Origin of the sequence: Streptomyces sp. CB00455 (assembly GCF_001905445.1) — a bacterium.
GTDB lineage: Bacteria > Actinomycetota > Actinomycetes > Streptomycetales > Streptomycetaceae > Streptomyces.
Genome location: NZ_LIVQ01000001.1, coordinates 227,562 through 282,602 on the forward strand (window position 1 = coordinate 227,562; position 55,041 = coordinate 282,602).

General features: G+C 71.2%; 56 protein-coding genes (2 of these 56 running past the window's edge). 27 read left to right on the forward strand and 29 right to left on the reverse strand.

Annotated features, from left to right (window positions below; all coding sequences use genetic code 11):
• Together AMK16_RS01030 and AMK16_RS01035 are read right to left on the reverse strand one after the other, a co-directional pair.
• Nucleotides 1–642, reverse strand: the start of a protein-coding gene (locus AMK16_RS01030) for an amino acid transporter (protein ID WP_073910140.1). The gene continues 1,341 nt to the left of window position 1, outside the view; only the first 642 of its 1,983 coding nucleotides appear in the window; its start codon is at nt 640–642; the stop codon falls past the left edge of the window.
• A 494-nt stretch (nt 643–1,136) separates the two neighbouring features.
• Nucleotides 1,137–2,156, reverse strand: coding sequence for a helix-turn-helix transcriptional regulator (locus tag AMK16_RS01035; protein ID WP_073907257.1), 1,020 nt, complete (start codon nt 2,154–2,156; stop codon nt 1,137–1,139).
• A gap of 91 nt (nt 2,157–2,247) precedes the next feature.
• Here AMK16_RS01035 and AMK16_RS01040 point away from each other — a divergent pair, with 91 nt between their 5' ends.
• Nucleotides 2,248–2,646 carry a VOC family protein gene (locus tag AMK16_RS01040; protein ID WP_073907259.1) on the forward strand — a complete coding sequence of 133 codons (399 nt, stop codon included), beginning with the start codon at nt 2,248–2,250 and terminating at the stop codon, nt 2,644–2,646.
• Between the two features lie 145 nt (nt 2,647–2,791).
• On the opposite strand, the gene AMK16_RS01045 is transcribed toward AMK16_RS01040, so the two are convergent.
• Entirely contained in the window at nt 2,792–3,418 is a 627-nt protein-coding gene (locus AMK16_RS01045) for an HdeD family acid-resistance protein (RefSeq protein ID WP_073907261.1), read from the reverse strand.
• Nucleotides 3,419–3,752: 334 nt separating this feature from the next.
• Here AMK16_RS01045 and AMK16_RS01050 point away from each other — a divergent pair, with 334 nt between their 5' ends.
• From AMK16_RS01050 to AMK16_RS01095, 9 genes are all read left to right on the forward strand, one after another.
• Nucleotides 3,753–4,262 carry a potassium channel family protein gene (locus AMK16_RS01050; protein WP_073907263.1) on the forward strand — a complete coding sequence of 170 codons (510 nt, stop codon included), beginning with the start codon at nt 3,753–3,755 and terminating at the stop codon, nt 4,260–4,262.
• Between the two features lie 304 nt (nt 4,263–4,566).
• Nucleotides 4,567–5,964, forward strand: a complete 1,398-nt coding sequence (locus tag AMK16_RS01055) for a chloride channel protein (protein ID WP_073907265.1) — start codon at nt 4,567–4,569, stop codon at nt 5,962–5,964.
• 311 nt (nt 5,965–6,275) lie between these two features.
• Nucleotides 6,276–7,778, forward strand: a complete 1,503-nt coding sequence (locus tag AMK16_RS34035; RefSeq protein WP_158071194.1) for a gluconokinase, GntK/IdnK-type — start codon at nt 6,276–6,278, stop codon at nt 7,776–7,778.
• A gap of 32 nt (nt 7,779–7,810) precedes the next feature.
• Nucleotides 7,811–8,725, forward strand: a complete 915-nt coding sequence (locus tag AMK16_RS01070; protein ID WP_073910144.1) for a cyclase family protein — start codon at nt 7,811–7,813, stop codon at nt 8,723–8,725.
• A 147-nt stretch (nt 8,726–8,872) separates the two neighbouring features.
• Nucleotides 8,873–10,453 (forward strand): GMC family oxidoreductase, encoded by a 1,581-nt coding sequence (locus AMK16_RS01075; RefSeq protein WP_073907267.1) that lies wholly within the window; start codon nt 8,873–8,875, stop codon nt 10,451–10,453.
• Nucleotides 10,454–10,659: 206 nt separating this feature from the next.
• Entirely contained in the window at nt 10,660–11,454 is a 795-nt protein-coding gene (locus AMK16_RS01080) for an SDR family oxidoreductase (protein WP_073910146.1), read from the forward strand.
• A gap of 39 nt (nt 11,455–11,493) precedes the next feature.
• On the forward strand, nt 11,494–13,011 hold the full coding sequence (locus AMK16_RS01085) for a cytochrome ubiquinol oxidase subunit I (RefSeq protein ID WP_073907269.1): 1,518 nt from the start codon (nt 11,494–11,496) through the stop codon (nt 13,009–13,011).
• Nucleotides 13,011–14,060, forward strand: a complete 1,050-nt coding sequence (locus tag AMK16_RS01090; protein WP_073910148.1) for a cytochrome d ubiquinol oxidase subunit II — start codon at nt 13,011–13,013, stop codon at nt 14,058–14,060. The genes AMK16_RS01085 and AMK16_RS01090 overlap by 1 nt, the downstream gene beginning before the upstream one ends.
• A gap of 119 nt (nt 14,061–14,179) precedes the next feature.
• Nucleotides 14,180–15,982: a cation:proton antiporter gene (locus AMK16_RS01095; protein WP_073907271.1), complete on the forward strand. Its 1,803-nt coding sequence runs from the start codon at nt 14,180–14,182 to the stop codon at nt 15,980–15,982.
• A gap of 66 nt (nt 15,983–16,048) precedes the next feature.
• On the opposite strand, the gene AMK16_RS01100 is transcribed toward AMK16_RS01095, so the two are convergent.
• Nucleotides 16,049–17,896, reverse strand: a complete 1,848-nt coding sequence (locus tag AMK16_RS01100) for a glycoside hydrolase family 15 protein (protein ID WP_073907273.1) — start codon at nt 17,894–17,896, stop codon at nt 16,049–16,051.
• Between the two features lie 265 nt (nt 17,897–18,161).
• Here AMK16_RS01100 and AMK16_RS01105 point away from each other — a divergent pair, with 265 nt between their 5' ends.
• The 5 genes from AMK16_RS01105 (at nt 18,162) to AMK16_RS01125 (ending at nt 24,324) form a co-directional block, all read left to right on the forward strand.
• Complete coding sequence (locus AMK16_RS01105) at nt 18,162–19,484, forward strand: DUF2254 domain-containing protein (RefSeq protein WP_242438508.1); 1,323 nt, start codon at nt 18,162–18,164, stop codon at nt 19,482–19,484.
• Between the two features lie 113 nt (nt 19,485–19,597).
• Nucleotides 19,598–20,287: a DUF1345 domain-containing protein gene (locus AMK16_RS01110; RefSeq protein ID WP_073907275.1), complete on the forward strand. Its 690-nt coding sequence runs from the start codon at nt 19,598–19,600 to the stop codon at nt 20,285–20,287.
• Between the two features lie 1,879 nt (nt 20,288–22,166).
• Complete coding sequence (locus tag AMK16_RS01115) at nt 22,167–23,042, forward strand: hypothetical protein (protein WP_107417027.1); 876 nt, start codon at nt 22,167–22,169, stop codon at nt 23,040–23,042.
• A 558-nt stretch (nt 23,043–23,600) separates the two neighbouring features.
• A complete protein-coding gene (locus AMK16_RS01120) occupies nt 23,601–23,858 on the forward strand; it encodes a hypothetical protein (protein ID WP_073907279.1) in 258 nt (85 codons plus the stop codon).
• 109 nt (nt 23,859–23,967) lie between these two features.
• A complete protein-coding gene (locus tag AMK16_RS01125) occupies nt 23,968–24,324 on the forward strand; it encodes a hypothetical protein (protein ID WP_073907281.1) in 357 nt (118 codons plus the stop codon).
• Nucleotides 24,325–24,471: 147 nt separating this feature from the next.
• Here AMK16_RS01125 and AMK16_RS01130 read toward each other — a convergent pair whose 3' ends face one another.
• Nucleotides 24,472–25,320 (reverse strand): aldo/keto reductase, encoded by an 849-nt coding sequence (locus AMK16_RS01130; protein WP_073907284.1) that lies wholly within the window; start codon nt 25,318–25,320, stop codon nt 24,472–24,474.
• 307 nt (nt 25,321–25,627) lie between these two features.
• Here AMK16_RS01130 and AMK16_RS01135 point away from each other — a divergent pair, with 307 nt between their 5' ends.
• Nucleotides 25,628–27,172: an FAD-dependent oxidoreductase gene (locus tag AMK16_RS01135; protein WP_073907286.1), complete on the forward strand. Its 1,545-nt coding sequence runs from the start codon at nt 25,628–25,630 to the stop codon at nt 27,170–27,172.
• A gap of 120 nt (nt 27,173–27,292) precedes the next feature.
• On the opposite strand, the gene AMK16_RS01140 is transcribed toward AMK16_RS01135, so the two are convergent.
• From AMK16_RS01140 to AMK16_RS01155, 4 genes are all read right to left on the reverse strand, one after another.
• On the reverse strand, nt 27,293–27,712 hold the full coding sequence (locus AMK16_RS01140; RefSeq protein WP_073907288.1) for a hypothetical protein: 420 nt from the start codon (nt 27,710–27,712) through the stop codon (nt 27,293–27,295).
• A gap of 144 nt (nt 27,713–27,856) precedes the next feature.
• A complete protein-coding gene (locus AMK16_RS01145; protein WP_073907290.1) occupies nt 27,857–28,207 on the reverse strand; it encodes an STAS domain-containing protein in 351 nt (116 codons plus the stop codon).
• Nucleotides 28,204–29,490: a PP2C family protein-serine/threonine phosphatase gene (locus AMK16_RS01150; protein ID WP_073907292.1), complete on the reverse strand. Its 1,287-nt coding sequence runs from the start codon at nt 29,488–29,490 to the stop codon at nt 28,204–28,206. The genes AMK16_RS01145 and AMK16_RS01150 overlap by 4 nt, the downstream gene beginning before the upstream one ends.
• Nucleotides 29,490–30,293 carry an alpha/beta fold hydrolase gene (locus AMK16_RS01155; RefSeq protein ID WP_073907294.1) on the reverse strand — a complete coding sequence of 268 codons (804 nt, stop codon included), beginning with the start codon at nt 30,291–30,293 and terminating at the stop codon, nt 29,490–29,492. The genes AMK16_RS01150 and AMK16_RS01155 overlap by 1 nt, the downstream gene beginning before the upstream one ends.
• A gap of 316 nt (nt 30,294–30,609) precedes the next feature.
• On the opposite strand from AMK16_RS01155, the gene AMK16_RS01160 reads away from it, so the two are divergent.
• Nucleotides 30,610–31,035, forward strand: coding sequence for a hypothetical protein (locus tag AMK16_RS01160; protein ID WP_242438509.1), 426 nt, complete (start codon nt 30,610–30,612; stop codon nt 31,033–31,035).
• 86 nt (nt 31,036–31,121) lie between these two features.
• On the opposite strand, the gene AMK16_RS01165 is transcribed toward AMK16_RS01160, so the two are convergent.
• Both AMK16_RS01165 and AMK16_RS01170 read right to left on the reverse strand, forming a co-directional pair.
• On the reverse strand, nt 31,122–31,829 hold the full coding sequence (locus AMK16_RS01165) for a ZIP family metal transporter (protein WP_143196773.1): 708 nt from the start codon (nt 31,827–31,829) through the stop codon (nt 31,122–31,124).
• A gap of 43 nt (nt 31,830–31,872) precedes the next feature.
• Nucleotides 31,873–33,279, reverse strand: a complete 1,407-nt coding sequence (locus tag AMK16_RS01170; RefSeq protein ID WP_073907298.1) for a chloride channel protein — start codon at nt 33,277–33,279, stop codon at nt 31,873–31,875.
• Between the two features lie 247 nt (nt 33,280–33,526).
• On the opposite strand from AMK16_RS01170, the gene AMK16_RS01175 reads away from it, so the two are divergent.
• Nucleotides 33,527–33,829 (forward strand): SHOCT domain-containing protein, encoded by a 303-nt coding sequence (locus tag AMK16_RS01175; protein WP_073907300.1) that lies wholly within the window; start codon nt 33,527–33,529, stop codon nt 33,827–33,829.
• Nucleotides 33,830–33,961: 132 nt separating this feature from the next.
• On the opposite strand, the gene AMK16_RS01180 is transcribed toward AMK16_RS01175, so the two are convergent.
• From AMK16_RS01180 to AMK16_RS01195, 4 genes are all read right to left on the reverse strand, one after another.
• Nucleotides 33,962–34,426 (reverse strand): DUF6325 family protein, encoded by a 465-nt coding sequence (locus tag AMK16_RS01180; protein WP_199885322.1) that lies wholly within the window; start codon nt 34,424–34,426, stop codon nt 33,962–33,964.
• Nucleotides 34,427–34,672: 246 nt separating this feature from the next.
• The gene (locus AMK16_RS01185; protein ID WP_073907302.1) at nt 34,673–36,532 is read right to left on the reverse strand and encodes a glycoside hydrolase family 15 protein; all 1,860 of its coding nucleotides are present in this window, start codon (nt 36,530–36,532) and stop codon (nt 34,673–34,675) included.
• 165 nt (nt 36,533–36,697) lie between these two features.
• Complete coding sequence (locus AMK16_RS01190; protein ID WP_079191242.1) at nt 36,698–37,117, reverse strand: SHOCT domain-containing protein; 420 nt, start codon at nt 37,115–37,117, stop codon at nt 36,698–36,700.
• 70 nt (nt 37,118–37,187) lie between these two features.
• On the reverse strand, nt 37,188–38,021 hold the full coding sequence (locus AMK16_RS01195) for a class II glutamine amidotransferase (RefSeq protein ID WP_073907304.1): 834 nt from the start codon (nt 38,019–38,021) through the stop codon (nt 37,188–37,190).
• Between the two features lie 393 nt (nt 38,022–38,414).
• Between AMK16_RS01195 and AMK16_RS01200 the strand changes: the two genes are divergently transcribed.
• Complete coding sequence (locus tag AMK16_RS01200) at nt 38,415–39,845, forward strand: DUF2252 domain-containing protein (protein ID WP_073907307.1); 1,431 nt, start codon at nt 38,415–38,417, stop codon at nt 39,843–39,845.
• A 41-nt stretch (nt 39,846–39,886) separates the two neighbouring features.
• On the opposite strand, the gene AMK16_RS01205 is transcribed toward AMK16_RS01200, so the two are convergent.
• Complete coding sequence (locus AMK16_RS01205; protein ID WP_073907308.1) at nt 39,887–40,852, reverse strand: hypothetical protein; 966 nt, start codon at nt 40,850–40,852, stop codon at nt 39,887–39,889.
• A 173-nt stretch (nt 40,853–41,025) separates the two neighbouring features.
• Between AMK16_RS01205 and AMK16_RS01210 the strand changes: the two genes are divergently transcribed.
• The gene (locus AMK16_RS01210) at nt 41,026–41,310 is read left to right on the forward strand and encodes a hypothetical protein (RefSeq protein ID WP_073907311.1); all 285 of its coding nucleotides are present in this window, start codon (nt 41,026–41,028) and stop codon (nt 41,308–41,310) included.
• Nucleotides 41,311–41,326: 16 nt separating this feature from the next.
• Here the strand turns inward: AMK16_RS01210 and AMK16_RS01215 are convergent, their stop codons facing one another.
• The 8 genes from AMK16_RS01215 to AMK16_RS01250 all read right to left on the reverse strand — a co-directional run bounded on the left by AMK16_RS01215 (nt 41,327) and on the right by AMK16_RS01250 (nt 45,146).
• A complete protein-coding gene (locus AMK16_RS01215) occupies nt 41,327–41,743 on the reverse strand; it encodes a gas vesicle protein K (RefSeq protein ID WP_073907313.1) in 417 nt (138 codons plus the stop codon).
• A complete protein-coding gene (locus AMK16_RS01220) occupies nt 41,736–41,960 on the reverse strand; it encodes a gas vesicle protein (protein ID WP_073907315.1) in 225 nt (74 codons plus the stop codon). Before AMK16_RS01220 ends, AMK16_RS01215 begins: the two co-directional genes overlap by 8 nt.
• Complete coding sequence (locus tag AMK16_RS01225) at nt 41,957–42,820, reverse strand: GvpL/GvpF family gas vesicle protein (protein ID WP_073907318.1); 864 nt, start codon at nt 42,818–42,820, stop codon at nt 41,957–41,959. The genes AMK16_RS01220 and AMK16_RS01225 overlap by 4 nt, the downstream gene beginning before the upstream one ends.
• On the reverse strand, nt 42,817–43,185 hold the full coding sequence (gene gvpJ / locus AMK16_RS01230) for a gas vesicle protein GvpJ (RefSeq protein WP_073907320.1): 369 nt from the start codon (nt 43,183–43,185) through the stop codon (nt 42,817–42,819). The genes AMK16_RS01225 and gvpJ (AMK16_RS01230) overlap by 4 nt, the downstream gene beginning before the upstream one ends.
• 75 nt (nt 43,186–43,260) lie before the next feature.
• The gene (locus AMK16_RS01235) at nt 43,261–43,509 is read right to left on the reverse strand and encodes a gas vesicle protein GvpG (protein WP_073907323.1); all 249 of its coding nucleotides are present in this window, start codon (nt 43,507–43,509) and stop codon (nt 43,261–43,263) included.
• A gap of 46 nt (nt 43,510–43,555) precedes the next feature.
• Nucleotides 43,556–44,275 (reverse strand): GvpL/GvpF family gas vesicle protein, encoded by a 720-nt coding sequence (locus AMK16_RS01240; RefSeq protein WP_073907326.1) that lies wholly within the window; start codon nt 44,273–44,275, stop codon nt 43,556–43,558.
• A 3-nt stretch (nt 44,276–44,278) separates the two neighbouring features.
• Nucleotides 44,279–44,743, reverse strand: a complete 465-nt coding sequence (gvpJ, locus tag AMK16_RS01245; RefSeq protein WP_073907329.1) for a gas vesicle protein GvpJ — start codon at nt 44,741–44,743, stop codon at nt 44,279–44,281.
• Between the two features lie 25 nt (nt 44,744–44,768).
• The gene (locus AMK16_RS01250; RefSeq protein WP_073907332.1) at nt 44,769–45,146 is read right to left on the reverse strand and encodes a gas vesicle protein GvpO; all 378 of its coding nucleotides are present in this window, start codon (nt 45,144–45,146) and stop codon (nt 44,769–44,771) included.
• A 201-nt stretch (nt 45,147–45,347) separates the two neighbouring features.
• On the opposite strand from AMK16_RS01250, the gene AMK16_RS01255 reads away from it, so the two are divergent.
• Together AMK16_RS01255 and AMK16_RS01260 are read left to right on the forward strand one after the other, a co-directional pair.
• On the forward strand, nt 45,348–46,457 hold the full coding sequence (locus AMK16_RS01255) for a histone protein (protein WP_443333522.1): 1,110 nt from the start codon (nt 45,348–45,350) through the stop codon (nt 46,455–46,457).
• Nucleotides 46,458–46,460: 3 nt separating this feature from the next.
• Nucleotides 46,461–47,684 carry an SRPBCC family protein gene (locus tag AMK16_RS01260; RefSeq protein WP_073907338.1) on the forward strand — a complete coding sequence of 408 codons (1,224 nt, stop codon included), beginning with the start codon at nt 46,461–46,463 and terminating at the stop codon, nt 47,682–47,684.
• A 150-nt stretch (nt 47,685–47,834) separates the two neighbouring features.
• On the opposite strand, the gene AMK16_RS01265 is transcribed toward AMK16_RS01260, so the two are convergent.
• Entirely contained in the window at nt 47,835–48,008 is a 174-nt protein-coding gene (locus AMK16_RS01265; RefSeq protein ID WP_073907341.1) for a CsbD family protein, read from the reverse strand.
• 168 nt (nt 48,009–48,176) lie between these two features.
• On the opposite strand from AMK16_RS01265, the gene AMK16_RS01270 reads away from it, so the two are divergent.
• Both AMK16_RS01270 and AMK16_RS01275 read left to right on the forward strand, forming a co-directional pair.
• Nucleotides 48,177–49,076, forward strand: coding sequence for an NAD-dependent protein deacetylase (locus AMK16_RS01270; RefSeq protein WP_073910160.1), 900 nt, complete (start codon nt 48,177–48,179; stop codon nt 49,074–49,076).
• A gap of 77 nt (nt 49,077–49,153) precedes the next feature.
• Nucleotides 49,154–49,780 carry a hypothetical protein gene (locus tag AMK16_RS01275; protein WP_073907344.1) on the forward strand — a complete coding sequence of 209 codons (627 nt, stop codon included), beginning with the start codon at nt 49,154–49,156 and terminating at the stop codon, nt 49,778–49,780.
• Between the two features lie 83 nt (nt 49,781–49,863).
• Here AMK16_RS01275 and AMK16_RS35660 read toward each other — a convergent pair whose 3' ends face one another.
• The 4 genes from AMK16_RS35660 to AMK16_RS01295 all read right to left on the reverse strand — a co-directional run bounded on the left by AMK16_RS35660 (nt 49,864) and on the right by AMK16_RS01295 (nt 52,589).
• Nucleotides 49,864–50,541 (reverse strand): hypothetical protein, encoded by a 678-nt coding sequence (locus AMK16_RS35660; RefSeq protein ID WP_143196774.1) that lies wholly within the window; start codon nt 50,539–50,541, stop codon nt 49,864–49,866.
• 197 nt (nt 50,542–50,738) lie between these two features.
• Entirely contained in the window at nt 50,739–51,005 is a 267-nt protein-coding gene (locus tag AMK16_RS01285) for a hypothetical protein (RefSeq protein ID WP_073907349.1), read from the reverse strand.
• A 294-nt stretch (nt 51,006–51,299) separates the two neighbouring features.
• The gene (locus AMK16_RS01290; protein WP_073907352.1) at nt 51,300–51,578 is read right to left on the reverse strand and encodes a GlsB/YeaQ/YmgE family stress response membrane protein; all 279 of its coding nucleotides are present in this window, start codon (nt 51,576–51,578) and stop codon (nt 51,300–51,302) included.
• 120 nt (nt 51,579–51,698) lie between these two features.
• A complete protein-coding gene (locus AMK16_RS01295) occupies nt 51,699–52,589 on the reverse strand; it encodes a helix-turn-helix transcriptional regulator (RefSeq protein WP_073907356.1) in 891 nt (296 codons plus the stop codon).
• Nucleotides 52,590–53,055: 466 nt separating this feature from the next.
• On the opposite strand from AMK16_RS01295, the gene AMK16_RS36915 reads away from it, so the two are divergent.
• The 3 genes from AMK16_RS36915 to AMK16_RS01305 form a co-directional block, all read left to right on the forward strand.
• On the forward strand, nt 53,056–53,241 hold the full coding sequence (locus AMK16_RS36915) for a hypothetical protein (protein WP_242438511.1): 186 nt from the start codon (nt 53,056–53,058) through the stop codon (nt 53,239–53,241).
• Nucleotides 53,242–53,258: 17 nt separating this feature from the next.
• Nucleotides 53,259–54,311, forward strand: a complete 1,053-nt coding sequence (locus AMK16_RS01300) for an MFS transporter (protein ID WP_242438512.1) — start codon at nt 53,259–53,261, stop codon at nt 54,309–54,311.
• Between the two features lie 254 nt (nt 54,312–54,565).
• Nucleotides 54,566–55,041, forward strand: partial view of a winged helix DNA-binding domain-containing protein gene (locus AMK16_RS01305; protein WP_073907359.1) — the 5' end (the start) only. The gene runs 736 nt beyond the window's last position; 476 of the gene's 1,212 nt are visible here — the first part of the coding sequence; the start codon lies at nt 54,566–54,568; its stop codon lies off the right edge, out of view.

Sequence of the window (55,041 nt, forward strand, 5' to 3'; positions counted from 1 at the left end):
CACGGCGATGACGACCGCGTTCAGTGCGAGGAAGACCGCGACCAAGGGGATGGCCACGCTGACGGCTTCGCTGAAGCCCAGCAGGAACACCCCGCCCAGGACCAGGAGCAGCACCACCGTGAGGACGACTTCGTGACCGTGCAGAGCTGCGGGGAAGAAGGGGTTCTCCACCACGTGGACGGAGGCGTCCGCCGTCGACAGCGTGATCGTGATGATCCACGACGTGGCCACGAAGCCGAGCAGGACCAGCACGAACAACTTGCCCCACCAAAAGGGCAGCAGGTCCTCCAGCATCGCGACCGAACCGGCGCCGTGCGGGCTCTCCTTCGCCACGCGCCGGTACATCGGCAGCATGCCCAGCAGGGTCAGCAGGACGATCAGCAGCGTCGCCAGCGGCGAGACCGCCCCGGCGGCCAGGGCCGCGATCGCCGGCACGTAGGCCAGGCTGGAGAAGTAGTCCACCCCCGTCAGGCACATCACCTTCCACCACGCATGCGGCTCGGTGTGCCCCTCACCCGCCGCGGGGCCCACGGGCTGCACTTGGTGCCGCAGCATCCACCGCGACACCTTCCCCGTGGGCTGTGCCCGCAGCGCCGGACTGTCGACCACTTCCGGCATCACCGGCTCGCTCGCTTCCTTCATGTCCCCCATCGATCCTTCCCGGTCTGCCCGAAGCACCTGCACCTACACCCGCACCCGCAGCACGCGCACGACGGCCTCCGGGCCACGCGCAACAAGCATCGAGTATGGGGCTGCCGCCCGTGCGGACCCGCACCGGCGGCGCATGGCCCAGGACACTCCCCTGCCCCGTGTGCCCCGTCCCTCACCCAGCACTCGTACGTGTCCGCAGGCCGCAACAGCCCCCGTTACGGGCGCGGTGCAAACGGGTGACGTCCCCTGCCCACCGGGCCGATGGGCCCCGGCCCCGGGACCGCGCAGGACTTCCGGGCGTATCGCAGCGGTGGAAACCTTGACGCATCCCTAACGCGGGGGCGGCCCGATGAACACGTCGGACGGTTCCGCCCGCTCCAGCCGACCGGGGCGGGCGCCGCGTCCGCTGCGGCGGCCGGATTCACCGGGCGGCCCCGGGATCGCGCTCCCGGCAGCGGGCGGGCGGGGCCGTGGGTCCTGCCGTGTCAGGGGCGCGTCCCGCGCACCGTGTCGGGTGGCCGCCGCCTGGCGGAATCCGCGAGCCTGCTCGCGAGCGCCGCGACGAGGTCGCGGAGTTCGTCCGGCCGCTCGATGACGAACGGCAGGTCCAGCGATGCGAGCACGGGTGGCAGCCAGTCGAGGCGTTGCGCCCGTAGCTCGACGCGGGACCAGTGCGCGGCGTCCGGAGCCGCGCCGTTCGCGGACGGTGACTCCTCCACGATCGCGATGCCGGCGGGAAGCCGGCTGTGGATCTGCGCAGCCGTCCCCTGGATGCGCAGGGACACCTCGTGGCGGTACGGGGCGGTGGCGAGTGCTGTCAGGACGTGCTCCGCCGGATCGAGTCCGGCGGGCGGTTCGAACGCGCCCGGCAGGGCCGTCGCGCCGGTGATGCGATCCAGCCGGAAGGTGCGGTCCTCGCCGATCGCGGGATCGGCGCCCGTCACGTACCACCTGCCCGAGTGGGCGACGAGCCCGTACGGGTGCAGCGTGCGCCGGCTGTGCCGGCCGTCGGTGGCGGTGTACCGGATCGAGATCGGCCGGTGGCGGCGCACCGCGTCGGCGAGGGCGAGCAGGACCTCGGTCTGCGGGGCGGCCGACCCACCGGGCGGAGCCGTGAAGGCCAGGGAGCCGAGCACGGCGTCGAGCCTGCGGCCGAGCCGCTCGGGCAGCACCCTGCGGACTTTGGCCGCTGCCGTCTCGCTCGCCGTGCCGGTGGCCGTCATCAGGCCGGCCCGCCGGCCGGCGACCAGTCCGAGCAGCACGGCGAGCGCTTCGTCGTCGCTCAGCATGAGCGGGGGCATGCGGTATCCGGGGCCGAGCCGGTAGCCGCCGTGGCGGCCGCGCACGGACTCGACGGGCACGTCGAGGTCGATGAGGTGGTCGGCGTACCGCCGCACCGTGCGCTCGTCGACGCCGAGCCGGTCGGCCAGTTCGGCGACGGTCCGGATGCCGCCCGACTGCAGGAGCTCCAGCAAGGTGAGCACGCGGGCGATGGGTTTGGACATGCTGAGAAGTCTCCCGCAGATACCGGGCGGATTGTGTCCGGTATCGGTCGTAGCGTGCGGTCAGAAGCATCGACCGACCAGGAGAGAAACCATGGACTTCGTCTCGATCCGCATCATCACGGGCGATGTCGCCCGCCTCGTGGACTTCTACGAGCGCGCCACCGGTGTGCGGGCGACCCGGCCCACCGAGGACTTCGCCGAGCTCCGGACCGCCTCGGCCACCCTCGCGATCGCCGGCACCCGTACCGTCCCTCTGTTCGCGCCCGGCTCCGCCCGCCCGGCCGACAACCACAGCGTCATCATCGAGTTCCTCGTCGAGGACGTGGACAGCGTGCACCGGAACCTGACCGGTTTCGTGGAGGACTTCGTCAATGAGCCCACCACGATGCCCTGGGGCAACCGCGCGCTCCTCTTCCGCGATCCCGACGGCAACCTCGTCAACTTCTTCACCCCCGTCAGCGCGGCAGCCATCGAAAGGTTCGCCCGCTGACGACAGGACAGACGACTGGACACGGTCACCGGCGTGGGCCGGCGTGACGGATCCGGAAGCGGTCGTGTCGCCCCGGGTCCCGGTCGGCGACCTGGACGGGGCGCCCACGCCCATCGCCACACGTTGATGCCCGGCGGGCGGGCCGCTATGGGGCCGCCTGGCGAGGCGTCGCGGGTGTGGTGCGGCGGGTGGCGGAGCGCAGGGCGAGGGCCATCACCACTTCGGCCAGACCGAGCAGAACGAGCCAGAGCCCCAGAAGGCGCGTCAGGGCGATGGCGGAGTCCACCGGGAAGCAGAGGACGACGATGCCGGCGACGGCGCCGAGGGCGCCCAGGCCGAAGAGGAGGCCGCGGTGGACCAGTGCGCTGTCGGCGATGGCGACGTAGGCGGTGAGGACCCCGGTCAACAGCCAGAAGATGCCGACGATCAGGGACAACGCGCCGATCGTCTGCATGGGGTGCCGCAGCACCAGGACACCCGCCAGGAACGCCAGCATGGCGACGAGGACGCCCGCCAGCCTGCTGCCGCCGCGGTCGCTGCTGTGCGAAAAGGCGGTGACGAAACGGAAGCCGCCCGCCACCAGGAGCTGCAGACCGATGATCACGGCCAGGATGTGGAGCGTCTCGTCGGGCCAGACCAGTACCAAGATGCCCGGGATCAGGGTCGCAAGGCCGAAGCCGAGGGCCCAGATCCACGAACTCCCGAGCTGCTTGAGCGCGTCCTCGGGGTCGCTGTGCGTGTACTGCGGCGATGCGCCGGGAGATACGTTCATCACGCTCCTTGATCAACTGGAGGCCGTCGGGCGCCTCGAGGCCGCTGGATACGTCTCGTTGATCCTTTCTGCTCACCTTAGGCCGTTCCGATTAGGTTCGCCCGTTCGGTGATGTTGCCGGGTCGGCCGTGGGCCGGGATGCCTCCGGACGGAGCACAGGGAGCCGCCATGCCGGTGACGCCCTGGTGTGCCTGCTGCGCGGCGACCGGCTCACCGGGAAGGGTGACGTCGCGGAAGGCACCGGGCCGCAAACCGGGCCACCGGGGGCCGACGATCGCGGAGGGGACGTGTGAACAGGCCGGGTAGTGCCCGTCGGCATGCGGCGCTCGCCTGTGTGCGCGCGCTGACGACTGCGGGGATCCTTGTCGCCGGCTACTACCTGCTGCCCTTCGATTCTGCCGTGACGGTCGGCCCCGTTCTCGTGTTCACCGGCTGCATCGCGGGGTTGGTGCTGCTCCTCGCGTGGCAGATCCACACGATCAGGCTGTCCCCGTGGCCCGGGCTCCGTGCCGTGGAGGCCCTGGCGGTGAGCGTCCCGTTCGTCGTGCTGCTGTTCGCGGTCGTGTACTGGCTGGTGGACCTCGGCGCGTCGGGCAGCTTCAACGAAGCGATGTCGCGGACGGACGCGCTGTACTTCTCCATGACCGTGTTCAGCACAGTCGGCTTCGGGGACATCGCGCCGCGCAGTAATACGGCCCGGCTGCTCACCACGGGGCAGATGACGGTGAACATCCTGCTCATCGGTGTGGCGGCCCGGCTGATGGTGAGTGCGGTCCAGGAGGCCAGACGGCAGAGGGGCCGCCCGGCCGCGGCCGGCACCGGCAGCGCACCCCCCGCCCCCTGACTCGACGCCAGTCCTTTCGCACAGGGGCCTCATGGCTCGCACAGGGGCCCATGGCGCCCGTGGTCGCCGATACGCCCGCCGTCGGAGGCCGGCCGGCCTGCCTGCCTGCCGGACATGCGAAGCCCCCGGGCCGGTGCTGCAATGGCTCTGTCGGGCTCCGTGTCGCCGTACGCCGGGTCGAGTCCCCCTCCCTGGGGGACGTCGGAGACTTCGAGGGCGAGTCGCTCCTTCCGTCCCCGGGGGGCGTGCCCGGACACTCGTGACCGGCGCCCGGACAGCCCCGAACCGAGACGGGACACCACCTATGAAGGCGTCGGAACCGCGCCCCGCGGGGCCTGCCACAGGGACACAGCCCGAAGAGGCCGACCGGCTTCGTGAACTGTTGCGCAGTCCCGGTTACCTGAAGGCGCTCGTGTTCTGCGCCCTCATGGGTGTTCCCATTTCGCTGATCGCGTTCTGGTTCCTCGTCGCACTCCACGAGCTGGAACACCTGGTGTGGGGCGCTCTGCCGCAGGCCCTGGGATGGGACGTCCCGCCGTGGTGGTGGCCGTTGCCGTTGCTGCTCGTGGCCGGCCCGGCCGTCGCCTTCGTCGTCACCCGCCTGCCCGGGGGCGGCGGCCACGTTCCCGCATCGGGCCTCCACACGGGCGGCGTCACCCCGGTGACCCTGCCCGGCGTGATCCTCGCCGCCATGCTCAGCCTCCCGCTGGGCGCCACGCTCGGGCCGGAGGCTCCGCTGATCGCCCTCGGCGGCGGTCTGGCCCTGCTGTTCAGGGATCTGGCCCGGGTGCCGGTGACGGCCCCGGGCACAGCGCTCCTCGGCGCGGCGGGAGCAGCCGCCGCGGTCGCGGTGATCTTCGGAAATCCGCTGATCGCGGCGGTGATGCTGATCGAGGTGGCGGGCGTGGGCGGACCGCAGCTGTTCGCGGTCATGCTGCCCGCGCTGTTGTCGACGGGGGTGGGCTCGCTCGTGTTCACCGGTTTCGGCCGCTGGACCGGTTTCACTGCGACCAGCCTCTCCGTGCACGTGGGCGTGGCGGCTCCGCGGCTCGATACCGGGGACGTCGTCTGGTCGGTCCTGATCGCGGTGGTCATCGGTTTCGCCATACATGCGATCCTGCGCGGCGGACGGCTGACCGCGCGGTTCGTCGCGAAGCGTCCCGTCGTCCATACCTCCGTGTGCGCGCTGGCGGCCGGAGTCTGCGCCGCCGTGTACGCGCTGACCACCGGCCGCTCCCCCGCGGACGTGGCGTCCTCCGGGCAGGCGACGCTGAGCCGGCTGGCCGCCGATCCCCATGCCTGGGGCGTCGGGGCCCTGATCGCCGTGCTGCTCTGCACGAGCGTCGCGTACGCCCTGTGCCTGGGCTCCCTGCGAGGCGGTCCGGTGTTCCCCTCGCTGTTCCTGGGCGGTGTGGTGGGGGTGCTGCTGGCGCCCCTGCCGGGCCTGGGCGTCGTCCCGGGGCTGGCCGCGGGCATGGCGGCCGCGACGACCAGTGCCTTGCGGCTGCCCGTCAGCAGCATCGTGCTGGTCGTCCTGGTGCTCGGCAGCGTGTCCATGGTCCCCGTGGTGATCCTGGCGGCCGTCGTGGCCTTCGTGACCACGCAGTTGCTGCCGTCCGGGCCCGCCGTCCCACCCGTGGGCAAACCGGCGCAGCCGCCCGCCGCACATCCCCCCGCCCCCGACGCGACCGGGTCCGTCTGACCTGGTGCTGTGACCGGGAGGCCCGGGGAGCCCCTCCTCCCTCGGCCGTCGAGGTGCGCCGCGGGGGGCGCCCGCCGACAGTGGAAGTACCTGCTCGCGGAGCTGCGGTGCCTGCCGGTCGGCAGTGCCCGGGGGCCGCCGCCGCAGGGCGGTCGGGCACCGGGCACCGGACACACGCCGGGGGTGCTGCACGAAGGAGGCCGTATGGCGCGTCATCTGGCCGGGGATGTCCTGCGGGACCGCCCGGCGGAGAGCGGCACGCCGGGGCGCGCCGGGTCCCGTCGTCCGCGGGGCAACCGGGGACTGCGGGCGTGAGCGCGCCCCCGGCGGTGGTGCTCGTGACGGGCGTGGCGGGGTCGGGGAAATCCACCGTGGCGCTGCTCCTGGCCGACCGGCTGGGCTGGGCGTACCAGGACGCGGACGTCTTCCACACCCCGGCCGCCCGGGCCCGGATGGCGGCCGGCGAGGCCCTGTCCGACGAGGACAGAGGCCCGTGGCTGGCTGCCGTCGCGGCGTGGATCGACCGGCGGATCGCCGCGCGGGAACCGTCCGTCGTCGCCTGCTCCGCACTCAAGCGCGCCTACCGGGACGAACTGGCAGGAGGGCGGCCCGGGGTGCGTCTGGTGTACCTGCACGGGTCACGGCGACTCATCCACTCCCGGCTGGCGGCCAGGCACGGCCACTTCTTCCCCGCACGGTTGCTGGACAGTCAGTTCGCCGATCTGCAGGAGCCGGAGCCCGACGAGCACGCGTGGGTGGTCGAGGTCGACCAGCCGCCCGAGGCCGTGGTCGCGGCCGTCCTCGCGCTGCTCGGCGCGGACACCCCACCGAACCCTTCACCCACCGGCGCGGCGGCTTCCCCCTCCGTACCGGCCGAGGAGCCACACATGTCCCCCACGGCGTCCGGAGAACAATGGCGGCTGCGCCACGGCGCGCAGACGGCGGTGGTCGTGGAGCTCGGCGCCGCCCTGTGCCGGTACGAGGTGAACGGACGCCCGCTGCTCGACGGATTCACCGCCGATGAGCCCGTCACCGGGGGACGGGGGCAGCTCCTCGTGCCCTGGCCGAACCGGGTGGGCGGCGGGCGCTACCACTTCGGCGGGGAGGATCTGCAACTGCCGCTGACCGAGCCGGAGAAGCACAATGCGATCCACGGGCTCCTGCGGTGGGTGCCCTGGCGCCTCCTCGCCCGCGGCGAGGACGCGGTCACCCTGGGCACCACCCTCTTCCCGCAGCCGGGGTACCCGTACCTGCTGGAGGTCACCGCCGAGTACCGGCTCGGCCGCGGGGGGCTCGAAACCACCGTGACCACCACCAACGCGGGGGGCACCGCCGCGCCCTACGGTGTGGGCCAGCACCCCTATCTGACCGTGGGCACGGATCTGGTGGACACCGCACTGCTGACCGTTCCGGCCCGCTGCCGGCTCCGTACCGACGCACACGGCCTGCCGACCGGCGAGGAACCGGTCGAGGGCACGGCCTACGACTTCCGCACCGAGCGTCCCATCGGCGAGGAACGGCTGGACACCGCGTACACGGGGCTGGACCGCGGCGCCGACGGCCACTGCGCGGTGCGGCTGGCGCACCCTTCGAGGCGCCACGGCATCGACATACGGCTCATCGAGGGCGTCCGGTACGTGCAGGTCTACACCGGGGACACGCTGGCGGAGCCCGGGCGGCGCCGGCGCGGGGTCGCCATCGAGCCGATGTCCTGCCCGGCCGACGCCTTCCGCACCGGCACGGCCCTCGCCGTCCTGGAACCGGGTGGCCGCCATGTCCTGCGGTGGGCTCTGTCGCCGTGGGGATCCTGGTGACCGCGGGCACCGGGGCGACGCCGGGGCCGCCCATGACCGGTGACGCCTTTCGCGCGCTGTACGAGGAGCTGCGGGACCTGAGCCCGCGCGAGCACGGCGACCGGCGCGGCGCGCTCGGCCATCTGACGCCCGCACGCGTGGTCGCCGCCGCCGCCGAGGTCCGCTCCGGACACACCGTGTCCCTTGCCGCGCCCATCGAGACCGTGGCCGGTGCGGACGACCCCGACCCGGCACGGCATCGTATGATCGCGCCCGCTGCCGGTGAGAGCGACGACGAGGGGCTGCACTTCGCCCGCGACCGCTTCGCGATGAACGTGCACGGGGACGCGGACAGTCACCTCGACGCGCTGTGCCACGTGCTGTTCGACGGACGGCTCTACAACGGGGTGCCGGCGAGCACGGTGACGCCCCAGGGCGCCCGCGCGCTTTCGGTCGAGACCGTCCGGGACGGCATCGTCGGCCGCGGCGTGCTCCTGGATGTTCCGCGCCTGCGGGGCGTGCCCTGGCTGGAGCCCGGGGACCACGTGAGCGCCGGTGACCTGGCCGCGGCGGAAGCGGCCCAAGGGGTCCGGGTCCGGCCGGGGGACCTGCTGTTCGTACGGGTGGGGCACCGCAGGCGACGGCAGGAGCGCGGGGCGTGGGACGCGGGGCGGGCCCGGGCCGGCCTCCATCCCACGGCGGTGCGGTTCCTGGCCGAGCGTCGGGTCTGCGTGCTGGGGTCGGACGGCAACAACGACACCGCCCCGAGCGCCGTGGCCGGGATCGGCTTTCCCGTGCACGTGCTGGCCATCCACGCCATGGGCATCCATCTGATGGACTACCTGCAGTTCGAGGACCTGACCCGGGCGTGCAGCCGCGCGGGCCGCTGGTCCTTCCTGTGCGTGGTCGCACCGTTGCGGCTCACGTCGGCGACCGGCTCGCCCGTGAACCCGATCGCCGTTCTGTGACTCCGCGGGCGGCTCCCGCGTCCGGTCGCCGCCCGCGGACGGCGGGGATACGTTCGAAGAGGTGGGGGTGGCTGCCGCATCCCGGCAGCGCGCACAGCCGGGCCCGGCTCCAGGTCACGGCCCCCGAGCGCAAGGACGGTGGTCGCCGTGGGCGACTCCCCGCACTACGACGTCGTCATCATCGGCAGCGGCGCCGGCGGCGGCACGCTCGCCCACCGGCTCGCGCCGTCCGGGAAACGGGTGCTCGTCCTCGAACGCGGTGACTACCTCCCGCGCGAGCGGGACAACTGGGATTCCACCGCCGTGTTCGTGAAGGGCAAGTACCGCGCCCCCGAGTTCTGGCTGGACAAGCACGGCAACGCGTTCCCGCCCGAAGTCAACTACTACGTCGGGGGGAACACCAAGTTCTACGGGGCGGCCCTCTTCCGGCTGCGTCCCGAGGACTTCGGGGAACTGCGCCACCACGACGGGCTGTCGCCCGCCTGGCCGATCCGGTACGAGGACCTGGAGCCCTACTACACCCAGGCCGAGCACCTGTACCTGGTCCACGGCCGCCACGGGGAGGACCCGTGGGAGGGGGCGTACAGCGCCCAGTACGCGTATCCGCCCGTCGAACACGAGCCGCGCATCCAGCAGCTGAGCGACGACCTGGAGAAGAGGGGCCTGCACCCCTTCCACCTGCCCATCGGCGTCGATCTGGTCCAGGACGAGAACGGTCGGGCGACCCATTCCAGCGTCTGCATCCGCTGCGACCGCGTGGACGGCTTCCCGTGCCTGGTGCGGGCCAAGTCGGATGCCCAGGTGATCTGCGTGGAGCCGGCGCTGCGGCACCCGAACGTCGAGATGATCACCAACGCCCGGGTGGTCCGGCTGGAAACCGACCCGACGGGGCGCAGTGTCAGCGGGGTCCTGACGCGGAGCGAGGACGGAGAGGAGACCTCCTACTCGGCGGACATCGTGGTCGTCGCCTGCGGGGCGGTCAACTCGGCGGCGCTGCTGCTGGCCTCGGCGAACGACCGTCACCCCCGCGGGCTGGCCAACAGTTCCGATGTGGTGGGCCGGCACTACATGCGCCACAACAACGTCGCCCTGATGGCCATTTCGAAGGAACCCAACACCACCCGGTTCCAGAAGACGCTGGCCCTGCACGACTGGTACCTCGGTGCCGACGACTGGGACTACCCACTGGGCGGCATCCAGATGCTCGGCAAGTCGGACGCCGACCAGATCCACGGTGAGGCTCCCCGCTGGGCGGGCGCCGTGGCCCCCGACATGCCCTTCGAGGTCCTGGCCCACCACGCGGTCGACTTCTGGCTGTGCGGCGAGGACCTTCCGCTCCCCGACAGCCGGGTCACCGTCGACGGCGACGGCACCATCCGTCTCGCCCTCGACGAGCAGAACAACGTCGCGGGTCTCAAACGTCTGCGGCACAAGCTCCAGGGCATGCTCGGCCATCTGGGGATGCAGGAGCACAAGCTGCTGTCCCACAGCATCTACCTGCACAAGGGGATGCCGATCGGCGCCACGGCCCACCAGGCCGGCACCGTGCGGTTCGGCGACGACCCCGCCACTTCCGCTCTGGACGTGAACTGCAAGGCGCACGACCTCGACAACCTGTACGTGGTCGACACCAGTTTCTTCCCGAGCATCGGCGCGGTCAATCCGTCCCTCACGGCGATCGCGAACGCCCTGCGGGTCGGGGACCACCTGGTGGAGCGGCTGGGCTGACCCCCGCGGCGTGCTCCGGAAGGGCGGTGCTGCTGCGCCAGGTGGCGCAAGGGGACCTCGTCCGGGCCGCCGATCCGCGGGAAGGGTGGTTCCGTGGCGGGCGGACCCTGTCGGGCCACGGTCCGCCGGACCGCAGCGGGCAGTCGAGGAGGCAGTCGATCGTGAGCTCCACCGAGGGCGTACCACGGGGAGTGATCCCCGCCCACCTGCTCAAGGGCCAGAAAGCACTGGTCACCGGTGCCAACAGTGGAATCGGCAAGGCCACGGCCATCGGCCTGGGCCGGGCCGGCGCGGACGTGGTCGTGAACTACGTGGCCGGCGCGGACGAGGCACAGAAGGTGGTCGAGGAGATCACTTCGTTCGGCGTACGGGCGGCCGCGTACGAGGCGGACGTGTCCCGGGAGGACCAGGTCGTGGCCATGATGGACCGGATGGTCCAGGAGTTCGGCACGATCGACATCCTGGTCGCCAATGCCGGACTGCAGCGCGACGCTGCGTTCGAGGAGATGACGCTCGCCCAGTGGCAGAAGGTGCTGGATGTCAATCTCACGGGCCAGTTCCTCTGCGCGCGGGAAGCGACGAAGGAGTTCCTGCGGCGCGGTGTCGTCCCGGAGGTGTCCCGTGCGGCGGGGAAGATCATCTGCATGAGCTCCGTCCACCAGCTCATTCCCTGGGCGGGCCACGCGAACTACGCCTCCTCCAAGGGGGGCGTGCAGATGCTGATGGCGACGCTGGCGCAGGAACTCGCGCCCAAGAAGATCCGGGTGAACGCGATCGCTCCCGGAGCCGTCAAGACGCCGATCAACCGGAGTGCGTGGGAGACGCCCGAGGCACGGGAGGACCTGCTGCGGCTGATCCCGTACAAGCGGATCGGCGACCCCGATGACATCGCCCACGCGGCCGTGGCCCTCGCCTCCGACCTCATGGACTACATGGTGGGCACCACGCTGTACGTGGACGGCGGGATGACGCTCTTCCCCGGCTTTGCCACAGGCGGCTGACCCCCGCCCGACCTGTCATCCCGAGCGGCGAAGGAACGTATGCACACCACGGTCCACCTGCTGGCGGCGGAGGCGCCGCAACTGCTCCCGGCCAGGGAGCTCATGGCGTTCACCCTCGCCTCCCACATCCTCCTGGTGCCGATGGGAGTGGCACTGCCGCTCATCACCCTCGTCATGCACTACCGCGGCCTGCGCCACGACGACGCCACGGCGTTGCTGCTGGCGCGGCGCTGGTCGGCCGTGATGGCCGTGCAGTTCGCGATCGGCGTCGTCACCGGCACCGTGCTGTCGTTCGAGTTCGGCCTGCTGTGGCCGGGGCTGATGGGCAGGTGGGGTGATGTCTTCGGCATCGGCTTCGGCATCGAGGCCTGGGCGTTCTTCCTCGAAGCGGTGCTCATCGCCATCTACCTGTACGGGTGGCGCAGGCTGAAGCCGCGCACCCACTTCCTGCTCGGCCTGCCGCTGCCGTTCACCGCGCTGCTGGGCGCCTTCGGCATCCTGGCCGCCAACTCGTGGATGAACACCCCCCAGGGGTTCACCCTCGACTCCGGGGGCAACCCGGTCGACGTGAACGTCTGGAAGGCCATCTTCACCCCGATGTTCGGGCCCCAGTACTGGCACTTCGTGGTGGCGATGCTGATGACGGCGGGCTACGTCGTGGCGGGCGTCTACGCGGTCGGGTGGCTGCGGGGCCGCCGGGACCGCTACCACCGGCTGGGCTTCGCGGTTCCCTTCACCATCGCCGCGGTGGCCACTCCGGTGCAGTTCGTGCTGGGTGACTCCATCGCCCGGTCGGTGTTCCACAAGCAGCCCGTGAAGTTCGCCGCGATGGAGATCGTCTGGGACACCGACAGCCACGTTCCGGAGTACCTGTTCGGCCGCCTCCACCCGGACGGATCGGTCTCGGGCGGCATCAAGGTCCCCCAGCTCGACTCCATCCTGGCCGGTTTCAGCCCGGACACGGTGGTGACGGGGCTGACGTCGGTACCCGCGAGCGACCGGCCGAACGCCACGCAGGCCACCATCGCGCACTGGGCCTTCGACACCATGGTCGGGATCGGGTCCGTGCTGGTGCTCCTCGCCCTCTGGTACGGGCTGATCTGGGTGCGCCACCGGCGCCTCCCCCGCTCCAAGTGGTTCTACCGCAGCGCAGCCTTCGCCGGCGTGGGCTGCCTCCTCGCGGTCGAAAGCGGCTGGATCACCACCGAGGTGGGCCGCCAGCCGTGGATCGTGTACCAGAACATGCGCGTCGCGGAAGCGGTGACGTCCACCCGCTCCACCACCCTCTGGATCATGTTCGGCCTGGTGATCGTGGTGTACCTGTGCATCTTCGGGGCGTTCCTCACCGTCCTGTTGAAGATGCGCGACCGCTGGCGCCTGGCCGATGCTCAGGCCGACGGGCAGGCAGGCGGGCAGGCAGACGGACTGGCCTACGGGCAGCAGGCGGAGGCGCCGGAGGCGGTCACGCCGTACGGCCCGCGCTCTCCCGTCCCGGCCGGTGACACCCGCTCCGCGCAGGACGGCGGCGCCACGCGGCCCCGGGACGGCGGGCAGTGATGGCCGGCCTCCTCGCCTTCGTGCTGCTGCTCGCCGTGACCGCCTACGCGTGCGCGGGCGGGACCGACTACGGGGCCGGCTTCTGGGATTTGACGGCCGGCGGAGCCGAGCGCGGCAAACGCCCCAGATGGCTGATCGATCACGCCATGGCTCCCGTGTGGGAGGTCAACAACGTCTGGCTGGTGTTCGTCCTCATCATCATGTGGACGGGCTTTCCCGTGCTGTTCCAGACCGTGTTCACCGCGATGTGGCTCCCCCTGGCGCTGGCCGCCCTCGGCATGGTCCTGCGCGGCGCCGGTTTCGCCCTGCGCAAACCCAGCCGCCGACTGGCCAGGCGGCGCCTGTACGGCGCCGTGTTCGCCGTCGCCTCCCTGCTCACCCCCTTCTTCCTCGGAGCGGCGGTGGGAGCGATCGCCTCCGGCCGGATCGCACCGGGTACCGAGGCGTCGGCGGACGCGTGGGCCAATCCCGCGTCCCTCCTGTTCGGTCTGCTGACCGTCGCCGCGACCGCCTTCCTCGGAGCGGTGTTCCTGACGGCCGACGCCACGCGCTTCGAGGCGCCCGACCTCGTCGGCTACTTCCGGCTCCGGGCCCTCCTCGGCCTCGTCGCGGTCGCCGTGACGGCCGCCGGCGTGCTCCTCGTAACGCGTAGCGACGCCCCCCACGTCTGGCACGGGCTGACCCACGGGGCGGGGCTCGCCCTCGCGATCGTGTCCGCGGTGCTGTTCGCCGTCACGGCGCTGCTCGTGTACCGGGGCCGGGCCCGTTGGGCCCGCTTCGGCGCCGTCGGCGTCGTAGGCACGGCCGTCTTCGCCTGGGGCCTCGCCCAGCGCCCCTACCTCATCCCCACGTCGCTGTCCGTGGCGGACGCCGCCGGTGACCCCCAGACACTGGCCTGGCTGGCCGTGGTCAGCCTCGTCGCCCTGGTGCTCATCTGCCCCGCCGTCTTCTTCCTCTACTGGCTGGACACCCACGGCGAGCTGGAACCCCTCACGGAGTCCGACCTGCGGATCCGCCCGGCGCGGGGTGAGGCGGCCGGCGGGGACTGACCTCGGCGCGCCGGCCCGTCGGCCGGGGCCCCTCCGCCGACCCGGACCCGGCCCCGGCCCCGGCCACCGGCACCTCGTCGAGTCAGCCGTCGTGCCCGTGCGGCAAGGAAGGAACCGCTGTGAGCGAGGACGACATCCTCCTCGGCATCGCTCTCGTCGTGGCCCTGGCCACCGCGTGCCAGATCCTCGCCGGCAAACTGCGCGTCCCCGCGCTGATCCTGCTGCTGCCGGCCGGCTTCACCGCCGGCGCCCTGACCGACGTGATCCATCCGGACAAGCTCGTCGGGGACGACTTCTCCTCCCTGGTGTCGCTGTCCGTGGCGGTGATCCTCTACGACGCCGGTCTCGGCCTCGACCTGCGCAACCTTTCGGGCCACACCCGCGCGATCGTGGGCAGGCTGCTGCTGTTCGGAGTGGCCTTCACCTTCTTCGCCGTCTGCGCCGTCGGCCCGGCCCTGTTCAGCATGTCGCTCAGGGTGGCCGCGATGGTGGGCATGATCCTCGTCGTGTCGGGGCCCACGGTCGTGGGGCCCCTGCTCCAGTACGTGCGTCCCACGGACAAGGTCCGGCGCCTGCTGATCTGGGAAGGGACGCTGACCGACCCGATCGGAGCGATCCTCGGAGCGATCGTCTTCCATGCCATCTCAACGACGCGCCAGATCGACATCGGCCGTGGTTACCAGCTGGGCCAGTTCCTCCTCAGCATGGCAGTCGGCCTCGCCGGCGGATGCGTGGGGATCGCCCTGCTGTGGCTGACCCTGCGCGTGCTCCGGCTCGGGGAGGCGCTCGGGACGCTGGCGCAACTGGCCACGGTGGTGACCGTGTCGGCGGGGTGCGACATCGTACGCGACGACACCGGGCTCATCGCCGCGATCGTCACCGGTATGGCCGCGGCCAACATCCGGGGCTTCGACATGCCCGCTCGCCGGCCCTTCTTCGAGACACTGGTCCAGCTCATCATCGGGCTGTTGTTCATCTCCATCTCGGCCGGCGTCACTCCTGCCTCCCTCACGCCCGTGCTCCTGCCCACCCTCGTCCTCGTCGTGTTCCTCGTCCTCGTGGTGCGGCCGCTGGTGGCCTTCGTCGCCACCATGGGCAAGGGCATGACCACAGGGGAGCGCGCGTTCGCGGGATGGATGGCTCCGCGCGGCATCGTCGCGGCCTCCACCGCGGCGGCCTTCGCCCAGACCCTCGTCGAAGTGGGGCTGCGCGGCGCGTCCAAGATCCTCCCCATCACCTTCCTGGTGATCGTATCGACGGTCGTGCTGTACGCGCTGACCGCCGGCCGCGTGGCCCGGCGGCTCGGCGTCACCGTGCCGAACCGCACGAGGCCCCTGCTGGTGGGCGGGGCCCCGTGGGCGGTGGCACTGGGAAGCGCGCTGCGGTCGACCGGGCTGGACGTGCAGATGTGGGCGGGCCTGGAGGAGGAACGAGAGCGGATCAAGGAGGCCGGGATCCCCCTGGCGAGAGGGGACCTGCTGGCGACGGCCACCAACCCCCGGGCGCGGCTGGAGGGAGTCAACGCGGTCTTCCTGCTCACGGATGACGACGACTTCAACGCGCTCGCCTCGGTGCTGGTCGAGGACAACGTCGAGGGCCCCGTGTACCGGGTGGGACCTCCCCACGACCGTCATGGTGTCGTCGCGCCCTACACGGGTGGCGCCGTCCTGTTCGGCAGTCCCCTGCTCAGGCACGTCCTGGCGGCACGGTACGAGGCGGGCGCGCGGTTCCTGGTGCGGCCCGCGTCCGATCCGCTCCCGCCGGGTCACGAGACGCTGTTCGTGGTCCGCGGCGACGGCCGGCTGGAGCCGGTGGACGAGACGTCCTCCGGCACCCCGCAGGAGGGCGACACCGTCGTGCTGCTCGGCCCCCCGCCGGCGGCGGACCCCTCCCAGCACCCTCCCTCCCCCACCGCCGGCTGAGCGCGGCGCGGGCACACCGGCCGCGGCACGGGCGCCGGCGCGGCCGTCGGTGGCGGGCAATTCGGCCTACCCGCCGCCTGCCTGGGCACGGTTCAAGGTCGCGTCCAGGGTGACGGCCGCGTCGATGAGCGCCAAGTGGGTGAACGCCTGCGGGAAGTTCCCGAGCTGCCGGCCCGTCAGGGCGATCTCCTCGGAGTACAGGCCGAGGTGATTGGCGTACGTCATCATCTTCTCCAGCACGAGCCTGGCCTGATCGGTCCGCCCGGCCCGCGCCAGGGCGTCGACGTACATGAACGTGCAGAGGGAGAACGTGCCTTCGGAGCCGCGCAACCCGTCGGGCGATGCCTCCGGGTTGTAGCGGTAGACCAGGCTGTCGGTGACCAGCTCCCGGTCCATCGCGTCCAGAGTGGACGTCCACATCGGGTCGTCGGGGGTGATGAAGCCGACCGTCGGCATCCGCAGCAGCGACGAGTCGAGCACATCGCTGCCGAAGTGCTGGACGAACGCCCCGCGGTCCGGGTCCCAGCCCTTCGCCAGGACCTGCTCGTAGATGTTGTCGCGCTCGGCGGCCCACCGGCCGCTGTCCGCCGGGCGCCCGTGTTCCACCGCCAGCCGAAGCGCGCGGTCGAACGCCACCCAGGACATCACCCGCCCGTAGGTGAAGTGCCGGCGCCCGCCGCGGGTCTCCCACAGTCCCTCACCGGCCTGGTCCCAGTGGTCGACGAGCCAGTCGAGCAGGGTGCGCAGCGACGCCCAGCCGCGGATGTCCAGGTGGATGCCGTGCTGGTGGGCGAAGGAGATGCTGTCCAGCGCCTCGCCGTAGATGTCGAGCTGCAGCTGGGCGGCCGCGCCGTTGCCGATGCGCACCGGAGCGGATCCCTGGTAGCCCTCCCAGTGGTCCAGGGTCTCTTCGCGGAGACCGGAGGAACCGTCCACCCGGTACATGATGTTCAGGGGCCCCGTCTCGGTGTCGCGGCCGGCCTTCTCCTTCACGCGGTCGCTCAGCCAGCCGATGAACGCCTTGGCTTCCTGCGTGAACCCCAGCCCCAGCAGGGCGTACACGGAGAAGGAGGCGTCACGGATCCAGGTGAACCGGTAGTCCCAGTTGCGCTCCCCGCCCAGTTGCTCCGGCAGGCCGGCCGTGGGGGCCGCCACCAGGGCGCCGCTGGGCGCGTACGTCATGAGCTTCAGCGTCACGGCGGAGCGCTCGACCATCTCGCGCCACCGTCCCGAGTAGCGGGACTGGTGGAGCCACGACCGCCAGTACTGCCTGGTGTCCTGGAAGAGCTCCTGGAACTCGGCCCCGTTGATCTCGCGCGGCGGGCCGTGCGCGGCGGATTCCATGACCAGGCCCCGCTGCTGTCCGGCCTCCAGCGCGACGCAGACGCGCAGGTCGTGACCGCCGGTGACGTGGTGCACCACCCGTTCGTCGTCCGGCTCCCGCACCACGCTGAGGGTGAGTTCCAGGTCGTCGGAGGCGAACACCGCCCCGTTCGCGGTGATGTGCAGGGTGTGGGGCTTGCGGCCGTAGTCGAACCGGGGCGCGATGTCGACCTGGAAGGTCATGCTGCCGCGCACGCACCGCAGCATGCGGACCAGGCGGTGCCGGTCGGTGGCGCTCGCTCCGGTCACCGGCATGAAGTCGACGACCTCGCCGGCGCCGGCCTCGGTCATGAACCTGGTCACGAGGATCGCGGTGTCCGGCAGGTACAGCTGTTTCGTCGTGTAGGTCGCGTCCGCCGGTGTGACCGTGAAGTGCCCGCCCTTCTCCCAGTCCAGAAGGGCCCCGAACACGCTGGGCGAATCGAACCGCGGGCAGCAGAACCAGTCGATGGTTCCGTCCGTGGTCACCAACGCCGCCGTCTGCAGATCACCGATCAGGCCGTGATTTTCGATCAGGGGGTAGTCAGCCATGGGAGGACCCCTTCCGACGCCACCCGATCAGCTTAGGCAGGAAATGCCCGTCGGGCCGCCCGAGGCGGCCGAGCGGCGGCCGGCCGCCTCAGCACGCGGGCGGAAAGGCGCCTAGCATGGCAAGGGACGAACGGGGCGCTCACGTTCGATCGCAGCGTTCACGTCGACTGGCCCCGTCGGATCCGGAGGCGTCCTTGCTGCCGAGCCCTGCGACGACGCCGGACCCTGCAACGCGCCGGGGTTCCCGGCGCGGACCACACGACGCATGCGCACGATGATGTCCTGGGCGGCGCGCTTCCGGCTGCGCCAGTACGTCAAGGCGAGCCTGTGGATCATGCCCCTGATCGGACTCCTGCTGGGGGCGGTGCTCGCCGAGCTGGCCGCGGGCGTGCACGGAACGGGCTGGTTCCCGGACGGCTGGCGGTACTCCGCGACGACGGCGAGCAGTGTGCTCAGCTCCGTCGTCGGGTCCATGATCGCGCTGCTGGGCTTCGTGGTGACCATCGGTGTACTCGTCATCCAGCAGGCCACCGGGACGCTCTCCCCCCGCTACATGCGCCTTTGGTACCGCGACCGGCTGCAGAAGGCCGTGCTGGCCACCTTCACCGGTACGTTCGCCTACGCGTTCTCCCTGTTGCGCAGGATCGAGTCGGACACCGTCCCCGACCTGGGGGTGACCCTGTCCGGCGTGGCCGTTTCGGTCAGTCTCATGCTGCTGCTCATCTACCTCAACCGGTTCACCCACAACCTGCGGCCCGTGGCCATCGCGGACCTGGTGGGCCGCTCGGGCGAGAAGGTGCTCGTTCGCGGGTCGCAGCAGATCTACCGCTTCGCGGCGGCCGGTGGGGATCGCCTGCCGCCGACTTCTCCGGTGCACGCCGTCCGCCCCGTCCGCCCCGTCCGCTCCGAACGGGGCGGCGTCATCCAGGCGTTCGACGCGGCAGGGCTGATCGCCGCCGCCGTCCGCTACGACTGCGTCCTCGTACTGGCCCACCAGCTCGGCGACTTCGTGCCGCCGGGCACCACACTCCTCGAAGCCCACGGCTGCGCTCGCGAGCCCGATCCGCGGCGGGTGAGCGGCCTCGTCGCCCTCGGAACCGAGCGCACCATCGAGCAGGATCCCGCCTTCGCCCTGCGGATCCTCGTCGATATCGCCGTCCGTGCTCTGTCTCCCGCCGTGAACGACCCCACGACCGCCGTGCAGGTGCTCAACCACATCGACACGTTCCTGCACAGGGTCGGCGGAGCCCGGCTCAGCGGCCGGTACGTGCTCGCCGACCCCCAGGGGCGACCGAGGCTGGTGGTGCCCGGCCGCGGGTGGGAGGACTACCTCCAGGTCGGCGTCACCGAGATCCGTGAGTACGGGGCCACCTCCCTCCAGGTCTGCCGGCGGCTCCGCGCACTGCTGGAGGACCTGCTCGCGACGCAGTCGGCCGACCGGCGTCCGGCGGTGCGCGCCGAGCTCGTGCTGCTCGACGAGTCCGTGCGGCGGGCGTTCGCCGACCCCGTCCGCCGCGCCGCCGCGATGACCGCCGACCGGCAGGGCATCGGCGGTGAGCGGCGCGGCGGGAGCGGGGCGCCGCGATGACGGGGTGCTGATCGCGGGCGGGCGTGTCGATCACGCCGCCCGTTCCCCTCCGTCCACTACGGTGGGGTCAAAGATCGCAGCCTCGCGTTCGAGCGAGTGAGGACCCCTCCGATATGAACCGTACGAGCGGTCCGCACGCGCCGGAGCAGCAGCCGCAACCCGCAGTGGGCGCCGAGACCCGCTGGCCGATGGCCGCGGCCGTCATCGTTTCCGCGGTGCTGACCCTGCTCCTGCCGGACGACTTGCGCCTGGGGCCGCGATGGGCGCTTCCCCTGGCGGAAGGACTGCTCCTGGTGGCGCTGATGTCGGCCGACCCCGTTCGGATCAGCCGCCGGTCGGGCGCCCTGCGCGCCGTGTCGGTCGCCCTGGTCGGTGTGCTGGCGTGCGGTGCGATCTGGTCCACCGTCCGGCTCATCGACGATCTCGTCCACGGCGGCGACGAGACCAATTCCGCCACCGCCCTCCTGCTGGCCGGTGGCAGCGTGTGGGCCTCCACCGTCCTCGCGTTCTCCCTGCTGTACTTCGAACTCGACAACGGCGGGCCGGCCGCCCGGGCCCACCACATGCCGCCCACCCCCGCGCTCGCCTTTCCCCAACAGCTCACCCCCGAACTGAACGCCTCGAACTGGCGCCCCCGCTACATCGACTACCTCTACCTCGGCTTCACCAATTCCACCGCGCTGAGCCCCACGGACGTCATGCCGCTCGCCCCGTGGGCCAAGATCGTCATGACTCTGCAGTCCGTCGTCTCCCTGGTCATCCTGGGACTCGTCATCGCCCGGGCCGTCAACGTGCTGGCCTGACGGGGCGCCGGCACCCAGGCCCCGTACGGCCGCTCACGGCGCCGTGGGGGGTGCCGGGCAGGCACAGCACGTCGACGTGATCCGCCCGCTGCGTCCTCCGGGACGGGTACCGGTCCCGGGGCGGACGGACCCTAGTCCTCCACGGGCCCGGTCCGGCCGCGGGTCTGGGGCTTCCCGAGGGATCGGCACCACGGGCATGCACGGTGGTCGCTCGCGGCGCCCTCCCGGGGAGGACGGGGCGTGGGCAGGGGGAAACCCGCCCGGTACTCATCCTGAAGCAGCTCCATCGAACGCGTGCGTGTGCCGTGCAGGGGGGTTTCGCCGCGCGTGCCTGCTCCCGCCAGACGGCGTGCGATCCGCGCCATTGCCGCCCGCACCGTACGCACCACGCGTGTCACGCGTGTCACCGCCGGCCCCGGACCGCGAGCGGCCGGCTCGCCGACGGGGGACACCGTCACGAGACCTTTCCGACGGACCGGGGCCGGCCGTTCGGGAACCGGGCCGACCGGACCTGCCGCCGGGGACGCCCCGCGGACGGGGAGCGCCCCCTCGCCGCTCCCCGGAGCGGCTTCTTACGCCGATAGGCGGATGATAACTCTTTCGGTTGTGACATGTCTCTGCATTCCCTTCAACGCCTGGTACAGAGGTGCATCGGGCAGGAATGGGACAGGCTACCGCCGCTTTGGCGAGCCTCATTCGGAGGCAGGAAAGCAGCAATACGCAGATTGCCGGGGTTTTCACGCGCCGGGCAATGTACGAATTGCCGGGGTTTTTCAGCGCTGCCGACAGCCCTTTCCGGCGGTCCACAGGTATGCGGAAGAAGCACGGAGGCCGTATATCCGTAGGGCGCAACAAGAGGTCAGAGGTGCAGGCGTTCGGCGAGTGGCGCCGGCCTCTGGCGGGGCGCCTTGTCGTACCGGTCCGGTGTGCACGATGGCCGGCACGGCTCAGGGTCGGACGCGAGCGGCTCCGCACCCGAACGGGGGGCGGCGCCGACAGACGGATCCCCCGGTCGCACAGGTGTCGCGGCTGCCGCATGGGACATCCGCGTGGCGTCCACATGGAGGGACAGGACGTGCTTGAAGCGTTGCTGCCGCCTCAGTTCAAGCGTGTCCACGTTCCAGAGACGGCCGGTCCCTGATGACGACACTGCGGTGAGACCTGTACCCAAGGCGGCAGAAATCAGCACGATCCACAGGAGAATGCCTCCCATAGCGGTTCCTTTCGAAGGCTGAGAGGTAAGGGACGCTCAAGGCCCAAGCCCCGGCGAGTGCTCGGCATAACGCAGGGGCATATGCAGAGTTGCGCTCTGTCCTCCGATTGCAGCATGGACAGTCCTATGAGCAGATGATCGATAGCCGGCCCGCCGTGACCCGCAGCGCTGCCCGGGGGCGCAGAGATGAGTGGCCGGCGCCCGCCCGTGGCCCGCAATCCCTGCGCTTTGGGCGTTTTGCAGAATCGTTAAGGCAGCGTCAACGCTCGTTCGTCCACCACCATCACCCGGATGGCACACACCCAGACCAACATCGTCAGCGTTTATGGAATATGACAACAGCAAAGCTCCCCGCCTCCTTCCGCAGGACCGCAGAGGAAGACGGACAGGGAGGCAGTATTCACTCCGGAACCACCCGGATCGGGAAGTGGATTTTCACTCCACGCTCAACCGACCGTGGCGAGACCCGGAACGCAACGCTGGGACACGAGAGCCTGGAAATCGACCTGTGCTACTCCTCGTCGATCTTCGAGGACTTCCTCCATACGATGAGCATGATCCAGGTCGACTTCGGCAGGCGGTCCGGCAGGACGGCATCCCCGGCAATGGCCCTCGACGGACGCTCGGGTGGCAGCTCCCGTGTATGAACCGTACGGATACCCGGACATGCACGGCCTCCACCCCCAGCCGGACACCTCCGCGTTCTGGGGTCGGCCGGAGCACCTACAGCACGCCTCTCCCGTGCAGCCACTCGGCGTGCCGGGCGAGGCGCATCCGCCATGGGACCCGGCGACGGAACTGGCCAGCCTCCTCCAGGAGAGCGCCGCGCTCGGGTCGCCGGAGCCCTTCACGCTGGGCGGCTTCGACCACAGCGGTGACACGGCCAGCACCCTCGGCTTCGTCACGGGGCTGGAGCACGCCCCCAGCGAGCGTCAGCCCGCACCACCGCCCAGCGGGCACCGCCGGAACCCCTCGAAGTCGCCGGTGATGACCCTCCTGCAAACGGGCAGTCTGTTCACCGCCACGCTGGTCGCCGTGATCGCCGCCGTGGTGAGCATCCTCAGCGGGCTGGCCATTTGCGACGCACTGCGCCACAGCGCCGCCCCCCACACGGCCCGCGAAGTGGTCAACTGGTGGCCCCTGCTGATCTACGGCCCCTGGGTGGTCGCTTCGCTGTCCATCCTCAGATCCGCCCTGCACCAGCGACGGGCCCTCCATTCCTGGTCCATCGTGCTGCTGTTCTCCACCCTGGCCACGCTCCTGTGCGTGGCCCAGGCACCCAGGACGATCGCCGCCGCGGCGGCGTCCGCCCTTCCCGCCGTCGCGGCGCTGGCCTGCTTCCAGCAGCTGGTCCGTCAGATCACGCTGACGCGGCCGCCCCGCCAAGCCGCTCCACGACACCGCAACCGGGCACCCTCCGCGCCCGCGCAGCTCAGGCAGACGGCCGCGGCCAGGCAAAGCCCCGACGGTGTCCCTGCCGGCTACGCCGCGGCAGACAACAGGACACTCCGCTCGCCGTCGCACGGTCACAGGTTCGGGTAGGGCGCATGAGGGTCGTAGGAACGAGGCGGCAACGGTGCCTTCGGCATGGACCGGTGGGCAGGCGTCCCGGCGGAAGCGGCGGTGTCGCACGATGACTTCACAGCAGGGTCGCGCCTCGCACCGGGGGCCACCGCGAAGCGCGAACGCGGTAGCAGCCGGTAACTCCCTGGCCGACCCGGTCCTTCCCACGCGTCAACGGGGCGCTCGCCTGCACCTTTGAAACGAAGATCGAAACCGAAGGTCACGGGCCTTGCCCGGAGTCAGTCCGGCGCTCTGCCCCACCGTGTCCCCTTCGCGAGCCGGGCCGGCCCCCGTTTCACGGCGATGCGACCCTGCCCCGGTCCCGCACGCACCCCGACCGTCGACGTCCGGTCACCGGGCACGCCCCAGCGGTGTGCCGCGGGGACGGGTCGTGCCCGCAACCGGGCCTGCGCCCGCGGCGACCGGGGACCCGTGCCCGCCCTGTCGGCACACCGGGCGACGTGGCGTCCCCGCCGAACCGAATGCACGACGCGCTCCGGCGCTTCACCCCCACACCCAATGCGAAAGGTCAGCACGATGGTGTACGAGATGACCCACGCCGAACGCATGCAGTACAAGCGGCGCCAGGACGCCGCCTACCAGGCCGGCGAAGAAGCCGTCACCAATCTCCAGGCGGCTCTCGCGCTCGCAGACATGACCCTCCCCTCCCTCTGCAACGACGGGCCGGTGGCGGGCCACGGCTTCGTCAGGCTCGGTGGGTGCAACGCGGCCTTCGCCAACCGGCTCGCCGAGGTCATCGCCGCGGGGGCCGATGCGCTGCAGTACCAGCGGTGAGATGCCGACAGGGCCCGCGTCCTGCGCGTGGCAGGGAGGCGCGCGGTCCGGCAGCGGGTGTCCGGGGGACGGAGGGATCGTTTTGGAGGGTGTGACCGATGATCAGCGAATGTCCTTGCCCCATGCCCTGGGGCTGGGCCGACTCGTGCCCGGTGCCCTCATTCCCTCGCAGCACCAGCCGTCCACCGCCCGGCACCGCCGGGCGCCCGGCCACCGTGCCCGCTCCGATGAGGTCGCGGACCCGTCGGCGCCCCTGTACGCGCAGCTCGTGGCGGAGTGGACCGCCCGCGGCTCCGCGGTCCCCGGCATGCCCGATCCCGTCTGGATGCGTCTGATCTCCGTGGAGCACTTCCAGGAGGAAACCGAATCCACACTGCGCAGACTGCACCTCGCGGCCGACCCCGAACCCGGCTCCGCCTCCTATGTGCCGACCGGGACGGGACGGCGCCGGAGCTGGCCGGAGTGAACCGGCGGGGCGCATCACGGGGGGATGCGACGCCCGGGCAACGGGCGCCGGGGCCGCCGCCCCCGGCGCGGCGGGGCGGGTATCCGTGCGGGTACCTGCCCGCTCCGGGTCTTCACCCGACCGGACGCGGAGGGCGGGCGGCGCTGGTCAGCCGCCCAAGGTGACGTTTCCGAGCCGGCTGACCATGGCGGGGTCCCGGTGGTCGAAGAAGAGCGATGCGCCGGTGTCCAGGGTGGCGATGGCGGCCATCTGGTCGCCGGTGAGCTCGAAGTCGAAGACGTCGAGGTTCTCGGCCATGCGGTCGGCGCGAACCGACTTGGGGATGACGACGACGTCGCGCTGGACGAGCCAGCGCAGGACGACCTGCGCGACGGACTTGCCGTGCGCGGAGGCGATCTTGCCGAGTTCCGGGTGGGTGAAGAGGTTGTTACGGCCTTCGGCGAAGGGGCCCCACGACTCGATCTGGACACCGCGCTCGCGCATGAGTTCCTGGTCGGCGGTGCGCTGGTGGAAGGGGTGGGTCTCGATCTGGTTGACCGCCGGGGTGATCTCATTGTGGTCGATCAGGTCCACGAGGCGGTCGGGGTGGAAGTTGGAGACGCCGATGGCCCGGGCGAGGCCCTGGTGGTGCAGGGCCTCCATGGCACGCCAGGAACCGTAGACGTCGCCGTAGGGCTGGTGGATCAGGTACAGGTCCAGGTGGTCCAGGCCGAGCTTGCGCAGTGAGGTGTCGAAGGCGCGCCTGGCCTTGTCCTCCCCGGCGTCGGAGACCCACAGCTTGGTGGTGACGAACAGTTCCTGGCGCGGGATGCCGCTCGACCTGATCGCACGGCCGACGGCCTCTTCGTTGCCGTAGGCGGCCGCGGTGTCCAGGGACCGGTAGCCGGCGGCGAGGGCGTCGCTGACGGCCTGCTCGGTCTGCTCGGGCGGGATCTGGTAGACGCCGAAGCCGAGGACGGGCATCTCGATGCCGTTGTTCAGGGTGACGTTCCGCATGCGGGATCCTTACGGGGAGTCGGATTGTGGGTGGGCCCGCCCTGGCCTGCTGGTGGAAGCCGGGGTGCTGTGCAGCGGTACCCGCCGAAGATCAGCGCGTCCCGGGCGGTGCTCCATGTGGGCCCGCCGTTCGCCGCGATGTCGTCCAGCCTGCCCGCTCACGCCGGCGACAGACGGGCCGGCTGCATTCCTCGGGTGGGGCCGGGACACGCCGGCGCCATGGCATCGTGCGCCGCGAGGTAGCGGGCTCCGGGCGGCGTACCGCCGGGCGCGCATCAGTACGGGCCTCGGCGGGCAGTCGCCGAGCATGAATCGACTCCCCGATCCCGGCCCCTCCTACTGGATGCAGACGGTCGGCATGCCGGCCTTCCCCCCTCTCACGACGACCGCTGAGGCGGACGTGGCCGTTGTCGGCGCGGGCATCGCCGGTCTCAGCACCGCCTGGGAGCTCACCCGCGCCGGGCTGCGCGTCATCGTGCTGGAGGCAGACCGCATCGCGGCCGGCGTGACGGGGCACACGACGGGAAAACTCACCGCCCTGCACACCAGCGTCTACGACCGGCTGCGCTCCGAGCACGGGGAGGAAGCCGCCCGTCTCTACGCCACGTCCCAGAGCGCGGCGCTCCACCATGTGATCGAGGTGGCCGAGGAGCTCGGCGTGGAATGCGAGCTGGAACGGCGTCCCGCCTTCACCTACTGCGAGGACCCCGACGGTGTGCAGGCACTGCGTGCCGAGGCCGGGGCGGCCCGGGAGGCGGGCCTGAGCGCGTCCTTCGTCACCGAGACCACCCTGCCCTACCCGGTGGCGGGCGCCGTCCGGGTCGATGGACAGGCGCAGTTCCACCCCCTCAAATACCTGCGCGGCCTCGTGGACGATCTCGTCGCGCGCGGCGGCCTGATCTACGAGAACACGCGCGTCACCGGCCTCGACGGGGGCGAGCCCTGCCGACTCACCGCCGGCTCCGGTGCGGCCGTCACGGCCCGCCACGTGGTCGTGGCCACCCACCACCCCGTCTTCGACCATGCCGTGCTCGCGACCCGGCTCACCCAGCACCGCGACCTGGTGATCGCGGGCCCGCTCCCCCGGGGCCTGGACCCGGACGGCATGTACATCACCAGCGAGGGCGGCAAGCGGTCCGTGCGCACCGCGCCGCTCGGGGACGGCGGTCGGCTGCTGATCGTCACCGGCGAAGCGTTCCAGCCCGGCACGGGCGCGGACACGGCCTCCGGGTACGCCCGGCTCCAGGACTGGGCGGAACGGCGGTTTCCCGGTGTCACCATCACCCACCGGTGGTCGGCTCAGGACAACAGCGCCACCGATACCGTCCCCCTGATCGGCTCCCTGCCCTCGGCCGGCAGGAACGTCTACACGGCCACCGGTTTCGCAGGCTGGGGCATGACCGGCGGCGTCCTGGCCGGACGGCTCCTCGCCTCCCTCGTCACCGGCGCCCCGCAGCCGTGGGCAGAACTCTACGATCCCCGCCGCCTCGGCTCCGCCGTGCGCGCGGCTTCCGAGTTCCTGGGGGCCCAATGGGACACGGGCAAGCACTTCGTCAAGGACCGCCTGGACACCCTGGGCGACGGGACCAACGGTCCGGTCAGCGCCCTGCCGCCCGGCCAGGGCACGGTGGTGCGCGCCAACGGCAAGCCCTGCGCGGTCCACCGCGACGACCGGGGCGAGCTGCACGCCGTCTCCGCCGTCTGCACCCACCTCGGATGCCTCGTCGCTTTCAACAACGCCGAACGGACGTGGGAATGCCCCTGCCACGGCTCCCGGTTCGGCATCGACGGCGAGATCCTCCAGGGCCCCGCCCTTGCCCCGCTGGAACGCCACGACCCGGAAACCCTCTGACCGACGGCGGATTCGCCTTTGCGGCGGGCAGCTCCCCGGCTGCGGCCGACCGCGGCCGAGCGGCTGCCCGCCGCAGGGCTCCGGGGTGAGCCGACGACCGCGAAGCAGCGGGGCTGGGCGTTACGGGCGGGCGTCGAGGCGGTGCAGGAGCGAACCATCCGGGCCGAAGACGTCCATCAGGTAGCCCCGTTCCAGCGACAGCCCCTCGTGCCGCTCCAAGTAGCTGGTGATCGACACTTTGAGGTCCCCGAACGACCGAGCCGCGTCCTCGTCCTTCTTGTGCGTCCACACGGTCACCAGCGGGACGCCGTCCGGACCGGAGCTTCGCCGGATCCCGTACACGTCCTTCGTCCCCCCGGACCGCCGGTAGCGATCGGCCAGCCGGACCGCTGCATCGGGGGCAACGGCGGCAGTGGTCGTGGGGCCGGGTACGGCAGAGGACCGGCGTTCTGGATTCGGGGCGCCGTCCACGGCGCAACCGGTCAGCAGGACGGCACATCCGGCGCAGGCCAGGGCAACCAGGCGGGCGGTCGAGTTCATCGTGCCATTCTCACCAGCTAGCGAGCGAATACAACGGGAACCTCGGGACGCAGCGCTGCGGCACCTGCCCCTGGCTCCGCCGCCGCAGGGGGCGGCCGCGTCGTTGGCGGTGTGCTGTCGCGCGGAGGGTGCCTCGGCCGCGGCTCAGTTCAGCCGGGACGTGGCGGTGGCGGATGCGTCGTCGGCGTGCAGGGAGAAGACCTGGTCGAGGCCGAGGACGCCCAGGACGCGCACGGTGTGGTCCGGCACGGCGACCAGCGCGATCTCGGCTCGGGCGGCGAGGGCGCGGTTGTAGGCGGCGATCAGGGCGCTGATGCCGCTGGAGTCGCAGAATTCCATGCCGCCCAGGTCCACCACCAGGCGCTGGCCCGGCCGGAGGGTGAGCGTGGGGATCAGTTCGCGCAGCTCGGCGGCGGTGGCGTAGTCGAGTTCGCCGATGACCTTCAGGACGGGACCGGTCGGGGCATCTCGGACGGTGATCTGCAGCGGGCTCATGTGGGTTTCTCGGTCGTAGGGTCCGCGGCGGGGACGCCGAGGGCGAGCAGGGCGGTGTCGTCGTCGAGGCCGTCGCCGAAATCGTCCAGCAGTCCGGTCAGGGCCTCGATGACGGCGTGCGGGGGCTTGCCCGCCTGTCCCGAGGCGAAGGTAAGGAGGGACTCGTCCCCGTACAAGGCGGTGCGCTCCTGCCCGGTGCGGGCTTCGGTGAGGCCGTCGGTGTAGAGCAGGAGGGTGTCGCCGGGGGCCAGGACGGTCGTGGCGGAGGCGAAGGGGGCGGCGGGCAGGATGCCGACGAGGAGACCGCCGGGGGTGGGCAGGAAGTCGGTCGCGCCGCCGGCCCGCAGGACGAGCGCCGGGGGGTGGCCGCCGGAGGCGAGGCGGACGGCGACCTGCCCGGTGGCGGCGTCGGGTTCGAGGATGCCGAAGATGGCGGTGCAGTACCGCGGATCGCCGGAGCTGTAGCGCTCGTGGAGCACGCGGTTGAGGGTCGACAGGGCGCGGACGGGGTCGGCGTCGTGCAGGGCGGCGGCGCGCAGGGTGTAGCGGGTCAGCGAGGTGACCGCGGCGGCCTGGGGACCCTTGCCGCACACGTCTCCGAGGAAGAAGGCGTGGCGCGTGCCGTCGATGGGGAAGACGTCGTAGAAGTCGCCGCCGAGACGGTCGGGAGAGGCGGTGCGGTAGTGGGCGGCCGTCTGCATGCCCGGTATGGGCGGCAGGGTGTCCGGGAGCAGCGACTGCTGGAGCGCGGCGAGGGCTTCCTGGAGCCGGACGCGGTCGGCTTCCGCCTGTCTGCGCGCTTCCTCGGCCGTCCGGCGGGCCCGCAGGAGTTCCTTCTCGTAGGCGCGGCGGTCGCGGGCGTTGAAGACGGTGGTGCGGATGAGCAGCGGTTCGCCCGTGGCGCCGTGCTTGACCGCGGAGGAGACGAGGACCGGCATGCGGGCGCCGCCGGCCTGTCTGATCTCCAGGGCGACGCCGCCGATCTCGCCCTGCATGCGCAGCAGCGGCGCGAAGTGCGTCTCGTGGTACAGCCTGCCACCCACGGTCAGCAGGTCGGCGAACCGCATCCGGCCCACCACCGCCTCCCTCTCCAGGCCGAGCCAGTGCAACAGTGTGGTGTTGATCCTCGCGATGGTGCCGTCCATCAGTGTGGACAGATACCCGCACGGCGCGCTCTCATACAGCTCCTCGGCGCTGTCCTCCAGCAGCGCGGCGAACGCCGCGGCCGACGACTCGTCCTCGCCGGCGCCGTGCGGATCGGGCTGCTGCCCGGCGCGGCTCATCACCGCAGGCCCGCCAGGAAACCGGTGATCGCCCCATTGGTGGCTTCGGGTGCGGACAGGTGCGGGCAGTGCCCGGTCGCGTCGAGCGTGACGAGGGTCGAGCCCTCGATCGCCTGATGGACGAAGGCGCCGACCTCTCGGGGCGCGATGACGTCCTGGGTGCATTCCAGCACCAGCGTCGGCACGCGCACGCTCTTGAGGTCGTCCCTCGAATCCGACAGGAACGTGGTCCGGGCGAAAACCCGCGCCATGTGAGGGTCCGTGGCACAGAAGCTGTTGGTCAGCTCCTCGCCGAGCTCGGGCCGCTCCTCGTTGCCCATGATCACCGGCGCCATCGCCGCCGACCAGCCGAGGTAGTTCGACTCCAGGGACTCCAGCAGTTCGGCGATGTCCTGCGGGCTGAAGCCGCCCCGGTAGCCCTCGTCGTCGACGTACCGCGGCGACGGTGCGACCATCACCAGCGCGCCGATGCGCTCGGGCGCCATGCCGGCGGCCAGCACGCCGATCATCGCACTGACGGAATGCCCCACGAAGGCCGCGCCGCGCAGGTCGAGCGCTTCGCACACCTCCACCACGTCCCGGGCGTAACCGTCCAGAGAGGCATAGCGGTCTTCCGAGAACGCGGACAGGTCGGAGCGGCCCGACCCCACGTAGTCGAACAGCACCACCCGGTAGTCCTCGACCAGAGCGGGCACCGTCAGCCGCCACATGTTCTGATCGCAGCCGAATCCGTGCGCCAGAACCACCGTAGGGCCCTGCGGATTGCCGGTGACCGTGACGTTGTTCCTCCGAGCGATATCCATGCCCGTCAGTCTCTCAAGCTCCGCCGGCGCTTTCGAAACCCCCCCGAATCAGCTCTGACTGCGCCCGCTGCCCCCAGGTGCGCACCCGTCGGGGCGTCACGGCGCAGAGCGTGGCGCCGTCACTCGCGTGGCGCTGTGCCGGTGAAATCGTCCGGGCGATCGGGTCGGCCGGATGTCACCGCGCACCGGCTGGACCGCTTCCCGCCCGTGGGCCGGTCGGACGGCGGGCCTGCGGGTGCGGAGGGTGCTTGACCGTGTGTAGGTGGGATGGGTCCCCGTGGATCCGTACCGGCGTCCAATGGCTCGAGGAGTTCTCATGAAGCGTCTTCCCGTGATCGTCGCGTTCTGCGCCACCGCGGTGTTCGGTCTTACCGCCTGCTCCGACAGCAGCTCGCCCTCGGAAGAGGCGACCAAGGCCGCGAGCGCGCTCTGCACCGACCTGTCCGAACTGAAGGGGGACACCGCGAAGCTGCGAGCGCTGAACCCGTCGTCCGCGACCAAGGACCAGGTGAAGGACGCCCACCAGGCCGTCCAGGACGACTGGAACAGCGTCAAGGAGAACGCCGGCCAGCTCAGGGAGGCCGAGCGGTCAGCCGTGCAGAGCGCCGCCGAGGACCTGAAGAAGTCCTACGAAGCCCTGCCGGGCGATACGACGGGCCAGGACGCGCTGGCCAAGCTGCAGCCGCAGATCTCCAAGCTGGACGAGGCCACGACCGCCGCGGCGACCGGCCTCAAGTGCTGACGACGGGCAACTGACCAGGGGTCCCCGACGAGAGGGGCCCTGACGAGAGGGGCCCCTGACCCGGGGTCCCCGACGTCACCCGGACGTCATTCGAACGCGGACAGGGCGCCGGCGACGGCGAAGCCCAGAGCGGTCAGCAGACCGGTCGCCCTGCCGCCGCGCCTGTACGCCTCGGGAACCATCGAGGTGGCGAGCATGGCCAGCACCGATCCGGCGGCGAACCCCTCCACGTAGCGCCCGTCGGCCCCGGGCAGCACGTGGAGGACGCCGTATCCGGCCATGGCGCTCACGGCGGCCACCGCGACGATGGCCCACCACGTGCGGTAGGCCCGGCGAGGGGTCTGTCCCGAGGCGAGCATGCCGGAGGTGGCGCCGAGGCTCTCCGGCATGTTGGAGAGGAAGACGGCCGCCAGGAAGGCGACGCTGACGTGGCCGCCGGCCGCGACTCCCATGCCCAGGACGAGCGATTCGGGAATTCCGTCGAGCAGGGCGCCGATGACGATCGACCGGTCGCCCGACCCGTCCGAGGTGGCTGCGACCGCCCGGTCGACGAAGAAGAAGACCAGGGCTCCCGCGGCCAGCGCGAGGAATGCCCACGCGCTGGGCTCCCCGTCGTGGGGAACCAGTTCGTAGGCCACTGCCGCTATCAGCGCGCCGGATCCGAAGCCCATCACCAGACCGACCCGGCGCTCGGGCGGCCGGCGGTGGACTGCCAGCCAGGCACCGATGACCAGGGACACGGCGCCGGCCGCTCCCCAAAGCGCTGCGATCAGTACGTCCATGAACATCTTCATGAACACCTTCTCCGGTTCCCGCGGCGAGCCTGCGAGGGTGGTGTCAGGGCGTCCCGGTCACGCCGGCGCCACCCGCGTCCCCGACGTCCCCGGCCCGCTGCTCGGCGCGCGGCGGCGTCGGTGGCGCCGCGGCGGCGGGCAGCAGTTCGGTGGTGACGAAGGCGATCACCACCGCCAGGATGACTATGGGGATCATGGCGGAGCTGCCCAGCAGCAGTACCACGAGGACCACGCTGCCGACCGGCAGCCGCATGACGGCGGCGGTGGCGGCGGCCATGGATGCCGCCATGGCCGGCACGACACCAAGTCCCGGCAGGGGGGCCAGGAGGACCCCGGCCGCGGCTCCGAGGAAGAGGGCGGGGAAGATGGCACCGCCGCGCAGGCTGCCCAGGCAGAGGGTGTAGGCGGCGCTCTTGCAGAGCAGGACGGCGATGAGCGCGCCCACCCCCCAGGCGTGCGGGTCGGCGGCCAGCTCGCCGAGGGCGGCCTGGCCCGACAGGGCGACCTCCGCGGGCGTGCGGCCCGTGACGAGGGCGTAGAGGGCGGCGCACGCTCCGGCGCCCACTGCGCACATGATCGTGCGGGGTACCACCCGGGCGGACACGTATGCCGCGACCCGGCGGCCCGCGCCCGTGACCGGGCGCAGGAGCAGGGCGAGGACGAGGGCGATGAGGACCGTCCACAGCACGTCCGCGAGGTCCAGCCGCGGCAGGGGCATGGCCGGTTCGAGGCTGAGGCTGCCCGTTTGCAGGCCGGTCCATCGGCCGAGTCCGGTGAAGACAAGGGCCCCGACCCCGCTGGAGAGCAGGGCGGGCAGCATGACCGCGAACAGCTGCGGCCCGCCCACCCCCGCCACCTCGATCAGGAGGACCGCGGCGATCAACGGGTTGCCGAAGATCGCCGCGATGGCGGCCGCTGCGCCGGCGGCCCCCAGCAGGGCCGTGTTCTGCGGGGTCGCCGGAGCCCGCGTGAGGTCACGGAAGAGCAGGGCCAGGCCGCTGCCCAGAGCGATCAGCGGGACTTCCGGTCCGAGGACCGCGCCCAGGGGCAGACTCGCGGCCGCGGCGAGCACGATGCCCGGCAGCATGGCCGGCGTGGTCCCACCGGTGTGCAGGCCGCCGGATCCGGGGACGGGACCCCCCGCTCCGCGCAGGTGTCCGGCGACCAGAGCGACGGCCGTGCCTGCGACCAGGAGCAGCGGGAGCGGCCACCACCACGGCGGGGTGTCCCAGGTCAACCGGTGCGGGAGGTCCGCCCATAGGAGGCGTTCCAGCTCGTGCAGGGCGACGAGGAACCAGAACGCGATCAGCGAGACCGGGATGCCGACGAGGGCGGAGAAGGCGAGCACGGTGAAGTAGCCGGGGGCGCGCAGGATCTCGCGCAGCCGGTCCGCCTCCCGGGGCTGTTCCTCGCTGCGGGGGTCGGCGCCTTGAGCACTGGGGTCCGTCATGGATGGCCTTCTTCCTTGCCAGGACCAGTACCAGATCGTTCGTGATGACCGCCGAGGGCACGCACGCGGGCACACGTCGCCGGACGCGGGAGGGGCGGCCGGCCCCCGTTCCCGATGATCCGCCCGGCGGAGGTTCCCCGCCGCCGGAGGCCGGGCGCGGCGGGCTCCGGCCGTCGGTGGGATGCTGGAAGCAGTGGAGGGCCGGTCGCAGGAAGCTTGGCCGGCTCCGTCAGCAAGGGAGGACGACGTGGCTGGTCTACTTCGAGGAGTCGCGCGCACGGCGGCGATCGCCGGTACGGCGACGGCGGTCTCCAACCGCGTTTCGCGGCGTCAGGCGGGCCGGTGGGCCGCCCAGGACAACCAGGCCCCCCAGCAGCAGTACGCACCCCAGCAGCCGTACGGCGCACCCGCATCCGCTGATGTTCCGCCGGCGCCGGACGACATGAGCAGCAAGATCGATCAGCTCAAGGAGCTCGGAGCGCTGAAGGAACAGGGGATCTTGACCGAGGCGGAGTTCGCGCAGCAGAAGAGCAGGATCCTGGGTGCCTGAACCCGTTCGGTCCGTTCGGCCGCCGCTGGTTCGCGGCGGCCGTCCGCGTCGTAGTGGTGGCGGCCGTTCCCCGCGCCGGAGTGGCAGCGGCCGTTCCCCGCGTCGGAGTGGTGACGCACCGGCAAACCCCGCTCACTGCGGCATCTGACCGCCTCCCGCGGCTTCCTCGGCGTCGAGGGCGGCCAGGATGGCCGGTACGGGGATGCGGCCGCTCGCCACCATCTGCGCCCCGCTGCGGCGCAGTGCCGCGGCGAAGGGCGCGGCCCAGCGGTTCTCGTACACGAGGACGGCGGCCGCGTTGCCGGGTTGCAGGGCGGCGCCGGCCTCGTCGATGTCGTCCTGGTCCAGGAGTTGCGACGAGGCGCCTTCGAAGACGGACAGGCCCATGGCTCCCCCGTCGTCATCGAGTCCGGTGAGTTCCAGGGCGGTGACGGTCCCGTCGGCGTCCTTCCGCACGAAGCGGAGGTCGAGGATGCGGACGATGCCTCTGTCCACCAGGTCGATCAGCAGGGGGAACGCCTCCCCCGTCATCCGGTTTCCGGGGAACTCGACGACCAGGTAGTCGACGGGGCCCATGTCTTCGATGTCGTCGCTCATGGAGCGCTCCTTGCGTGTGGCTCGGCGCCCCCGGCCCCGTTGCGCGGTACCGACCTTGCGCAGGTCGCGGACGCCGGCCGGACACGGCTCTGATGTCCATTGCAGCATCCGCGGTGTGGCGCCGCACCTCCGCGCGACACCGGACGTGCCCCGCCGATGTACGGGCTCGGACCGTGAGTTGGTACGGGCTCCTGGCGGCGAGCCACAGCCCGGCAAGGTGGTCGAGCACCACGGCGGTGCGCCCCGTCAGGCGCCTGAGCTCTTGTCGAGTTCGGCGTCGAGGGCGAGCGCGGCGGTGATGAGGGCCAGATGGGTGAAGGCCTGCGGGAAATTGCCGAGCTGATCGCCCCTGAGGCCGATCTCCTCGGCGAAGAGACCGACGTGGTTGGCGTGGGTGAGCATCTTGTCGAAGGCGTAGCGGGCTTCCTGGACACGGCCGGCTTTGGCCAGGGCGTAGACGTAGAGGAAGGTGCACAGGGAGAAGGTGCCCTCGGAACCGGCGAGGCCGTCCGGGGAGGCCGCGGGGTCGTAGCGGTAGACGAGGCTGTCGGAGACGAGTTCGCTGCCCATGGCGTCGAGCGTGGAGAGCCAGCGCGGGTCGTTGGGGGTGATGAAGCCGACCAGGGGCATCAGGAGCAGGGATGCGTCCAGCACGGTGTTGGCGTACTCCTGGACGAAGGCGCGGCGTTCCTCGCTCCAGCCGCGCGTCATGACCTGTTCGAGGATGGCGTTGCGTGCCGCGGTCCAGCGGGGCAGGTCGGCCGGGCGGGCGGTGGCCGTGGCCTGGCGGATGCCGCGGTCCAGGGCGACCCAGCACATGACGCGGCTGTAGGTGAAGTCCTTCTGTCCGCCCCGGGTTTCCCAGATGCCCTCGTCGGGACGGTCCCAGTTGTCGCACAGCCAGTCCAGCAGGACCGCGCAGCGCATCCAGTCGTCGAAGCCCACGATGTCGCCGACCTGGCCGCTCTGGGCGAGTGCGTAGACGGCTTCGCCGTAGATGTCCATCTGCAGCTGGCCGGCGGCGCCGTTGCCCACGCGCACGGGTACCGCGCCGCGCCAGCCTGCCAGGTGGTCGAGGGTCTCCTCGGTCAGGTACGGGTCGCCGTCGACGCGGTACATGATCTGCAGGGGTTCGCCGTTGGGAGCGCCGCCGGCCCCCACCCGTTGGAGGAGCCAGCTGCGGAAGGCGTCCGCTTCGTCGGTGAAACCGAGGCCGCGCATGGCGCCCACCGACAGGGATGCGTCGCGGACCCAGGTGTAGCGGTAGTCCCAGTTGCGTTCGCCGCCCTCCTGCTCGGGCAGGCCCGTGGTCGGGGCCGCGATCGGCGCGCCGGTCGGTGCGTAGGTCAACAGCTTCAGGGTGATGGCGGAGCGGTTGACCATCTGCTGCCAGCGGCCGCGATAGGTGCAGCGTCTGGTCCACGCGTGCCAGAAGTCCCGGGCGGTGTTGAACTCCTCCAGGATCTCGTCCGTGCTCAGCGGCAGGGGGGCGGCGCTGTCCGTGTCGCAGACGGTCAGGATCACGGCCGCCCGTTCGCCTTCGGTCAGCGCCACGGTGGCGACGACGTCCGTCTCGTCGCGTTCCAGGGCCACGGGGCCGACGGCCTGCAGGTGCGCGGTGATGCCCGGTCCGGTGAAGCGGGCGGAGCTCGCCTCGCAGTCGAGGTCGTGCGGCGCCCGCCCGTAGTCGAAGCGCGGTCGGCACTCCAGGGCGAAGCGCACCGTCCCGCGCACACCGCGCATGACCCGCACCACCTGGTGCCGGTCGGTGGCCGTGTGCGGATCGCGGACCGGCATGAAGTCGACGACCTCGCCGACCCCTTCGCCGGTGAGGAAGCGGGTGATGAGCACGGCGGTGTCGGCCATGTAGAGCTGGCGGGTGACGACTCCGGCGCTTCCCGGCGGTTCGGCGCCGTCGGCGGGAGGCCCGTCCGCGGTGATGGCGAGGTGGCCGCCGCGCTCGTGGTCGAGGAGGCCGGCGAAGATGCTCGGCGCGTCGAAGCGGGGGGAGCAGAACCAGTTGAGGACGCCCTCGGACGAGACGAGGGCACAGGTCTGCAGGTCCCCGATCAGGCCGTGTTCGGCGATCGGCGGGTAGGGGCGCATCCGGCCCTCCAAGGGGATAGGGCGGCCCGGGGGCACCGGCCGGGGTCCGGCCGACGCGTCCGGTGCCGAATGTGGTGCGGCGGGCCGGGCACCGCGCTCCTGCGGCGTGGCGGGAGCGTCCGCCGCGCCGGGGTCGTGTCCGTCCCGGCCGGCTCCGGGCCGGTTTCAGGAGGCGAGGACCTTGGCCTTGGCCTGCTCGTACTCGGCCGCCGTGATGTCGCCGCGGTCCTTGAGCCCGGCCAGGCGGGTCAGTTCGTCGGCCTGGCCGGTGGTCCCGGCACTCTGGCGCACGTAGGAGCGGAATGCCTGTTCTTGTTGCTGTACCCGCTTCAGCTCGCGTTCGCCCATCCCGCGTCCCCGCACGATGAGGTACACGAAGACGCCCAAGTAGGGCACCACGATGACGAAGAAGGTCCACAGCGCCTTGCCCCAGCCGCTCATCTCGTCGTCCCGGAAGATGTCACCGATGACGCGGAAGAGCAGCATGAACCACAGGACCCACAGGAAGCACAGCATCATGGTCCAGAACATGTTGAGCAGGGGGAAGTCGTAGTCCTCCGCCAAGGTGAGCATCGGGTTGCGCATGGCCGGTCTCCTGTTGGTCGTGGCGGGTCCGACGGGGCCGGAAAGCCGCCCGCGACGGGGTGGTTGCGCGTCAGGCGGGCACCGGGGTGAAGGGCCACAGCCCGTCCTCCCCAGCCTGTACGAGGCCGTAGCTGCTCTCCGGTACCGCGTTCCAGGCGCCGGGCAGGTCGCCGAGCGGCTCGGAGACGATGAGGCGGGTCTCCTCCGAGATGTCCTGTAGGAACGCGACATCGGGGTGCAGCCGGCGCAGGGAGTCCACCCGGCTGCTGTAGAACAGCGAGCGGGAATCGTGCGCGCTGGAGTAGCGGAAGGCCCAGAGGCGTTCGCCGTCGGTGACGGCGAGCGTCATCTGGAGGGGGAACTCGATGCCGTGGTCGTGGCCGGCGCGCTCCACCACACCGGCCATCCGGGCCACGGCGCTCGGCGGGTCCTGGTCCAGGCCGAAGGTGAGCGCCAGGAAGAACATCACCTCGGAGTCGGTCGTCCCTTCGATGTCGGCGTACAGCGCGGGGTCCACGAGCATGGTGAGGTCCCGGCGCATCAGGTGGAAGCCCGTGATGGCGCCGTTGTGCATGAACATCCACCTGCCGTGCCTGAACGGGTGGCAGTTGGACTGCTGCACCGCCGTGCCCGTCGAGGCCCGGATGTGGGCGAAGAAGAGCGGCGACCGGACGTGGTCCGCCACCTCCCGCAGGTTGCGGTTGTTCCAGGCGGGGCCGACGTCCCTCATCAGCGCCGGAGTGTCGTTGTCCTGCGTGTACCAGCCGATGCCGAACCCGTCGCCGTTCGTGGTCTCCACGCCCATCTTCGAGTGCAGGCTCTGGTCGATCAGCGAGTGGGCCGGTTTGTACAGAATCGTGTCCAGCAGCATGGGGGTACCCGAATACGCGAGCCATCGGCACATACGCGATCACCTGGGTCCTGCAGCACAGCGGATGGGGGGTACGGGCTTCCCGCGCGCATCGCAGCGGCGCTGCCCGATGGCCCGCTCGTGGCGTCTTGCCGCGACCCCGGCGGGGTCCGAGCGCGCCCGGCATGTCATCGCCGCCTCCTCCGCCGGTTCAGGGCGACGGGCGACGTCGGGTGGATTTCGTCCAGCTCTCATTCTCGGCTCCCTCCCCGGGGCGCGCCACACGGCGGGAGCGGGCGTCCCCTCGTGCGCCCCGGCAGGCGAGGACCTAGGGTGGGAGCGAAGGCGTACCAGCGATCATGGACGTTCCCCGTCGCTCCTTTCCCGTGCTCGCCCCAGGGTGCCGCCCTCGTCCTGCGAGCCGCACGGCCAGGTAGGAGTGCTCCCATGTGCCCCATCTCGACCACCGCGATGCGTGCGGTGCCCCACAGCACCCCGGAGCAACGCGCGGCGCGCGGCCGGGAAGCACGGCGCCGCTCGCCGCGGTCCGGGCACGCCGCGTACCGGCCGCCTCCCGACAGGCCGGATCCGCTGGCGATCCTGGAGGCGCAGTCCGCGGCTCGGGTGCCCGAGCTGGTCCCGATCCGCTACAGCAGGATGTCGGAGTCCCCCTTCCGCTTCTACCGGGGGGCCGCCGCGATCATGGCGTCCGATCTGGCGGGCACTGCGCACTCGGGTATCACGGCCCAACTGTGCGGAGACGCACACCTGTTGAACTTCCGGCTGCTGGCCTCTCCGGAGCGGCGGCTGATGTTCGACATCAACGATTTCGACGAGACGCTGCCAGGCCCCTGGGAATGGGACGTCAAACGGCTCTCGGCGAGCCTCGTCATCGCCGCCCGGGCGAACGGTTTCGACGACGCCGAGCGGGCCCGCATCACAGCTGCTGCGGTGCGCTCCTACCGCGAGGCGATGCGCGGCTTCGCCGGCATGGGCAACCTCGACGTCTGGTACGCGAAGATCGACGCGGACCGGCTGGAGGCCCTGACCACAGGTCAGCTCGACAAGCGCGGGCGCAGGAAGCTGGCCGGTGCGATGGCCAAGGCCCGCACGCACGACACCTTGCAGGTCTTCGCGAAACTCACGGAACTGGTCGGCGGACGGCCCAGGATCGCCGCGGACCCGCCCTTGCTGGTGCCGGTCACGGACCTCCTGCCGGACGTCGAGCGCAGTGCGCTGGAGAGCCGTTTCGGCCGGTTGCTCGATCGCTACGGCCAGACGATGACACCCGACCGGCGGGTGCTCCTGGAGGACTACCGGCTGGCGGACATGGCCCGCAAGGTGGTCGGTGTCGGCAGCGTCGGTACCCGTTGCTGGATCCTGCTCCTGCTCGGCCGCGACGGGCAGGACCCGCTCTTCCTCCAGGCCAAGGAAGCCGACGCCTCCGTGCTCGCCCACCACGTCGGCGCCAGCCGGTACGGCAACCAGGGCGAACGCGTCGTCGCGGGGCAGCGGTTGATGCAGGCCGCCAGTGACATCTTCCTCGGCTGGGAGCGGCTGGAGGGGATCGACGGCAGGCAGCGCGACTTCTACATCCGCCAGCTGCGCGACTGGAAGGGGATCGCCATGCCGGAGACGATGTCGCCCGGACAGTTGGCGGCGTTCGGCGAGGTGTGCGGCATCACGCTCGCGCGTGCGCACGCCCGGTCGGGCGACCGGATCGCGATCGCCGCTTATCTGGGCCGCGGGGACGTCTTCGACCGGGCGCTGGTCACCTTCGCCGAAGCGTACGCCGACCAGAACGAACGCGATCACCAGACGCTGGTCGACGCGGTGCGCGCGGGGCAGCTGCCGGCTCAGGAGCTGCCGGCGGCATGACCGCGGGCCCGGTGCACGGTGTCAGCGGCGGGTGCACGGTGTCAGCGGCAGCTGGACACGGGATGGTCATGGGTGAGGGCGCACACCATCTGCTGACCGCGCCCGTGCTCCGGGTAGGTCTCGACGAGCTCTGCCGTGAAGTCGTTCCACTGCCGGGTGATCTCCCGGGCGGCGAGGTCGGCCGCCCGCTGGAAGTTTCCGTTCCCGGAACGCCGGGAGGCCTCCGTGTCCTTGTTCAGGGTCCCGTTGTGTTTGATGCGCCCGGTGCAGCCGACCGGCTTGAGGCCCGTCGACTCGAAGTCGGGATAGCACCCCGTGGCCAGGTCTTCGGGAACGAGGCCGGCCGCTTCCCGGGCCCAGGCCGGGTCGTCCATGGAGCTGTAGCGACGGACGTCGAAGAACGGGGCGATTGCCGTGCGGTTCAGGCCCGGCGGATTGTCGGTGTTGACGGGACCGGCGTCGGCCTTGTCGGCCCAGTTGCTGTGCGAGTAGAAGTCCTCGATCGGGTGCCAGCCGCGTCCGAGCTGTTCCAGGACCTTGCACTTGGCGCGCCGCTCCTTCTCGTTCCACGCGCAGGGCGGGTCCAGGTCGCTCTGGCGGGGGATGATCCTGCCGTCGTCGTCGACCAGCTCGTCGGCGTGCCGGACGGCTTCCCGCAGGCGTGCGACGGCGCCGCGGATACATGCGAGCAGTTCGGTGGTCGCCTCGTCGCGTGTGCGCGGGTAGGCGGATGCGTAGCGCGGGGCGAGGTAGTCGGCGTTGTCGCAATGGAGGAAGCCGAGGTTGAAGTACTCACCGTCGTCATCGGCCACGATCGCCCCGTCACGCGCATCGGCCATCGCCGCCAGGGACCCGGACTCCCAGTGCAACGCCGCGCGGGTGATCTTCTCGTGGTTGTTGCCGGAGTAGGCGTGCGCCGGGCCCGGGACGAGTACGGCCAGGCACGTCCCGCAGGTGAGCGTGGCAGCGGTGAGCCGGCGGAGGCCCTGCGCGGAGGCGTGCGACACGGGGACCTCCAGAGGACGATCGGAACCGGCCCCTCCTCCACCGTCCCAGCCCTACCGGTTCCGCGCGAGGCGGAGGCCGATGCGGCACGCGATCGAGCGGCCCCGCCGGGCCCGCTGCCGTCTCCGTTCGCCGCCGGCTCGCCGATACGCGAAGACGGTGTGAGCCTTGCTTCATGGGATGGGCATCGTGGACGACAGTCAACGTCTTCGCCGCACGGAGCGGAGTACGCACGGAGGAAGCCGGGGTGATCACCGGTGAACTCTCCGTGCACACCACCTGGACCGACGGGGAAGCCCGCTTCGCCGTCCAGTACAACGGATCGTCGGACTGGTTCACCCTCGTCGGCAGTCCCGTCCCGTGCGCCACGGAGACGGACAGCCGGACCCTCCACGAGGCGGTGGTCACGGCGGTGCGCACGGGACGGGCCTCGGACATGCCGTCCGCGATGACCCCCTGAAGGCGTCGCCGGGAGTTCAGTCCCGGCGCGGCAGGAGGGGTCCCAGCGGGCCGAGGTCGAGGTTGAGGTCTTCCAGCGCGTAACCGTGCTGCTCGCACAGGTCGGCCAGGCGGTCGTGGAGGGCCAGGAGCGTGGCGCCCAGTTCCTCTTCCTGTTCGTCGCTGAGGTCGCCCTCGTCGACCCGGCGCAGGGCTTGGCGCTCGATCAGCTGGCGCAGCAGTTCGACCAGGGTGAGGACGAGCTTGAGCAGGTCCTCTTCCACGGTGTCGCGGTCGGTGTACATGCGGTGCGCGGCGCGGGGCGGGGCGCCGTGCGGTGTGGGCGGGGCCTGCAGGAGCCGGAACGCCTGCGACATGGTGTCACCGACGTCCTGGAGGGCGGGCGCGGGCGGCGGGATGGGTACGGGGCGCCGTTCGGCGCCTTCTTCACTCATGCCGGCCGTCCTCGGAGGGAGCCGTGGGGGCCGGGCGGGTCTCCGAGCCGACGGACACGATGAGGGCGCGCAGGGAGATGCGGACGAGATCGATGTCGGCGATGGACAGGACGATGTCGCCGGTGATGACGACGCCGCCGCTGAGCAGCCGGTCGAGCAGGTCCACCAAGGCCACCTGGCGTCCTGGCAGCGGTTCCCCGTGCCCGGTGAGGGTCATGGCCCTGCCTCCTGCCCGGCTGCCGGGTCCTGGCGTACCTGCGGCGGCATGGCGAAGGAATAGGGCGCCCAGGGGCCGGTCACCTCGACGCTGACGCCGTCGAAGACACCGGCCGCCCCTTCGACTGCGGCGCGGAACTGCTGCGCGTACGCGTCGGGGACGAGGTAGGCGTCGTTGAGCACGTTCTCGGCGGGTCCGGTCAGGGCGCCGCGCTGGGTCGGGTGGCGTACGCGTTGCGAGGCGTACCGGGCGGCGATGGCCTCCACGCTTTCGGCGGCCCGCTGCGCCTGGCCGTAGACGGCTTCCTGGGCGTGGTGCTGGGCCTTGCGGCGCTGGAGGTACGCCTTGCCGGGGGTGGTGGCGCCGCCGGTGTCGGCGTCGCCTGCCGTGCCGTCCGCCCCGGGCGGGGCGGTGGTGGGGGCGAGGTAGATCTTCACACCGAATTCGGTGTGGCCGGTCAGCTGGGAAAGCCGTTCGGCGAATGCGTCGTACTGCTCGACCAGAGCCTGGCCGGCGCGGTCGTCGTCCTGGTAGACGGTGGCCATGCGCAAGGGCAGGACCGTGGTGTGGGTGGAGAGCGCCTGGACGACGTCGTGGTGGGCGCGGGCGACGTCCTCCAGCCACTCCAGGTCCTCGAAGTGGGTTTTGAGCGCGCTCTCGTTGAAGTCGTGCCCCGGTACGCGGCTGGTGGCGAAGGCGATGGGGGGCGAGGGGCGCCGGACGCCGGCCGTGGGCTCTGCGGTGAGGAAGCGGACCGGGTGGCCGTAGATCCCCCGCAGGTCCCTCACGGCGTCGCGCAGCTGCGCGGTGAGGGGGGTCGCGGCGTAGACGTAGGTGAGGGTGTCGTCGGAGGCGTTCATGGCCGCGGCCTCGCGGTGGTCCCACCGCCCGTATCGCTTGCGGGTTCCTCACCGGCGGTGCGCGGCGGGAATTCGCCGCCGTCCAGGCGTTCGCGGCGCAGGGCTTCCAGCTCGGCGCGCAGTCTGCGGTTCTCCTGTTCGAGGGGGCTGCCGGCGTGCCGGGAGGAGAGCGAGGGGTCGTGCTCCCACCAGTCGATGCCCATCTCCTTCGCCTTGTCCACGGAGGCGACCAGGATCCGGAGTTTGATCGTCAGCAGTTCGATGTCGAGGAGGTTGATGCGGATGTCGCCGGCGATGACGATGCCCTTGTCCAGGACCCTCTCCAGGATGTCGGCGAGGCTCGAAGTGCTCTGCCCGTACGGCATCGGGGCGGCGCGGGACGGGAAGGATTCGAGTCGGCCCGGTTGTGGCTCAGACACGATGGCGGCCTCCCTCGCCCGTCACGGGTTCCGGCTGCGGAATTCCGCGATTTCCGTCAGCCGGTCGATCAGTTCGTCCTCCCTGTGGTCGAACGTCTCCTCGTCGATCTCTCCGCTCAGCAGGCGTCGCTCCAGGTCGGCGAGCTCGCGCCATACGGGAGCCGGGTCGTAGTACTCGTCCTCGGCCTTCTCGGCGACCCGTTGGGCGGCCCACACGACGGCTCGCACCGGTGCGACGGGAAGGGTGAACAGGCTCGTCAGCAGTCCCATGGGGTGTCCTTCGCGTGTGGTGGGTGGCCGGACCGTTTCACCGGTGTCACTGGACGAAGCTGTACGGGGGCAGGGGCCCGGTCAGCCGGAAGTCGACGCCGTCCTGGATCTGCTGGGCGAGGCCGCTCTGCGCCGCCAGGAAGTCGTCTTTGCGTTCGTGGGGCACCAGCAGGGACAGGTTGAGGAAGTCGGGGCCGGAGGGTGGATGGGTGGCGTGCTGCCGGGCGTAGGGGGTCAGGGCCCGGACCAGTCCCGCGGCGAGCGAATCCTGGCGGTCCTGTACTTCGCGGGCGATGATTTCGCCCAGGGCCAGCGGCAGCTGGGGATCCTGCTCGCCGGCGCGGATCCGTTCGTTGAGCTCCTTGGCCACGGGGGAATCCTCCAGTATCCGGCGCAGCAGCTCGTCCTCGTCCGCCTGTGATACCCGCACGTGGTATTCGGCGCAGCCGTCGAGCCGCTCCAACGCGGCCAGGTAGCCGGCCGTGTTCCCTTCCAGCGCCTGCTGGACGGTCTGGTCGTCGGGGGCGATGTAACCGAATTGCAGGGGCAGGATCACCTGGTCGGCCATGAGCCGTTCCTGGACCTCCTGGTGGGCCTGGAGGTCCCTGCGCTTGGGCCGGACCTCCTGCGAGACGTCACTGACCACGGCGCACAAGGGGCCTTCGGTGACGGCGCGCAGGGGCGCGGGCCGGGGACCCACGCCGGTGAGGCCGTCGAGCCGCCGGGGATGGTCCTTGCCGGTGATCGCGTACACGTAGAGGGCCATCGGTCACTCCCTCTCCCGGCGTACCGGGCGCCTGGCGGGACGGCGTTTCCTGGGGGCGGCTTCCTCTGCGGTTTCTTCTTCCTCGTCGTCCTCCCCCTTGGCGGAGCGGCCGGTCAGGGAGTCGGTCACGGCGTCGACGGCTCCGCTCAGCGCGCCCTTGCTCTTGCCGCGGGCGCCGCCTTCCATCATGTTTCCGACGACTTCGGGGAGCTGGGCGGGCGCCTTGCGGCCGGCTTCGAGGTCGAGCCGGTTGCACGCTTCGGCGAAGCGCAGATAGGTGTCGACACTGGCGACGACGATCCGGACGTCGATCTTGATGAGTTCGATGCCCACCAGTGAGACACGGATGAATATGTCGATGACCAGACCGCGGTCGAGGATCAGCTCCAGGACGTCGTAGAGGGTGCCTGTGCCGCCCCCGCCCCCGCCCCTGCTCACGTTGCTGCCGCTCTGCGGCACCATGGTCATGGCGCCTCCTTTCCCGGGCGGCCTGTCAGGTCGGCCGGTCGATCATGCCCCGGCTGTACCGGCGGGTCCGTTCGTAGGAGACCAGTTGTCCGTCGGCATTCAGGGCGACCTTGTAGCTGGCCATCACGCTGGTCGTGTCGGGAATGCGTTCCAGTTCCACCACCTCCACCTGCGCCTCCCAGCCGTCCTCGGTGGGCTTGAGCGAGGAGACGGAGTCGGGTGTGCGGCCCAGCAGTTGGGCCAGTTGTCCGGCTGCGGAGCGCATCGCCGAAGCCGCGCCCGGAACGCCGGCCTTTCGCTTGGCGGGGGCGCGGCGTGCCGGCGGCCGCCCGTCCTGTTCGTCGGCCTCTTCGGTCCGGCGGGGACGGACTTTGCGCGGGCGTGCCGGTTCTGCTGCGGCCATGTGTCACTCCGCTGGGGGAACACCGCTTTTAGAAACTACAATGTCAGCATATAGGGAAATATGTCCCGCATCGGGGGTAGGCGGCTTACAGGCCGGTTGTGCGGGGCCGCATCCCGGATGCCGGTGCAGCATAAGACGAGCCGGCACGGTCCGCGCGCCCAGGTTCCCCGGGCGGCGGCACACAAGTCCGCAAGCGCCCTGGTGAAGGGACAGCAGCTCATGCAGGACAACGCCAAAATCGCACTCGCGGCCGCAGTGGCCGGGGGTTACGTACTGGGGCGCACCAAGAAGGGCCGCCTCGCGTTCACGGCCGCAACGTACCTCGCCGGCCGCCGCTTCGGTCTCGAACCGGGCCAGCTCATGACGCAGGGCCTCGGCAAGCTCAAGGAGATGCCGCAGTTCGCCGAGATCACCGACCAGCTCCGGGGCGAGGCCCTGGATGCGGGCAAGAAGGCTCTGGGAGCCGCAGCCAACCGCAAGTTCGCCGATCTCGCCGATTCACTGCACCAGCGGACCCTCCAGCTGAAGAGCTCCGACGAGGGCGAAGACGAAGAGGAAGAGGAAGAGGAGCCCGCGGAGGACGAGTACGAGGACGAGTACGAGGAGGAAGGCGAGGACGAGGACGAAGGCGGAGGCGAGGAGGGCCAGGAGGAGGACGAGGGCGAGGAGGGCTACGAGCAGCCCGAGGCCTCGGAGGAGGAAGAAGAGGAACCCGAGGAGGAGGAACCCGAGGAGGAGGGCGAGGGCGAGGAGGAAGGCGCGGAAGAGGCTTACGAGCCGGAGCCCGAGGACGAAGAGGAGGAGGACGAGCAGGAAGAGGAGGAAGAGGAGGAACCGGAAGAGGAACCACCGCCGCCTAGCAGGCGCGGCCGGCCCCCGACGGGTGGCCGCACTCTTTCAAAGACAGCCCCAGCCCGGCGTTCACGCCGCTCGGCTCCGCCCGAGCCCGCACCGCCGCCCAAGAAGGCCACGGCCAGGAAGACCGCCGCGAAGACGACTGCCGCCAAGAAGACCACGGCCGAGAAGACGGCGGCCAAGAAGGCCCCGCCGCAGCAGGCGCCGCAGAAGAAGGCACCGGCCAAGAAGACGGCGGCCAAGAAGGCACCGGCGAAGTCCGCAGCCGCGAAGAAGGCCGCACCGTCCAAGACCGCCGCCAAGAAGACGGCGAAGACGGCACCGGCCAACAAGAGCGCGGCGCGCAAGGCGGCTCCGGCGAAGAAGGCCGCTGCACGCACCCCGGCCCGCAAGACCACGGCCAAGAAGACGGCGGCGAAGAAGACGCCAGGCCGCAAGCCGTCCACGCGGAGGTAGGTCATGGCAAAGTCAGACCGCGGCCAGACACAAGAACCCACCTCGGGGTTCGACCAGCTGCTCGGGGAGCTGTCCTCGTTCCTCGGCGCTCAGGCCGGACAGCTCGCGGACAAGGCGACGGACAAGCTGGGAGAGGTCACCGACCAGCTCCAGGGCGTCGCCGAAGGCAGCGGGAAGCTGTCCGACGTCGCCGGGATCGGCGGGCGGATGATGCAGGGCGACTCCCCCATGAAGGCCATGATGGGCCAGGGGCTCAGCGGCCTCAAGGACAAGGTCACCGGTGCCGCCTCCCAGATATTCGGAAAGGGCAAGAAGGGACGCAAGAGCGGTAGCAAGGTGATCAACATCGTGGAGTTCATCGATGTGGGCCTGCCCCTGCGCACCGTGTACGACCACTGGACGCAGTACGAGAACTTCAGCGGGTTCACCAAGGGAGTGCGCGACGCCTCCCGCAACGACGACACCACCAGCGACTGGAAGGTCAAGGTCGGTCCCTCCACACGCAGTTGGAAGGCCACCGTCCAGGAGCAGGTGCCCGACGAGCGGATCGTGTGGACCTCCGAGGGCGCCAAGGGGAGCACCCGGGGCTGCGTCAGCTTCCACGAACTCGCACCGTCCCTGACCCGCATCGTGGTGGTGGTCGAGTACTACCCCTCCGGACTCTTCGAGAAGACCGGCAACATATGGCGCGCTCAGGGCCGGCGTCTGCGCCTGGACCTCAAGCACTTCCTGCGGCACGTCTCGCTCACTACGGACGAACCCGACGGCTGGCGCGGCGAGATCCGTGACGGCGAGGTGGTCCGCACGCACGACGAAGCCGTGGAGGAGGAGGAGAACGAAGAAGCAGACGAGAACGAGGACGAGGACGAGGAGGACGGCGCGTACGAGGGCGAGGGTGAGGACGAGTACGAAGAGGGCGGCGACGAGGACGGGGAGGGGGACGAAGCCGAGGACGACGAGCAGCCGGAGGAGGACGAACCCGGCGAAGACGGGGAGGAGTCCGACGGCGGGTACGACGACGAGGAGTACGAGGACGAGGACGAGGGCGAGGACGAGGACGAGGGCGAGGACGAGGACGAGGAGGCACCTGAGGAAGAGGACGACGAGCCCGAAGAAGACGAGGCCGAAGAGGAGGAGGAAGACGAGGACGAGGACGAGGACGAGGACGAGGACGAGGACGAGGAAGACGAGGAGGCGAGCCCTCCGCGCCGGCGTCGCCGTCACTAGCGGGCGCGCGGGCCCTCCAGGACCGCGCCGACAGCCCAGAAGGGCCGACATCCACGTCGGCCCTTCTCTACGGTCGTCGGCCCTTCTCTACGATGCAGCGGATTCACGGTGCAGCGGAGGCTTCCGGCTGCTCGCCTGCGTTGCGGTACCTCAGTGCTTGAGCGTGTCCTTGACCTTCTGAGCGGTCTGCTTCGCATCGCCCGCCATCTGCTCGCGGGCCCCCTTCGCCTCCAGGCTCTCGTTGCCGACAGCCCGGCCGGTGGTTTCCTTCATCTTGCCCTTGGTCTTCTTGGCCGCGTTCTTGACCTTCTTGCCTGCCGCCATCTCTCTGTCACCTCCCACACCACTTCCCCTCTGCCTACCCTGAGCCGAGTAAAATAACCCGACTTTTCCGGCGAACCATGCATAACGTCCTGCCGGGCGACCCGGGGAGGGCCGCACGGACATCGCGGCCCCGTGCCGGTGTCGTACCTGTTGCGTACGCTGGGCGGCATGCGCATGCGCCCCACACTGAGCTGGACGCCCACCGAGGGCCTGCGGCCCGGCACTGCGGATCCGGAGCCGGTCGCCGATGCGCTGAGGGCTGGTGGTGTGCTGGTGCTCAGCGGGGCGGGCATGTCCACGGAGTCCGGCATCCCCGACTACCGGGGTCAGGGCGGGAGCCTGAGCCGGCACACTCCGATGACCTACCAGGAGTTCACCGCCAGTGCCGGGGCCCGGCGCCGGTACTGGGCGCGCAGTCACCTCGGCTGGCGCACGTTCGGCCGCGCCCGGCCCAACGACGGCCACCGGGCCGTGGCGGCGTTCGGGCGGAGCGGTCTGCTCTCGGGGGTGATCACCCAGAACGTCGACGGCCTGCACCAGGCAGCCGGCAGTGAGGGCGTGGTGGAACTGCACGGGAGCCTGGCCCGCGTGGTGTGCCTGGCGTGCGGCGCCTCCAGCTCGCGCCAGGCAGTGGCCCGGCGGCTGGAGGAGGCCAACGCGGGCTTCGAGCCGGTGGCCGCCGGTCTGAATCCGGACGGTGACGCCGACCTCACCGACGAAGAGGTCAAGGACTTCTCCGTGGTGTCCTGCTCGGAGTGCGGCGGCATCCTCAAACCGGACGTGGTGTTCTTCGGCGAAGCCGTTCCACCGCGGCGGGTCGAGCACTGCCGCGAGCTGGTCGGCGGGGCGACCGCGCTGCTGGTCCTCGGTTCCTCACTGACAGTGATGTCCGGGCTCCGCTTCGTCCGCCAGGCGGCGCAGGCCGGTAAGCCGGTGCTGATCGTCAACCAGGACCCGACCCGCGGCGACCGCCACGCCCTCACCCGGGTCGCACTCCCCCTCGGGACGACGCTCACCGCGCTGGCAGCCGGTCTGGACATCCCCGTGAACGGCCTGCCGACGTCCTGACATTCGTCACTTTCGCCTTTCCCCGACCGGCCGGAGCCTTGGAGGAGCCGCAACAGATCAGGGGGGGGGTGCCAGTGATGGCGACGGAACGGGTGACGGGTGCCGTGACCGCCAGGCCGACCGGGCTGGGCATCGCAGGTGTGTGGATGGGTTCGCTGGCGGCCGTGCTGGTACGGCGCCCGCCCGTACCCGGACCGCGTCACTCGGCCGGGCTGCGACACCTGCTGCTGCCCTTGGCGGTGATGGAGATCGTGACGGCCTTCTTGGTGTCCTCGATGCTGCCACCCGCGGTCCGGCCGGCGCATGCCGTGCTGGAGGTGCTCCTGGTGCTGGCCGGATTCGGCCTGGTGGCTGCGCTGCTCCGTCATCCTCATGAGGTGGACGCGGAACGGGTGGTCCTGCGGACCGGTTTCCTCGGCGACGTGACCTTGCCCCGCGCGGCGGTCCGTACCGCGTCCTCGGCGATCCGCACCGTCCCCGGCCGGGGTCCGCGACCCGTGCCGGGCGAAGCCGACGCGGTGGCCTGCTCGGTGGACAGCTCGCTGAACGCGGCCGTCCACCTGGACCCGCCGGTCCGGCTCGACCTGGGCGCGGCAGGCGTGGTGAACGCCACCACGGTGTACACCTCGGTCGACTCCCTGCCCGCCTTCTCCGCAGCCCTGCGGACCGTCGGTCCAGCGCCGGGCCACCCGGCGGAAACCTGAGGACGCCCCCCAGGCCGGGCGCCGGACAGACCGGACTCGAACCGCGTCGGCGCCCGGCACGGGGCCGACGCGGCAGGCGTCGGCTACTTCCAGACGAGGCCCTTGCCGTTGCCGAGGGAGTTGTACGGGTCGCCCCAGTACTCGGCCGACCCGACCTTCGTCTGCGCCGACGGGGCCAACGCGACCGCGCAGCTGGCCTGCGTCTGACCGTTGACGAAGCCCTTCGGCAGCGACTCGTTCGGGCACTTCTCGAACTTGCCGATGATCGACAGGCCCTGGGCCTCGCTGCCGTCCCCGAGCAGGCCCTTGATATGGCCGACGGAGGAGAACGACAGGTCGGTGGAGCCGGTGTTCTTGGCCGAATAGTGGATGTAGTAGGGCACCTTCCCCTTCACCTGGTCACCAAGCTTGAGTACGTCCAGGTCGGCGGGGTTGCCCTGCTCGATCGACGTGACGGTGAGGGCGATCGTGCCCCCCTTGTTGCTGCCGTAGTCGAACGGTATCTGGGCGGCTTCGCCGATCTTGAAGGTCTGGCCGGACTTCGCCGTGCCGGCTGCTCCGGCCGGGGCCTGGCTGCCGCCGGCGGAGGGGCTGGCCGAGGCGCTCGGCTGGGCAGGCTGCGAGGGTTGGGCGGACGGGGAGGCCGTCTGGGCCGGGGGCAACTCCTCGTTGCCGTTCTTGCAGCCGGTGAGGGCGAGGGTGCCGGCGACCGCGAGGCCGACCGCGCCGAGGGTGGTCTTGCGCATGCTGGTGGTACTCACTCTTCTGCTCCCCCATCAAGGTGCGCCGCGACGTGTGCGGCGCCTGTGATCATCTTGATAAGGCACAGATAAGGGTGCGGGCCAGCTCAGGAGGGTTCGACTGCGGTTTCGTGACATGGTCAGAACACGAGTGGAACAATCGGCACCGCTCCGGCCGGTGGCGACACCGGCCGGTGGGATCGCGACCGTCGTGGTTGCTACTGCGGAGCCACCCGGCAGGCCCCGGCCGCGACGTCCTTGGAGAGGCCGGCCGCGTCGAGGCTGGCGGAGCAGCTGGTCTGGTTGCCGATCTGCCCCTCGTAGCACGCCTGCCGGACGGCGTCCGCGACCTGAGCCTTGTGTTGCGCGACGTATTGCTCGCAGGTTTTCACGTCCGCGTGGGCGGCCGGGGTGGCGAAGACGGCGCCGCCGACGGCCAGGGCCAGGCCGGCGAGGATGCTGGAGATACGAGCCGACGAACGCATGCGGGTGCACCTGCTCTCTCGGTCGGTCACATGATCCGCGCCTGTGCCCGGACCACGGGCGGGGGCGGCGCTGAGCAGGCATCGGAGGGGCGAGCGGCTCGACGCACCGGTCACCGTCGCCCTTCCGACGCTAGAGCACGGCACTGGTGCACGCACGTCAGGGCGGTGCCGAACCCACTCTGGTCGCGGGCACCGCCGCAGGGGCCGCCGTTGCGCCCGGAACAGCGGAACGGCTCCGCCCTCGGGAGGAGGGGGAGCCGTTTCCGTCTGGGGTCGTTCTGGGGTGGGACTGTGTCAGGCGTGGCTGTGGTGACGCTTGTTGCCGGTGACCAGTCGGTAGACGGCGAGGAGGATGACCGAGCCGATGATGGCGGCGATCCAGGTGGAGAGGTCGAAGAAGCCGTCGATGGAGTCGACGCCGAAGATGACCTTGCCGAGCCAGCCGCCGAGGAGACCGCCCGCGATGCCGATGAGCATGGTGATGATGATGCCGCCCGGGTCCTTGCCCGGCATCAGAGCCTTGGCGATGAGTCCCGCGAGCAGCCCTATGAGGATCCAGGCCAGAATGCCCATGATGCGTCTCCTACCTCGATGGATAAAGCCGGTGTTAACGATCGTCTTTACCGCGCAGCGGTTTCCAAACGTCCCCGGCCCTTGATCATTTCCGCCGCGCCACGACCGGCGTTCGAAGGCTCAGCCGAACGGCCTGCTGTCGGCCTGAGCGCTCTCCTGCGTGGCCGCCCAGGTGGCGAGGAGCCGCAGTGCCTCCGCGGAGGCCGAAGCGGGTTCGGCGGTGTAGATGGTGAGGGTCAGGCCGGGCTCGGCAGCCATCTCAAGGCCCTCGTAGGCGAGGGTGAGGTCACCGACGACCGCGTGGTGGAAGCGCTTGGTCCCCGTGCCGTGGTGGCGGACGTTGTGGGCGCCCCAGCGGGTGCGGAAGGCGTCGCTGCGCGTGGAGAGCTCACCGACGAGGTCATGGAGGTCCTTGTCGTGGGGGTCGCGGCCGGCTTCGGTGCGCAGGATGGCGACGCAGGTGTCGGCGGCGAGGTCCCAGTCCGGGTAGAAGCGCCGGGCTTCGGGACTGAGGAAGTTGAAGCGGGCGAGGTTCGCCTGGCTGTGCGGATCGGCGTAGACGTCGTGGTAGAAGGCTCGGGCGAGCTGATTGGCGGCGAGCAGGTCCATGCGGCCGTTGCGGACGAAGGCGGGGCCCTCGGTGACCGCGTCGAGCGTCCACTGCAGGCTCCTGTGCGCTTTCCACCGACGGCCGGTGTGGCGGCGGCGGGGGACGGCGAGGGCGTCGGAGCCGTTGGCGGTCTGCGCCAGGCGGAGCAGGTGGGCGCGCTCGGCGTCGTCGAGCTGCATGGCGCGGGCCACGGCTTCGAGGACGGCCGGGGAGACGCCGGCGAGGCTGCCGCGTTCGAGTTTGGCGTAGTACTCGACGCTCACGTCGGCGAGGGCTGCGACCTCGCTGCGGCGCAGGCCCGGGACGCGGCGTCGGGTGGTGGCGGGCAGTCCGGCCTGCTCGGGGGTGATCCTGGCGCGCCGCGAGGTGAGGAACTCGCGGACCTCTTCATGGTTGTCCACCCCTCGACGGTACGGGCGGCGCGCCGCGGGAGGGATGTACTGCTGGTACACCCCTTGTCAGTGACTCGCTGCCCGCGCGAAGGCGGGGTTACCTGGATGACGTGGTGCTTCTCGTCCGAAGCCACGGCTACGGCCACGGCCACCGCCGTATGTGCGGCCCGGACCGAAGCGGACCGGGCCGGACTGAAGCGGACCAGGAGCACTCCCTGGGGCACGCAGGGCGGCAGCCCTGCCCGAGGTCCCGGGCCGCGTTCGCTCTGCGGCCCGGCCCCGGGCTCCGCGCCCCTCCCCGTCCCGGCCCCCGTCCCCGCTCCCTCCTCATCCCCGTCCCCGTCCCCGCTTCCGTTCTGCCCGGCCACCTCGGCGATCGCCGTCCTGCCCGGCATGCGGGACCTCGGCCGCTGCACCCTGCTGGTCGTCAACGGCGGCAGCCGGTGCTCCTTCTGCTCCTGGAGAGAACACACGCATGCGCTCCACAGCCAAGACCGGACCCGGTGGGCTGCCCTTCGTCGTCTGGGTACTAGCCGCCGGCACGTTCCTCATGGGAACCACCGAGTTCGTCATCGCGGGCCTGCTGCCCGAGCTGGCCGGTGACCTGGGCGTCGGCGTGTCCCACGCGGGCTGCTCATCACCGCCTTCGCCGTCGGGATGATCATCGGCGGACCGACCATGGCCATGGCCACCCTGCGCCTCCCGCAGCGGCGGACACTGGTCCTGGCCCTGGCCGTCTTCGCCCTCGGCCACGTCGTCGCCGCTCTCAGCACCTCCTTCACCCTCGTCCTCACCGCCCGTGTCGTCACCGCGCTGGCCACGGGGGCCTTCTGGGCCGTCGGATTCGTCATCGCGACCACCGCCGCGGGCCCCGGCAACTCCACGAAGGCAGTCGGCGTCATGATGGGCGGTCTGACCCTGGCCAATGTCGTGGGCGTGCCCGTCGGATCCCTGGCAGGTCATGTCACCGGCTGGCGCGGTCCTTTCTGGGCCCTGGCCGCTCTGGCCGCCCTCGCCGCCGTGTTCGTCGGCCGCTTCGTCCCCCGGACGGAGCAGTCCGCGACGGTCTCGGTACGGGCCGAGGCCGCGGCTCTGCGCCAGGGCCGACTGTGGCTGGCCCTGGCGGCCGCGGTCCTCATCATGGGCGGCGTCCTGGCCACCTACACCTACATCACCCCGCTGCTGACCGAACGCGCCGGCATCCCGGCGGGTGCGGTATCGCTGGTCCTCATCGCCTTCGGCCTCGGGGCACTGGGCGGGACCGCCATCGGCGGCAGCCTCGGCGAGCGCCGGCCCATGGCCACGACCCTCGTCGCCGCCACGGCCACGGCCCTGGTCCTGTTGCTGCTGGTCCCGCTGTCGACCGGTCCGGTCACGGCTGCCGCTTCGATCTTCGTGATGGCCCTGGCCGGCTTCACCGTCAACCCCGTGGTCACCTCGCTCGCCGTCCGTTTCGCGGGTGACGCACCGACCCTCACCTCGGCGCTGACGACCTCCGCCTACAACACCGGCATCGCAGCCGGCTCCGCGATCGCCGGCCGGGCCATGGACTCCTCCCTCGGCCTGACCGGACCGCCCCTGGTCGGCGCCGTCTTCGCCGCCCTCACCCTGCTGCCGCTGACCGCCCTCGCCCTCACCGGCACCCGGCGTCACACCCGGATCGTCGCGCAGCGCACCGTCACGGACCGAGCGCATGACGACGCCGCCGTACCCGCGAGTTCGCCGCGCTGAGCCCGCGGCAACAGCATGGGGCGGGACCGCGGGGGGAAGGGGGTCCGTACGCCACGCCCCGGCAGTACACACGCACCTCGACCGGATCAGGCCAGGAGGCCCCCGATGACACCGTCCCCGTGCAACCGCCGTCATGCGGCCGCCCCGCCAGGTGAGGGGCGGCGGGAGTGGTGGCGGGACGTCGAGGGAGTACAGGACGGGGTGTTCGGCCTGACACCGAGACGTGCGGTGACGGCCGGCCGGGAGGCGGACTCGTGAACGGCCCGCGCCGCCGCGTCGGCACCGAAGAACGCCGCGCCCGCCTCGGCGTGCGGCACCTGCTCGCACCCGCCCATCACGTGGGGCGGATGCAGGATGTCGCCCGGGCACTGATCGGCCTGCACGCCACCGACCCCTCCACCGTCTTCCTGGCCGCCGCCGCCCGAACGGGTCATCCGGACATCGCGGCCATGGAGGGCGAACTGTACGAGGAGCGGGCCCTGGAGCGGATGCTGTGCATGCGCCGCACCATGTTCGTCGTTCCCGCCGATCTGGCCCCGGTGGTCGAGGCGTCCACCAGCCGCGCCATCGCCGCCAGGGAACGAGCGGCCTGCGCCGTCCACCTCCGTGACGGCGCCGGCTGGTCCCAGGAGCGGTACGAGGCCGTCGAAGCCGAGGTGCTGGCCGCCCTCGCCGTCCGGGGCGAGGCAGGAGCCGCGCAGCTCGCGGACGATGTTCCGGCCCTGCGCGA

Bases quoted from the DNA above. Each gene is read 5' to 3' on its own strand.
- AMK16_RS01035 (WP_073907257.1), bottom strand. From the start codon at position 2,156: ATGTCCAAACCCATCGCCCGCGTGCTCACCTTGCTGGAGCTCCTGCAG.
- AMK16_RS01040 (WP_073907259.1), top strand. From the start codon at position 2,248: ATGGACTTCGTCTCGATCCGCATCATCACGGGCGATGTCGCCCGCCTC.
- AMK16_RS01045 (WP_073907261.1), bottom strand. From the start codon at position 3,418: ATGAACGTATCTCCCGGCGCATCGCCGCAGTACACGCACAGCGACCCC.
- AMK16_RS01055 (WP_073907265.1), top strand. From the start codon at position 4,567: ATGAAGGCGTCGGAACCGCGCCCCGCGGGGCCTGCCACAGGGACACAG.
- AMK16_RS01070 (WP_073910144.1), top strand. From the start codon at position 7,811: ATGACCGGTGACGCCTTTCGCGCGCTGTACGAGGAGCTGCGGGACCTG.
- AMK16_RS01085 (WP_073907269.1), top strand. From the start codon at position 11,494: ATGCACACCACGGTCCACCTGCTGGCGGCGGAGGCGCCGCAACTGCTC.
- AMK16_RS01090 (WP_073910148.1), top strand. From the start codon at position 13,011: ATGGCCGGCCTCCTCGCCTTCGTGCTGCTGCTCGCCGTGACCGCCTAC.
- AMK16_RS01100 (WP_073907273.1), bottom strand. From the start codon at position 17,896: ATGGCTGACTACCCCCTGATCGAAAATCACGGCCTGATCGGTGATCTG.
- AMK16_RS01105 (WP_242438508.1), top strand. From the start codon at position 18,162: ATGCGCACGATGATGTCCTGGGCGGCGCGCTTCCGGCTGCGCCAGTAC.
- AMK16_RS01110 (WP_073907275.1), top strand. From the start codon at position 19,598: ATGAACCGTACGAGCGGTCCGCACGCGCCGGAGCAGCAGCCGCAACCC.
- AMK16_RS01115 (WP_107417027.1), top strand. From the start codon at position 22,167: ATGCACGGCCTCCACCCCCAGCCGGACACCTCCGCGTTCTGGGGTCGG.
- AMK16_RS01120 (WP_073907279.1), top strand. From the start codon at position 23,601: ATGGTGTACGAGATGACCCACGCCGAACGCATGCAGTACAAGCGGCGC.
- AMK16_RS01125 (WP_073907281.1), top strand. From the start codon at position 23,968: ATGTCCTTGCCCCATGCCCTGGGGCTGGGCCGACTCGTGCCCGGTGCC.
- AMK16_RS01130 (WP_073907284.1), bottom strand. From the start codon at position 25,320: ATGCGGAACGTCACCCTGAACAACGGCATCGAGATGCCCGTCCTCGGC.
- AMK16_RS01135 (WP_073907286.1), top strand. From the start codon at position 25,628: ATGAATCGACTCCCCGATCCCGGCCCCTCCTACTGGATGCAGACGGTC.
- AMK16_RS01140 (WP_073907288.1), bottom strand. From the start codon at position 27,712: ATGAACTCGACCGCCCGCCTGGTTGCCCTGGCCTGCGCCGGATGTGCC.
- AMK16_RS01145 (WP_073907290.1), bottom strand. From the start codon at position 28,207: ATGAGCCCGCTGCAGATCACCGTCCGAGATGCCCCGACCGGTCCCGTC.
- AMK16_RS01150 (WP_073907292.1), bottom strand. From the start codon at position 29,490: ATGAGCCGCGCCGGGCAGCAGCCCGATCCGCACGGCGCCGGCGAGGAC.
- AMK16_RS01155 (WP_073907294.1), bottom strand. From the start codon at position 30,293: ATGGATATCGCTCGGAGGAACAACGTCACGGTCACCGGCAATCCGCAG.
- AMK16_RS01160 (WP_242438509.1), top strand. From the start codon at position 30,610: ATGAAGCGTCTTCCCGTGATCGTCGCGTTCTGCGCCACCGCGGTGTTC.
- AMK16_RS01165 (WP_143196773.1), bottom strand. From the start codon at position 31,829: ATGAAGATGTTCATGGACGTACTGATCGCAGCGCTTTGGGGAGCGGCC.
- AMK16_RS01170 (WP_073907298.1), bottom strand. From the start codon at position 33,279: ATGACGGACCCCAGTGCTCAAGGCGCCGACCCCCGCAGCGAGGAACAG.
- AMK16_RS01180 (WP_199885322.1), bottom strand. From the start codon at position 34,426: ATGAGCGACGACATCGAAGACATGGGCCCCGTCGACTACCTGGTCGTC.
- AMK16_RS01185 (WP_073907302.1), bottom strand. From the start codon at position 36,532: ATGCGCCCCTACCCGCCGATCGCCGAACACGGCCTGATCGGGGACCTG.
- AMK16_RS01190 (WP_079191242.1), bottom strand. From the start codon at position 37,117: ATGCGCAACCCGATGCTCACCTTGGCGGAGGACTACGACTTCCCCCTG.
- AMK16_RS01195 (WP_073907304.1), bottom strand. From the start codon at position 38,021: ATGTGCCGATGGCTCGCGTATTCGGGTACCCCCATGCTGCTGGACACG.
- AMK16_RS01200 (WP_073907307.1), top strand. From the start codon at position 38,415: ATGTGCCCCATCTCGACCACCGCGATGCGTGCGGTGCCCCACAGCACC.
- AMK16_RS01210 (WP_073907311.1), top strand. From the start codon at position 41,026: ATGGGATGGGCATCGTGGACGACAGTCAACGTCTTCGCCGCACGGAGC.
- AMK16_RS01215 (WP_073907313.1), bottom strand. From the start codon at position 41,743: ATGAGTGAAGAAGGCGCCGAACGGCGCCCCGTACCCATCCCGCCGCCC.
- AMK16_RS01220 (WP_073907315.1), bottom strand. From the start codon at position 41,960: ATGACCCTCACCGGGCACGGGGAACCGCTGCCAGGACGCCAGGTGGCC.
- AMK16_RS01225 (WP_073907318.1), bottom strand. From the start codon at position 42,820: ATGAACGCCTCCGACGACACCCTCACCTACGTCTACGCCGCGACCCCC.
- gvpJ (WP_073907320.1), bottom strand. From the start codon at position 43,185: ATGCCGTACGGGCAGAGCACTTCGAGCCTCGCCGACATCCTGGAGAGG.
- AMK16_RS01235 (WP_073907323.1), bottom strand. From the start codon at position 43,509: ATGGGACTGCTGACGAGCCTGTTCACCCTTCCCGTCGCACCGGTGCGA.
- AMK16_RS01240 (WP_073907326.1), bottom strand. From the start codon at position 44,275: ATGGCCCTCTACGTGTACGCGATCACCGGCAAGGACCATCCCCGGCGG.
- gvpJ (WP_073907329.1), bottom strand. From the start codon at position 44,743: ATGACCATGGTGCCGCAGAGCGGCAGCAACGTGAGCAGGGGCGGGGGC.
- AMK16_RS01250 (WP_073907332.1), bottom strand. From the start codon at position 45,146: ATGGCCGCAGCAGAACCGGCACGCCCGCGCAAAGTCCGTCCCCGCCGG.
- AMK16_RS01260 (WP_073907338.1), top strand. From the start codon at position 46,461: ATGGCAAAGTCAGACCGCGGCCAGACACAAGAACCCACCTCGGGGTTC.
- AMK16_RS01265 (WP_073907341.1), bottom strand. From the start codon at position 48,008: ATGGCGGCAGGCAAGAAGGTCAAGAACGCGGCCAAGAAGACCAAGGGC.
- AMK16_RS01270 (WP_073910160.1), top strand. From the start codon at position 48,177: ATGCGCATGCGCCCCACACTGAGCTGGACGCCCACCGAGGGCCTGCGG.
- AMK16_RS01275 (WP_073907344.1), top strand. From the start codon at position 49,154: ATGGCGACGGAACGGGTGACGGGTGCCGTGACCGCCAGGCCGACCGGG.
- AMK16_RS01285 (WP_073907349.1), bottom strand. From the start codon at position 51,005: ATGCGTTCGTCGGCTCGTATCTCCAGCATCCTCGCCGGCCTGGCCCTG.
- AMK16_RS01290 (WP_073907352.1), bottom strand. From the start codon at position 51,578: ATGGGCATTCTGGCCTGGATCCTCATAGGGCTGCTCGCGGGACTCATC.
- AMK16_RS36915 (WP_242438511.1), top strand. From the start codon at position 53,056: ATGCGCTCCACAGCCAAGACCGGACCCGGTGGGCTGCCCTTCGTCGTC.
- AMK16_RS01300 (WP_242438512.1), top strand. From the start codon at position 53,259: ATGGCCATGGCCACCCTGCGCCTCCCGCAGCGGCGGACACTGGTCCTG.